Here is a 52,156-nt window from a genome sequence, read left to right as displayed (position 1 = left end):
CACTTCGCTCTCGCGTCTCTTCGTCCTTTTCCCCCCCCCCCCCCCCCCGGCGCGGCCGCCCCCCCCCCACCCCCCCCCCCCCCCCCCCCCCCCCCCCCCCCCCCCCCCCCCCCACCGAGGGTGAGGAAAAAGTTCGCGCTAAATCCCCAGCATCATCTTCGCAATAATATCGCGCTGGATCTCCGAGGTGCCGCCGAAGATCGTGTAGGCGCGGCCGTTGAGATATTCCGGTACCACCGTCAGCATCTCCTCCGGCATCGGCGGCTCATGGTTGAGCCTGTAGAGCGGGCGCATCGGCTCGACCGCGAGGGCGTCATGGCCGATCACGTCGGCGCCAAGCCGGGTCACGGCCTGCCGGATCTCGCTGTTGCGCAGCTTCAGGATCGACGACACCGCACCGGGATTCTGTCCGGTCTGCAGCGCCGATAGCACGCGCAGCTCGGTCATCTCCAGCGCGTCGATGTCGACCTCGACCTCGGAGATGCGCGTCGCGATGTCGGGACTGTCGATGGCGCGCCCCGTCAGGTCGGACTCGGCAAGCTCCGCGATCGCCTTCAGCCCCTCGCGCAATTTTGCCGAGGCGATGCCGGAGCCGCGCTCGAACTCGAGCAGATATTTTCCGTAGGTCCAGCCCTTGCCTTCCTCGCCGACGCGGTTCGCCACGGGAACGCGCACGTCGTCGAAGAACACCTGGTTGACCTCGTGGTCGCCGCCGATGGTGAGGATCGGGCGCGTTGTGATGCCCGGTGTCTTCATGTCGATCAGGATGAAGCTGATGCCGTCCTGCTGCCGCGGGCCGTCGCTGGTGCGCACCAGCGCGAACATGCGGTTGGCGTGGTGGGCATGCGTGGTCCAGATCTTGGTGCCGTTGATGATGTAGTCGTCACCGTCGCGCACCGCGCGCGTCTTCAGCGAAGAGAGATCGGAGCCGGAGCCCGGCTCGGAATAGCCCTGGCACCAATAGTCTTCGCCGGAGAGAATGCGCGGCAGGTAGAAGTTCTTCTGCTCCGCCGAGCCGAAACCGATGATGACGGGGCCGACCATCTTCACGCCCATCACGTTGACATTGGGCACCCCGGCCCGCGCACTTTCCGTCTCGAAAATCCAGCGCTGCGCCGGCGTCCAATCCGGCCCGCCATGCTCGATCGGCCAGCCCGGCGCGCCCCAGCCGCGGCTGTGCAGCGTGCGCTGCCAAGCCATGCCGATATCGGGGTCGGAGAACACCGACGGCGTCAGCGCGGTCGCGCGCTTCATCTCCTCGGTGAGATTTTTCGCAATGAAGCCGCGCACCTCGTCCTGGAAGGCGCGCTCCTCGGCATTGAACGACAGGTCCATGATGCGCTCCTTGTGTCAGGCTGGCACGGTGGTGCGGCCAAGCCGAGCGTGGCGGCCGTAATGGTGCGAGCTGCCGCCGAACAGCGTGTCGAAGGCGACCAGCCGCTTGAAATAAGCGCCGACCTCGAGCTCTTCGGTGACGCCCATGCCGCCGTGCAGCTGGATCGACTGCTCGCCGACGAAACGTGCGGATCTGCCGATCTTCGCCTTCGCGCCCGACGCCGCCCGCGCGCGCTCGACCGGATCGGAGTCGACCTTCAGCGCGGCGCGCAACGCCATCGAACGCGCTTCGTCGACCTGCACCGCCATGTCGGCGAGGCGGTGGCGGATCACCTGGTTGGCCGAGAGCGGCCGGCCGAATTGCTTTCGGATTTTTGTGTACTCCAGCGTGGTGTCCAGCAGCACCTGCATGATGCCGACGGCCTCGGCGCCAAGCGCAGCCATGGCGCGGTCAACAGCCCATTCGATGGCCGCCAGTGCGTCATGCCCGTTGCCGAGCAGGGCATCCTCCGGCAGTTGCACGTCCGATAGCTCGATGTTGCAGGCCCGCCCGCCGCCGAGGCGCTCGTAGTCGCTGATGGCGAGGCTCGGCGTCGTCGCCGGCACCAGGAAAAGGCCGATGCGGCCCGACGGTCCCTGATGATCATGGATATGCGCGGAGACGATGATCTCGTCGGCGGCATGACCGTCGAGCACGGCAATCTTGCTGCCGGCAAGGCGCCAGCCTTGCGCCGTCTTGTGGGCGGTGGTTGCAACATTGGCAAGATCGAACCGCGCCGCACGCTCGGAATGCGCGAGCGCGAGCTTCAACGATCCGTCAGCGATCTTCGGCAGGATGGCCTGCTTCTGCGCCGTGCTGCCGCACCGCTCGATCAACGCAGCGCCAAGCACGACCGTTGCGATATACGGCTCCGACACCAGCCCGCGGCCGAAGGCGTCCATCAAAATGCCGATCTCGACCGCGCCGCCGCCGAGCCCGCCAAATTCCTCCGCGATCGGTAATGCCAGCCAGCCGAGTTCGGCGAATTGCGTCCACATCGCCGGGCTGAAGCCGAGCGGGTCGTTCGCCATCTTGCGGCGGTGATCGGCATCGTAGATTTCGGCCACGAAGCGCTCCGCGCTTTCGCGCAGCAGCCGTTGCTCGTCGGTGAGATTGAGATCCATCCTGTCTACTCCGCGGCTGCCGGCGGCTTGCGCACGGAGGGGTGCAGGCCGGATGGATCGACCACCATGCCGAATTCCTGAAGATTATGCGCGTGGCAGAGCTGATGCAGCGCAAAGGCCTGGTCGATCGCGGCCGGCTGGCCCATCACGTCAACCGAGCGGTTCACGGCTTCCTTGGTCAGCTTCAGCGCAAAGGACGGTTTTGACGCGATTTTGCGCGCCAGCGCGAGGACGGCGGATGAAAGCTCTGCGCGCGGCACGACCAGGTTGACCATGCCGAGTTGATGCGCCTCCTGCGCGCTCCAGCTGTCTGCGGTGAACAGGAATTCCTTGGCCTTGCGCGGGCCGAGCTCCCAAGGGTGCACGAACCATTCGACGCCGCAGACACCCATGGTGACCACGGGATCGCAGAACTGCGCATCGTCGCTGGCGACGATGAGATCGCAGGCCCAGGCCAGCATCAGGCCGCCGGCGATGCACTTGCCGTGCACCTCGGCAATGGTCGGCTTGGCGAGGTTGCGCCAGCGCCGCGTGATCTGGAGATAGATCTCCTGCTCGCGCGCGAAGCGGCCATGAGCGTTTGCTTCGGCGAAACCGCCCCAATTCCCGATCGGCGGAAAATCCACGCCGGCTTCATTCTTGCTGCCGGGCCGCAAATCATGGCCCGAGGAGAAGTGCGGACCGTTGCCGGCGAGAATGATCACCTTGACCGAATCGTCCTGCACCGCCTCATCGAAAGCGGCGTTGAGATCGTAGGTCATTTGCAGGTTCTGCGCGTTGCGCGCGTCGGGCCGGTTCATCACGATCCGGGCAATCGCCGGCTCCGGCCTCTCCACGAGGATGGTCTCGAACGAACTCATCGCGTTCCCCTGGCGTTCCCGACCCGGTATTATTGTTCCCTCAAGTTGACTATTACAGCCGGGATTAAGCAAGAGGCTTGCGTACATCGGCTGCATTTCGCGGCCTCGGCCCGGACGCAAGATGTCTGGCATCTCGCGCGCGCAATCTGGTAGCTTGCGCCCGATTCCACCGGGAGAAATTTGATGCGCAAGATCCTGACCGTACTGGCGGCGCTGGCCTCGTTGAGCCTCACCAATTGCGGCTATAACGCGATCCAGAGCGAGGACGAGCAGATCAAGGCCAACTGGTCCGAGGTCGTGAACCAGTATCAGCGCCGCGCCGATCTCGTGCCCAATCTCGTCAACTCGGTGAAGGGCTTTGCGCAGCAGGAGAAGGACGTGCTGCTCGGCGTCACCAATGCCCGCGCCAAGGTCGGCAGCATCCAGGCGACGCCCGAGGTGCTGAACGATCCCGCCGCATTCCAGAAATTCCAGGCCGCCCAGGGCGAGCTCTCCGGCGCGCTGTCGCGGTTGCTCGTGGTCACCGAGAACTACCCGCAGCTCAAATCGGATGCGCTGTTCAAGGATTTGATGTCGCAGCTCGAAGGTACCGAGAACCGCATCACCGTGGCGCGCAACCGCTACATCAAGGCGGTCCAGGACTACAACGTCACCATCCGGTCGTTCCCGAGCAACGTCACCGCGATGATGTTCGGCTACAAGGAGAAGCCGAACTTCACGGTCGGGAACGAGAAGGAAATCTCGACCGCGCCGAAGGTCGATTTCAATCCGGCGCCCGCGCCGTCGAAGTAAGTGCGCACTGTTTTGCGAACGCGCTTCGCCCCACCCACTACTGTCATTCCCCGCCAAAGCGGGGAATCCAGTACGCCGCGGCTTCGCCGTATCCCGCCGGCGTCTCTGGAATACTGGATCGCCCGGTCAAGCCGGGCGATGACAGCCCATGTGTGGCGAGCGATAGTCGCTGTCGCATTCTCATTCTTCCTCACCTTTGCGCTTCCCGCCTCGGCCGATGTCGCCATACCCCAACTCACCGGCCGCGTGGTCGATCAGACCGGCACGCTCTCCAGCGGTGACATCGCCGCGTTGTCGCAAAAGCTGCAGGACTTCGAGACGCGCAAGGGCAGCCAGGTCGCCGTCCTGATCGTGCCGACGACGGATCCGGAGACGATCGAGCAATTCGCGATCCGCGTTGCGGAGGCCTGGAAGATCGGGCGCAAGAAGGTCGATGACGGCGCCATCCTCGTCGTGGCCAAGAACGACCGGCATTTGCGCATCGAGGTCGGTTACGGCCTCGAGGGCGCGCTCACCGACGTCACGTCGCGGCGCATCATCGATGAAGCCATCACGCCGAAATTCAGGAGCGGTGATTTCGCCGGCGGCATCACGGCAGGCGTCGATCGCATGATCCGCGTCATCGACGGCGAGCCGCTGCCGACGCCCTCGCGCAGCGTGAATTTCGGCGATTGGAACGACGTCGAGCCGCTTTTTTACTTCCTGCTGTTCGGCCCGCTGGTGATCGGCGGCATCCTGCGCTCCATATTCGGGCGGCTGTTCGGTTCGGGAATAACGGGAGCGATCGTTGGTGTCCTCGCCTGGTTCGTGATCGGCTCCGCGGTCGTTGGACTGGGCGTCGGTGTGCTCGGCGCTGTCCTGACGTTTATCGCCGATCTGTTTGGGGCGGGATCGGGCACGGGGTCGTCGCGTCGCGGCTCGTGGTCGAGCGGCCCGTCATCCGGCGGCTGGAGCAGCGGGTCGTCGTCGAGTGGCGGCTTCAGTGGCGGTGGCGGCAGTTTTGGCGGCGGCGGCGCCTCGGGGAGCTGGTAGGTCATGAGCATCAAGCGCATCACCCGGCATCTGCTCCAGCATCATTGGCGTGCCAAGCAGGTGTTTCCTAAGGGCGTGCTCGACCGCATCGAGCAGGCGATCAAGCGCGGCGAAGCCAGCCATTCCGGTCAGGTCCGGTTCGTGGTCGAAGGCGCGCTCGACGGCGGTCCGCTGTTTCGCAACCAGCCGGCGCGCGAGCGCGCGCTCGACGTGTTCTCGCAACTGCGCATCTGGGACACCGCGCACAACAACGGCGTCCTGATCTATCTCCTGCTCGCCGACCGCGATGTCGAGATCATCGCCGACCGCGGTATCGATGCGAAGGTTGGCGCCGAGGGCTGGGAGAGCATCTGCCGCGCGATGGAGGCGGAGTTCAGATTAGGGCAATTCGAACGCGGCGTGATCGACGGCATCGAGGCGGTGTCCCGCGAGCTGGCAAGGCATTTCCCGCCGCAGGGCCCGCATGCGAACGAGCTGCCGGATGCGCCGGTGGTGATGTAGTCGCTACAAGCAGGCGGTGATGGAGCCCCGCTGTCGTCCTGGCGAAAGCCAGGACCCATTACCCCAGGGAGAAGTTTGGCGAAGATTCATCGTTCGGTACGTCTGCTGCGTACGGCCGATGGACCTCGCGGTATGGGTCCTGGCTTTCGCCAGGACGACGTTGTGGGGACATCGGTGCTTCGCCTCGCGGGCACACGCAGCCGCACGCCCACCTAATCGTCCAGCTTGTTCAGATCCCGCACCGACTGCATGATCGGCTCGAAGTTCGAGCGCGCATCCAGCGCTTCGAACAATTGTGCGGTGTCCTCCAGCAAGCCGTGCGACCGCGCAATGGCGATACGCACGTCTTCCTGTGGCGCGTCCGATAGCCGGCCGTGGCCTGAAAGCAGGATCCTCGCGTTCAATCCCTTCAGCCGCTCCAGCGACTCGATGTAGTCGGCGATGCTGCCGGAGCCGAACACGCCGCCCATCACGCCGCCGGGCATGAGCGTATCGGCGGCGAACAACAGCCCCTTGTCCTGATCGAACAGCGTGATGCAGGCCGAGGTGTGGCCGGGCGTGTGCATCACGTTGAGACGGAAATTGCCGAGGTCAATCAGATTGCCTTCCTCGAGCCAGATGTCGATATTAACAGGCACGTTCGGCTCGTTGAACATCTTTCGTAGCATCGAGAAGTCGTCGCGCAGCATGATCTTGTTGGCGGCGAGGCGATGGGCGGCGACGAAGGTGCGGCGCTCGTTGAAGTGCCAGGCTGCGCCGATGTGGTCGAGATGCTCGTGGCTGAGCACCACCATGTCGATCTTCTCCGGCGGGCAGCCGACGAAGTTCAGGCATTCGACCATCGCCGCATAGTTCGAGGATAGCCCGGTATCGATCAGGATGGTTCGCGCCGAGCCGCGCACGAGATAGACGTTGGCGGCGCGATTGGAGAAACGGATCTGGTAGACGTCGTCCGCCGCCTGGATCAGCGAGCAGGTGTCGTTCTTCATCAGGACCGGAAAGGCTGTCGGCTTGCCGTCGCTCATGATTGGGCCGCCCGATAGCTGACCGCGTTGGCCGCGCGCAGGCGCTTCGACAGCGCATCCATCACCATCAACGCAAACGCCGGCTGCTGGCTGACGAGATAGACGAAGCGGGCGTGGTTGACCCTCATCACCTTGGTGTTCGGCGCCGCCGCGATCGCGGTCGCCGAACGTGCGGAGCCGTCGATCACGGCCATCTCGCCGAAGAATTCGCCCTTGCCGAGTTTGATGATGCTGGTCTTGCTGGCGCCGCTGAATTTGGCGATCTCGACCTCCCCGTCGAGGACAACGTACAGCTCGCGGCCGGTCGAGCCCTCCTCGAAGATGATGTCATCGACGCCAAACTCGTTGATGCACTTCTCGATCGTCATGACACCCCCCAAGGGCCTTCTGCAGCCGTTCTGGCTGACAGGCAGTCATGTTAGCGGGGTAACAGGGGCGGGCAACAGCCTGTTCGGCGAGAGCGTGGCCTGCCGCAGGGCAGCATCGGCTGACAATTTGTTGCACAACGCCACATCGGTTCCACTTTCCCGGCCCAATTCGGCCCCGGATGAATTCCTAAAATTTTGGTAAGCGGGTCCGCAGGTAAGGAATTCGCAAGCAATGAAAGTTACCAAAAGGTCAACCGAGACTGGAGTATTTGAGCCGTGAGCGAACCAATGCCCGAGCAGGCCGCCCAGGATACTGGCGTCGTCGAAGCCGCAGCGACCGTGCCGCAGGCCATCGAGGCTGCTGCCGGCATCGAGGCCCCCTCGATTGCCCCCGACCACGAGACGCCGCCCAAACCCGACCTGGCCAAGGTCGAGCCCCCAAAAATCGAGGCATCGAGGATCGAGACGCCGAAGTTCGAAGCCAAAGCCGAGACCAAGCCTGAAACCAAGTCCGAGCCAAAGCCCGGCAAGCTCATCGTCATGGCACCCGCGGAGCGGTCCTGGGACCGCGAGGAGTTCGCGCCGCATGTGAAAGCAGACGAGCCGCGCGAGACCGCCGGCAAGCGCCGCCTGTCGGCGATGGCCGCGGTGGCGGCGATTGCGGCCAGTGTCGGCGCCATCAGCGGCGCGCTCGCGACCGCAGGGATGATGCACTTCGCAAGCCCCGCGCCGGCACAGGTTGCCGACACCAGCGCGCTGGAATCCTCGGTCGCCCGGATCGATGCCGATGTCGTCGCGCTCAAGGCCAACGTCGAGCACACGTCCAAGATCGGCCTCGGCCAGTTCAACCGCACCAACGACCGCCTCGACAAGCTCGAGAAGGCGCAGGCCGAGCCGATGGCCAAAATCGCGAAGCTGTCCGAGACCGTCGACAAGCTCCGCGCCACCCCGCCCGCGGCGCCCGCCCAGGCCGCAGCCGCCGTGCCGGCCCGTGAGACCACCGGCTCGATCGCACCGGCGCAGGTTGCGACCGCGGCAGCTGCGCCAGTTCCCGCCGCACCCAAGACCGAAATCGGCCGGCTGCCGACGGTCGAAGGCTGGGTGCTGCGCGACGTCTCCAACGGCGGCGCACTGGTCGAGGGTCGCAATGGCCTCTACGAGGTCTATGCCGGCGACCCCATCCCCGGCGTTGGCCGTGTCGATGCGATCCGCCGTCAGGACGGCCGCTGGGTGGTCGTCACCAGCAAAGGGCTGATCGTCGCGCGCTGAGCGGCTCATCATCCGACTTTCGAAGAGGCGCTTCACCACGATGTGAAGCGCCTTTTTTGCTTGAATAGCCGTCCCTGCGCGGTGTTACCTGAGGCATGAGCCGCGCCTTGCGAATTCTCGTTGCCGCCGCCGTATTTTTCGGCGGCGTCGTGTCGTTGTTGGCCGCGGAGAACGCGCAGCTGGCGCGCGGCACGGCGATCACCGACCCCGATCTCCTGCGCGAGCTCGACCAGCACGATGCACTCACGATCTCGCGCCTGTTGTGGCCGGAGCGGAACGCGAACTTTCCGCTGACGACCGATCTGATGTTTTCGTGGTTGTCGCAGCTCAAGGAGATTCCTCCCGCGATCGAAGCGGAGATCGACCGCTACGTCGCGCGGCAGAAGGCGGCATATCCGACCGAGACCATCGGCGTCGGCGAGGGCTTTGACGTGCAATTGTTCGATCGGTCCAATCTGAAATCCCGCGACACCCGTTTCGTGCTGGCCGGCATCGTCAACCGCATGGACCGGGCCTATGTCTCGGAGGACTCCTGCGGCGAGATCAGGCTGATCTATCGTCTCGCGCGTTTCGAGACAAAACCGGATGGCGGCAGGACAGCCACGCGGCTGCCGATGACGCTCAATCTGGTGATGAAGGCGCGCGACGCGCGCCAGATGGACGGGAACGGCAAGCCGATCACCTGCGCCGAGGTCGCGCGACGCTGGCTCGGCAATGGCGACTGGCAGGGGCTGATCGGCGGCGACTTCTTCCCTTACGATGCGATGCTCGATCGCATCGAGACCAATGTTCAGATCTCGGTTGCGGCGAAATCGGCGCTGCACGATTTCCGCTCCGACTATCTGCTCAAGGTGTTCAAGTACGACGCCGTCTCGAAGATGTTCGAGGAATCGACGCTGGAGAACCAGATCGACCGTGACCGCATCCTCACGGACGACGCGCTCCGGCGCGACTTCAGGGATTGGCTGCTCGCGCCCGATCATCTTCGCGATTTCGATCGCGGCACGGTGCTGATCCCGGAGAAATTCCTGGCCAAGGCTGCAATCGTGCCGACGCCAGCCGGCCTCGATGCTTCTCCGTTGCAGCCGGAGTTCGGGATGATGCAGGGGGAGGGCAACGGAGAGGGGCAAGGCGAGCCGGTCTTCTCCGACAACGACGTGGTCGGTGCGTTGAAGCAAGCGGCCGCGCGCGGCGACATGCAGAACGTCCGCTCGGTCGCGGGCTTCCAGCGCCGCCTCAACGACGTCACCTGTGCCGGCTGCCACCAGACCCGCGGCATCGGCGGCTTTCACTTCCCGGGCGTCGATTGGCTTGCGGACAAGCCCTCCAATGCCACCATCGTGCCGGCCTCGCCGCATTTTCTTGGCGACCAGATCCGCCGCCGCGACATCCTGACCGCGATGGCCGCGGGCAAACGTCCTGATTTCTCACGCGGATTTGCCAGCCGGCCGCAGACCCGCGGCAGCACTGAGCTGGCGGGGACCGAATATCAGGACGGCTGGGGCGCGCATTGTTCCCTGGAAAATGCAGGATCGGGATCGGCCGACAAGAGTTTTACGTCATGGAGCTGTGCTAAAGGGCTGACCTGTCAGGCTGCCGCGGCCTCGCGCCGCATCGGCATGTGCTTCATCAAGACGCGTTAAGCCCACAAGCGATTTGGATGAACCCATGACGAATACGAGCGAAGCCAACAAGGAGCGCAATCGCGAGATCGCGCAGAATGAAGAGGCCAAGCAGGTTACCGGCAGCATCCGCGTCAGCACCTGGGCGGTCGCGGTCGTCGTCATCATCGGCGGAATCCTGTTCACGCTCGGCTGGCTCGCGCTGAAGTAGTCGGCGCCCTCACTTCGCGTAGTTCGTCATGCGCTTGCCGGGCAGCAGCTCGTAGGCCGGCTTCCACCCGGGCAGTGCGGCCATGCGGCCAAGCCAGGCCTGGATGGCGGGATAGCTTTCCGCGAAATCGAAGCCGTGCTCGTCGCTCGGATAGTGCAGATAGGCCATCATCGAGATATCGGCGACGGTCGGCCTGATGCCGATCGCAAATTGATTGTGCTGCAGATGGCCGTCGAGAATGCCGAGAAAATCCTCGAGCCGCCGGCGGAAATGTTTCAGCACTTGCGGATCGTTGCTTTGCGTGAAGGCGCGCATGAAGCGGTAGGTCGCCATGTAGCCGGTGAGCTTGTGGTTGTCCCAGAACAGCCAGCGCAGCAGCTCGAACTTTTCCCCCTCGGTCTCGGCACCGAAACGCCCGTACTGCTCGGCAAGCTTGAGCAGGAGAGGCGCGGTCTGCGTCATCTTCACACCGTCGATCTCGAGCACAGGAATTTCGCCCATCTCGTTCACGCTCTTGCGCCATTCCGGCGTGCGCGTGACGCCGCCGCCAAAGTCGGTCCAGACCGGCTCGAACCCCTCGCCGCAAAGCGTCAGCATCAGCGCCAGCTTGTAGCTGTTGCCGGATTCGGGGAAGTAGTGCAGGCGGTAGCTGGGCATGGGACCTCGCGATTGCTTTGCCAATTGTTATACCGCGATCTCCCGACGTCGTCATTGCGAGCGTAGCGAAGCAATCCAGCAATGCATCCGCGGCGGGAATCTGGATTGCTTTGCTGCGCTCGCAATGACGGGGTTATGGCAGCGTATCGCCTTACCCCACCGCCCCCTGCGACCGCAGCCGCTTGATCGCCGCCTCGTCGTATCCCGCGCCACGCAAAATCTCGTCACTGTGCTCGCCGACGCCGGGCGGCTTGCGCGGCTGCACTTTCTTGGCGCCGTCGATCCAGATCGGGCTTGAGATGGTGAGCATGGTGTCGTTCTCGAACGGCACCAGCACCTCGTTGTCGAGCATCTGCTTGTCGTTCGGGATGTCGTCCAAAATGCCGACGATGCCGAACACCAGTCCGTTGCCGTCGAGGATCTTGCGCCATTCGGCGAGATCCCTGGTTGCAAAGGTCTCGTCGAAGATCTTGATCAGCTCGACGGAGCGGGCGTGGCGGTCGGGTTTGGTAGCGAAACGCGGATCGGTGATGAGGTCTTCGCGGCCAAGACACCTGGCCAGCGTCGGAAACTGCTTCTCCTCGCTCAGCAGCGACAGGATCAGCCAGCGGCCGTCCTTGCACTGGTAGTGGTTGGCGACCGCGTTCAACGCGCGTTCGCGCGGCCGCCGCTCGGCAAACTTGGCGCCGCAGAGCTTTGCCTGCGCCAGCACGCTCGCAGCCCACACGCCGTTCGCCATCAAATTGGAGGCGACATGCGAGCCCTTGCCGGTCTTCTCGCGCTGGTACAGCGCGGTGACGATGGCGCCGTAGAATGCCATCGCGCAAGGATGGTCGCCCATGCCGGCGACCGAGCGGGCCGGCGTCGTGTCGGTGTCGGCGCGGACGAGGTCCATCAGGCCGGAGCGCGCCCAATAGGCGTTGCTGTCGAAGCCGGGCTTGTTGGCCTCTTCGCCTTTCTCGCCATAGCCGGTGAAGGAGGCATAGATCAGGCGATCATTGAGATGGGCGAGGTGGTCGTAGGTGATGCCGAGCTTGGTGCGCACCGGCGGCGGCATGTTGGTGATGAAGACGTCGGCCTCTTCGACGAGCTTGTAGAGCACGGCCTGCGCTTCCGGCTTTGCGAGGTCGAGCGCGATGCTCTTCTTGTTGCGGGCCTCCAGCAGCCAGGCGAAATTGTGCTCGCTGGTCGGATAGCCCGGAATGTTGGGCAGGTTGCGGTAGGGATCGCCTGCGCCGGGCGGTTCGATCTTGACCACATCGGCGCCGAAATCCGACAGCACGGTCGCGGCGGCTGGTGCTGCGATGAAGCTCGCGCAATCCAGCACCTTGAGCCCTGCAAAAATGCCATTTTCCATCGCCGCGTTGCTCCCTCGCTCGTGTTGTTTCCCGCGCGCTGGAATTGGCGAGGGCCACGTCAGGGGCAGCATTAGACCGATGTTTCGGCGGGATGCAACGCTCCTCGCCGCGGCTCACTCATCCCCTGCGAGCAGGGCAGCGTTGCCGCCGGCTGCTGCGGTGTTGATCGTCACGGTCTGCTCGGTCGCAAAGCGCGCGAGGTAGTGCGGGCCGCCGGCTTTCGGGCCGGTTCCGGACAGGCCGTTGCCGCCGAACGGCTGCACGCCGACGACAGCGCCGATCATGTTGCGATTGACGTAGATGTTGCCGATCTGGACGCGGTCGACGATCGCCTCGATCGTATCGTCGATGCGGGAATGGATGCCGAGCGTCAACCCGTAGCCGGTGCGCTCGATGGCTTGCAGGACGCGTTCGAGATGTTCCGCACGATAGCGCACAACGTGGAGGATCGGGCCGAACACCTCCGAGGTGAGCTGGCCCGCATCCCCGAGCTCGAAAATATGCGGTGCGACGAAGCAGCCCTCCGGCGCGGTGCCGGCAAAGTGCAGCCGTGCCTCTCTCTTCATCCGTGCGATATGTGCATCGAGGCGCTGCTTGGCCTCGCTATCGATCACCGGACCGATATGGGTCGCGACGTCGCTCGCGTCACCGATCTTCAACTCGCGCGCCGCGCCCGCGATCATCTCGATCATGCGGTCGGCGACGTCCTCCTGCACGAACAGCAGCCGCAGCGCCGAGCAGCGCTGGCCGGCGGAACGAAACGCCGAAGTGACGACATCGTCTGCGACCTGCTCGGGCAACGCAGTCGCATCCGCGATCATGGTGTTGATGCCGCCGGTCTCCGCGATCAGCGGCACGATCGGCCCGTCCTTGGCCGCCAGCGCCCGATTGATGCTGCGCGCGACCTCGGTCGAGCCGGTGAAGACGATTCCGGCGATACCGGGGTGCGCCGTCAGCGCGGCGCCGACGCGGCCGTCGCCGGCGACGAGATGCAGCGCGCTTGCGGGGATGCCGGCCTCGTGCAGCAGCCGCACCGCCTCGACCGCAATGCGCGGGGTCTGCTCTGCGGGCTTGGCCACCACGCTGTTGCCGGCCATCAGCGCCGCCGTGACCTGGCCGAGGAAGATCGCCAACGGAAAATTCCATGGCGAGATCGCCACGAAGACGCCACGGCCGCGCATGGCCAGCGCGTTGCTCTCGCCGGTCGGCCCCGGCATCGCCACATCGTTGCCGAACAGCTTGCGGCCCTGCGCGGCGTAATAGCTGCAGAAATCGGCGGCCTCGCGCAGCTCCGACAGCGCATCGTCGAGCGTCTTGCCGCCCTCGCGTTGCAGCAGCGCGATGAAATGGGGCGCGCGGTTCTCCAGAAGATGCGCGGCCTGCTCCAGCGCCGCCGCGCGCGTGGCTGCGGGTGTCCGGCTCCAGGCGGCAAAGCCGGCGCGCGCTGCAGCCACTGCCGCATTGGCCTGATCCGGCGTTGCGTTCGCGATCGGCTTGAGGTCGATCGTCTCGGCTTTGACATCCGTCAGCAACCGGTCGAGCGCGGCGCGCGCGCCGAATTCGACGCCGCGCGAATTCCGCCGCTCCGGCGCGAACAGATCGCGTGGCAGCGGAATTTTCGGATGGGCCGCCTGCTGCGGCCGGACGATGGCATCCGCCGGACGTTGCAACAGCGCCGTAACAGGCACGCGGTAGTCAGCCGCCTGCGCCACGAAGGAGGAGTTGGCACCGTTCTCCAACAGTCGCCGCACCAGATAAGCGAGCAGGTCGCGATGGCTGCCGACCGGGGCGTAGGTGCGGTAGGCGATCTCGGGGCGGTCCTTGGCGAGCTGCTCGTAGAGTGCCTCGCCCATGCCATGCAGGCGTTGGAATTCGAAGCCGCCGTTGGCGCCGGCAAGCTCCAGCACCGTCGCGACGCTCAGCGCGTTGTGGGTCGCGAATTGCGGGAAGATGCGCGGCCGCAGGCTCAACAGCTTTTGAGCGCAGGCGACGTAGTTCAGATCCGTCATCGCCTTGCGCGTGAACACGGGATAGCCGTCGAGCCCGCGCTCCTGCGCGCGCTTGATCTCGGTGTCCCAATAGGCGCCCTTGACCAGCCGCACCATCAGCTTGCGGTCATGCGCGCGGGCGAGCGCGTCGACATAGTCGATCACGTCGCCGGCGCGCTTCTGATAGGCCTGGATCGCAAGGCCAAATCCGTCCCAACCCGCAAGCGAGGGATCGGCGAGCGTTGCCGCGATCACGTCGAGCGACAATTCCAGCCGGTCGGCTTCCTCGGCATCGACGGTGAAATTGAGGTCATGGGCCTTGGCGCGCTGCGCCAGGTCCAGCAGTTGCGGCACCAGCTCAGCCATCACGCGGTCGCGGCTGATCGCTTCGAAGCGCGGATGCAGCGCCGAGAGCTTGACGGAGATACCGGGCCGGTCGGGCAGGGGATGGTTGCCGGCCGCCTTGCCGATGGTCAGAATCGCGCTGGCATAGGCGTCGAAATAGCGCCTGGCATCAGTGGCCGTGCGGGCGCCTTCGCCGAGCATGTCGAAGGAATAGCGCGCCCTCTCGCCGGAGCGCGGCCGGGCCCGCTCCAGGGCCTGCGCGATGGTCTCCCCCAGCACGAAATGATTGCCCATCAGCCGCATTGCCTGCCGCGTGGCGGTGCGCACGGCCGGTGCGCCCAGCCGCTTCACCAGCCGGCCGATGGTGCCGTCGGGCGTCTCGCCGGGCTGGATCACCCGCGCCGAGAGGCCCAACGCCCAGGCCGAGGCGTTGACCAGGAAGGCGGTGGACTTGGTCTCGTGGTGGATGAAGTCGCCCTCGCCGAGCTTGTCCTCGATGAACTGGTCGGCAGTGCGCGCGTCCGGCACGCGCAGCAGCGCCTCGGCCAGCACCATCAAAGCAAGCCCCTCCTTGGTCGAGAGCGCGAACTCCCGCAGCATGTCCTCGACTCCACCGAGCCGGTCGTCGCGCTTGCGGATGGCTTCGATCAGCCGTGTCGCGGTGCGATCGATCCTCGCCTCCTGCGGCGGGCCGAGATGCGCAGACGGCAAAAGGCGCGCGGCGATATCGGCATCATCGGGCGCGTAGGCGGCGGAGAAGAGAGGCGGAATGTTCGGCATGGCGTGTCCTGTGGCTTCAATCCAGGATAATGCCCGCAATACCTTAGCTCGATAGACAATTTAGCTGATTTGGCTTAGGAAATGAAGCCTCATAGCCATTTGGCCTCATAAAGTATGGAATTAGATCGAACCGACCGGAAAATCCTCTCGATTTTGCAGCAGGACGGGCGAATCGCCAATGTCGAGCTCGCGGAACGCATCGGGCTATCGCCCACCTCGATCGGCGAACGGCTGAAGCGTTTGCAGCGAGAGGGCTTTATCGAGGGCTATGGCGCGCGGCTCAACCCGCACCGGCTCGGCCTCGGGCTCCTGGTGTTCGTCGAAGTGCTGCTCGACAAGACCACGCCCGACAATTTCGAGCGTTTTGCCCGCGCGGTGAAGCTCGCGCCCGAAGTGCTGGAGTGTCACATGGTTGCCGGCGGCTTCGACTATCTTGTGAAGGCGCGGCTGGCAGACATGACCGCGTATCGGCGCTTCCTCGGCGAGACCTTGCTGTCGATGCCCGGCGTGCGCGAAACGCGAACCTATGCGGTGATGGAAGAGATCAAGCGCGACGCACCGTTGCCGGTGGACTAACGAAGTGCCGTCGCGATTGTCATTGCTGTGGCGTCGAACGGGCGGTCTTCGCGGGACAAATAGTTCTCCGTGTGCAATCGCAACGCCTGTCGTCGAATGCACTGACCGTCTTCTGAAATTTCTTGGCCCGGCTCCCGGATCGATCCGGGAGTTAGCAACAGCCGGCGGGCTTATACTTTGAGGTTCTCTGCGGAGCTTTTGCCTCGGTTTGCGATCTCTTCATATTCCACCGTCTGTCCTTCGTTCAGGGACGACAGACCGGCTTTCTGCACTGCCGAGATATGCACGAACACATCCTTGCCGCCCGACGCAGGCTGGATAAATCCATAACCCTTCGTCGGGTTGAACCACTTGACCGTACCTTTAGCCATCACGACTTCTCCGCGGGTCTTCCTCCGAGATCGCGAACCGCCAGTCCCCGCCAACCGGCCGGTTCGGTCCTAATACGATACGCGGAATGTGGCTGGCTTGGTAGCTCAAACCACATCCGCCTTTCGCCGAATTCCGCTCAACTTCGCGGCGGTTTTGCCGGATTTGCCCGTTTCGCGGTCACTTGGTCCGCGCGCCGCGCGCCATCCGTCAATAAGTCGCGGCCAGATAATCGACGATCTTGCCGACATCGGCATCGTCGATCGGGGCGCCATAGACCTTCATCATCTTGGTCACCTCGACCTGCCAGAAAGCTTTCTTGTCCTTCATCAGCGGCTGCGTGTTGATGTAGTCGGCGGAGTGGCAGGCGCTGCAATTGCCCTGCACGACTTCGAGATTGGGGCCTGGCTTGAACGCCGCGACCTCATCGGGGGTCTTGTAGTTGACCGGTGCTGCAAGTGCCGAACCCACCACGGCGGCGAGGGCGAGCGTGATGGCGAGGAAAACGGTGCGCTGCATGATCATTCCCCTCAAGCCACGGTGACGCGGACGGTTTCGACGACGTTGCGCAAGTAACCCGCCGGATTCCAGCGCGGCGTATCCGGCTGGGTTTCGCCGCCATTGCCGGTGGCGCGCACCTTGAGCTCGTGAGAGCCCGCCGCGAGCTTCACCGGCAGCGTCCATTCACGGAACGAGTATTTGCCAAGGTCCTTGCCGAGCTTGGCGTTGGTCCAGGTCTTGCCGCCGTCGGTGGAGACCGCGACCTCCTTGATACCCTTGCCGCCGTCGAAGGCGATGCCGCGCAGCGTCGTGCCGCCTGCTTTCAGCTTGGCGCCGTCGGGGACGCTGGTGATGAAGGAACGGATCGTGAAGCGGTTGATCGGGATCGTCGCCTTCGGCGCGGTGCCCGGCTCGACCGCATTGTTCGGGGTGTCCGGAATGCGATAGGCCGACTTCATCCAGAAGCCGTCATAGACATTGTCGACGACGGTGATCTCGTTGACGTGCTTGACCCAGTAGGTGCCGAAATAGCCGGGCACGATCAGGCGCAGCGGAAAGCCGTTGAGGAACGGCAGGTCCTCGCCGTTCATGCCATAGGCCAGCATCACCTCGCCGTCGTTGGCGTGATCGATATCGAGCGCCTTGACGAAATCGGGCGTCTTGTCGCTGACCGGACCGTCCATGCCGTTGAAGGTGACCTGCTTGGCGCCGCTCTGCACGCCCGCCATCGCCAGCACCGCCTTCAGCGGCACGCCGCGCCATCGCGCATTGCCCATCGCCCCGTTGGCGAGCTGGCCGCCGGCGACGCGCGGATCCAGGAAGCCGCGGCTGTTGCCGGAGCACTGGTTGACGGCGACGATCTCGGTCGCCTTCATCTTCCGGATGTCCTTCAGCGACAGCTTGAGCGGCTTGTCGACCTTGCCCTTGACCTCGAGCGTGAACTTGTCGGGGTCGAGATTGTAGGGCAGGTCGGAAAGGTGATAGCGCACGAAGAACGCGTTATTCGGCGTGATCGGGCCGTCGTTGAAGACCGCGAACGGCGTCTCGAGCTGCGGCGGGCGGCTGGTCAGGCCGATCATCGGCCGCTTCTGCGGATATTTCACCAAGGGCCGTTCGCCATTGGCGAAGGGCAGGGTGACAGTGTCGAGTGCCAGCGCCTTGGCCGGGTTCAGTGCAGTCGCAACAGCGGCAAGGCCCGCTCCTTTGAGCAGGTCGCGTCGATCGAACATGTGGTCTCCTCCCGGAGCTTTTCGTTGATCGCGGTCATCACCGCAATCTCGCGCTCATGTGTCGCAACGACTCAGTTGAAGTCAATTCGTGCTTTCGCAGCAGGCCCATGCCGTTGCGTTGCAGCAAGCCGGTGTTACGCCGCGATGTTTTTCGTTGGATAACTCGATCTCGACGCAGGCTCGGTGCACCTCGCCCGCTTGCGGGAGAGGTCGCGCCGAAGGCGCGGGTGAGGGTTCTCTCCTCTGGGGATTGTCCCTGTGCGGAGACACCCTCTCCCCAACCCTCTCCCGCAAGCGGGAGAGGGAGAGCACCGCCTTCGTGGCTGCCTCACGCCGCGACGCGTTCGCCGTGGTCAACGAGCGCCGACAGCTCCCTGGCGTCCGCGACGACGCGCACGGCCATGGGTTCGTCGCGGCCGCGGATCGCGACCTCCTGCTGCGGCAGCGCATCGTCGGCAAGGCCGGCGGTGCGGCGGACTTCCTCTGAGACGATCGCTTCGCAGGCCAGCGTCTTGGTCATGTCCTGGAGGCGGGCTGCGACGTTGACGGCATCGCCCAGCGCTGTGAAGACGATGTGATCGCGATAGCCGATGTCGCCGATGATGACTTCGCCGCCGTGGATGCCGATGCCGAAGCGGATCGGCTGGCGCAGATCATGGCTCAGGAGCTCGTTGAGCTCGTCGATATGCGTGGCAATGCCGGCGGCGGCCTTCAGCGCCTGCCGGCAGGCTTCTTGCGGCTCGGCGCTCAGTCCGAACAGCGCCAGCATGCCGTCGCCGACGAACTGGTTCGGCTGGCCGCCATTCTCGATCACGGCCTGCGAGACGGCGCCGAGGAAGCGGTTGACGATGAACACGGTGTCGAACGGCAGCCGCTTCTCGGCCAGCTGCGTCGAGCCGCGCATGTCCACGAACAGGCTGACGAGATAGCGCTCCTGGCCGATTCTGGCGGGCGCCGAGGCCTGCGCGCTCGCCGACAGGGTATGCGCGGTGAAGAGCTGGAAGAAGGAAAGATCCGACGTCGGCCGCAGCTGGCAGGCGAGCCTGATCGAGGGATCGCTGGTGCCGACACGGGTGAGCACGAATGCCTCGCGCTGCGACGGCTCGGGCAGGGCGCCATGATCGCCGATGATGCGGATGCGGCAGGTCGAGCAGCGGGCGCGGCCGCCGCAGACGCTGGCATGCGGCACATTGTGGCGCAGGCTCGCTTCCAGCACGGAGAGGCCTTTTGGCACCCGCACTGTCTTGCCGTTACCGTAGGACAGCGCGATCATGCCGCCGCGCCGTTCGCGCAGGGCGCGCACGCCGCGCGCCAGCAGCGCCAAAGCGAGCAGTCCGAGATAACCGGCGGTGAGGCCACCGGTGATGCGGTCGAGCGTCGCTGCCTCGGCCGTCGTGCCGACCTGGCTGCGCGTGAGATTGTGCGTCCGCCATTCCCCGTCGTCGGCCTCGACCTCGACGCTGCGGCCACCTTGGTAGACACCCAGCAGCGACAGCGTCGGGATCAGCACAGCAGCCGCGAGCAGATAGGGGGCCGCGCGCGTGAAGAACGGTTTGAGGCGAAGCCAGAAATAGATGCCGATGCAGCCGTGCACCCACGCGATGAGAAGCAGGACCGTCATGGTCCAGATACGGTTCGACGCGACGAAGAACAGATAGAGTTCCTGCGGATAGAGTTTTTGGTGTCCGTAAAGCGTCTGGCCGAGCCGCACCCCGATCACATGCGCCATGACCAGCGCGGGGATGCTCAAGCCCAGCACGAGCTGCAGCGGCTCGACCGTCCGCCAGCGGAACTGCCGGCGCTGATACAACGCGTAGATGCCGAGCCCCATATGCGTGAGCGCCGCCGTGTAGAACGTGATCGCAACCGGCAGGAACTGCCAGAACAGCGTGTGGTAGTAGACCCCGATCTCCATGGCATCGACCGAGATGTTGCCGAGCGCATGGTTGAGGAAATGGCTGATGACATAGGCGAACAGGATCACGCCGCAAACCAGCCGCACCTGGCGCAAGCTGACGGCGCGGGAAAGCTCGGAAAATCGTGAGGATGCGGTTGCGGCCATGATTCTGTTGTATCAGTTCATGAAGGAGAACAGCCAGCGCCGCGTTTAATTCCGGGGGTGGACAGCTTGCGGGATCACATCCGCGGTAGGGTGACGAAATCGTAGGGTGGGCAAAGGCGCCTTGGCGCCGTGCCCACCAATCGGCACTTATGGTGGGCACGTTGCGCTTTGCCCACCCTACGGTTTCCGCGTCGGGGCTGGGATCGCGACAGCGCAACAGGCCGATCCACCCCCAACATTGACTCCCCCTCCCAGGTTGGCGAAAAGCGCCGCCGTGACGACAGCTCCTGACATCACGAAGCCCCCCGCCGGCGCGGCGCGCCGGCCGCTCGTCATGGCCGCGGCGATCATCGCGGCGATGACGCTGCTGCGCATCGTCTACGCCTCGGCCATCGAGCTGCGCACGGACGAGGCCTATTACTGGACCTGGTCGCACGAGACGGCGCTCAGCTTCCTGGATCATCCCCCCGGCATCGCCTGGCTGATCCGGTTCGGCACCGCGATCTTCGGCGACACCACGCTCGGTGTGCGCTTCGGCGGCATCGTCGCCATGCTGGTGACGCAGCTCCTGCTCGCCGATATCGTCCGCCGCCTCACCCAGGACATGCGCGCCGTCGTGCTCGCGGTGCTGATGCTGGAGGCTGCGCTCTATTACGGCCTGCTGATGGCCAAGGTCGCGCCCGACGTCGCCATGATCCCGTTTGCGGTGGCGATGATGTGGTCCCTGGTGCGGCTTGCGCAGGGCGGCGATGGCCGCTGGTGGCTCGCGGCCGGCCTGTTCGCCGGCCTGGCGATGCTGTCGAAATTTACCGTGATCATGTTCGCGCCGGCCGTTGCCGCCTTTCTGCTGGTGCCGGATTGGCGCTGGCGCTGGCTGCGCAGCCCCTATCCGTATCTCGCAGTCCTGATCGCAATCGCCGTGTTCTCGCCCGTCCTGATCTGGAACGTGCAGCACGACTGGGCCGCGATCCGCTTCCAGGGCGTGCGCGCCACCACCAGCTACGGCATCTCGCTCCGCACCTTCGGCGACTACATCGGCCTGCAATTCGGACTGGTCGGCTTCGTCATGCTGCCGGTGGTGCTGACGGGGGTAGTGATGACGGCGTGGCGCGGCTGTCGCACGCGCGAGCCGATCGAGATTTTGCTGTCGACCGCGGTGCTGGTGCCGTTTCTCTATTTCCTGGCGAAATCCCTGACCCTCCGCGTCGGTGACACCTGGCCGATGTTCATGTGGCCGGTCGGTTTCGCCGCTGCCGCTATTAATCTCACCATGCTGTCGCGCGAAGGAAGATCGGCGCGGATGATCAGGTCGGCGCTGTTCTGGGTCAACACGGCGGTGGTCTCCGGCATCGCCTTTGTCGTCATCGTGTTCCTCTATTACGTCGCCGCGCCCTGGAATTTGCTCGGCAAGATCGATCCCGTCGGTGCCGAATCAGGCTACGAGCAGGTCGCCGCGCGCGCCCAGGCCGCATTGGACGAGACCGGCGCGACCTGGATCGCCACCACGGACTACCGCACCTACGCCATGATGCGCTGGCTGTTCAGGGGCCGCGTGCCCGTGATCGAGATCAACGAACGCGGCCGCTTCCAGGATTTTCGCGATCCCGGCCTGGACCGGATCAGAGACCACGCCGGCATTTATGTTGGGCGCGAGCCGGACAACCGCTCGCCGCTGTGGGATTCGATTCCAGCCAAGCGCGAGCAACTCGGTCAAGTCGAACGCCGCTGGCGCGGTCTCGTGATGGACAATTACGTGGTGGAGAAACTTTCAGGCTGGACTCCGGAGCTTTCACCACCAAAGGACTCGCCGCTGTTCCAGTGGCGCGTGCTGGCTATCTTCTCCCCGCAAGCGTGGGACGGCAAACAGAACGCTACTCCTCCTCATCCTTCTTCCGCAGCAGATCCGTCGCGAGATCCGACAGCTTCGGCGGCGGCAGTGCCGCGAACGGCAGCGGCCGTGTGACGTCGATCGCGGCGAGGCCCAGCCGCGCCGTCAGCAATCCATTCAGCATGCCTTCGCCCAGCCGCTGCGACAGCTTCGCCGCAATGCCGTGGCCGAGCATCTGCTGCACCAGGCTGTCGCTCGCCGCCATGCCGCCGGTGATGGCGAGATGGGCGACGACGTGGCGGAGCAGGCGGATCATGCCGAGTGCGCCGGGACGGCCGCCGTAGAGAAAAGCGAGCTGGCGGATCAATCTCAGCGAGGCCACGAACACGAACAACACGTCGATCAGCGCGCGGGGCGAAACCGCTGTCACGATCGAGACCTTTTGCGCGGCTGACGACACCAGCCGCCGCGCCTCAATGTCCAGCGGCGACATCAATTCGCGCTCGGCGAGCCGGATCATGTCGGCGCCGTCGATGATCTCGCCGGCATGGCTTTCCAGCGCGGCGCGGGCGCGCGCGAGCTGCGGGTTCTGGTGCGCGATCTTGAGCAGATCCTGCACGATGATACGGCTCTCCTTGCGGTCGTCGCTGGCAAGAACAGCGGCTGCACGCTGATGCAGCTTTTCGATCGTTGCCAACCGCGCCAGCCCGAACGCCTCGCGTCCGGTCACCACCGCGAGCGCAAGCGCAGTGACGAAGGCAAGCGCCAGTCCGACGAAGCCGAGGCTGTCGCTGCGCGCAAACAGATCCTCGATCAGACGGACGACGCCGAGCCCGACGCCGAGCAGGGTCAGCCCGGCGACGCCGGACCAGAACAGCGCGCCCCAGGGAAAGCCGCGCCGCGCCGGAAGCGTCGCTGCGATCGGCACCGGCAAATTCGCCGGATCGGGCTCCGGCGTGATCTGGATGGTGGTGCGGCCGAGCCGGGTCGCCTCGTCGGCCTCGGTGACGACGACGCCGGGGTCGTCGAGCCGGAACGTCGCCGGCCGCCGTGGCTTTGATCGGTCGTTCATGACAATTTGTCTCCGATCAGGAACTGCAAGGCACGGTCGAGGCGGATGTGAGGCAGCGCCGGCTGGTCGGCCCCCTCGCGTTCGAGCTTTGGCGGACGGAAACGCAGAAAGCGAAAATCGCTCTTGCCGGCGGCCTCGGTCGAGAGCCCGCGGAATGCGTCGGTGCCGTTGAACAGGGGTTCGGGATCCAGCGGCAGATCGCCCGGAAAAGCCGCGACCTCGGTGTTGCCGTCGAAGAACTCGCCGCCGGCGCTTTCGCCCGCGGCCGGCGTTCCCAGGATCGACGGCAATTTGTCACGGCCATGCGCGACCTGCGCCTCGCGCGTGGCGCGGACGGCGGCGAGCGCGACGACGTCGATCTCCGCGCCGGTAGTTTCCGCGCGCGCAACCGCGCGGGTGACGGCGCGGCGCAGCACGGCCTCGAGCCGGTCATGGCTGGAATGATGCAAATGATCCGCCTTGGTCGCCGCGAACAGCACGCGGTCGATCCGCGGCCGAAACAGGCCGCTGAGGAACGTGCTGCGGCCGATGTTGAAGCAGTCGAGAATGCCCGCGAGTGCGGCTTCGAGATCGTGCAGCGCTTCGGGGCCGGCATTGAACGCGGCGAGCGCATCGGCCAGCACGATCTGGCGATCGAGCCGGGCAAAATGATCCCGGAAGAATGGCCGCACCACGACGTCCTTGTAGGCCTCATACCGCCGCACCATCATGGCCCACAGCGATCCCTCCGGCGCCTGGCCGCCCGCGGGTACGTCGAGCGGCGCAAAGGTCAGCGCCGGTGTGTCGGCGAGATTGCCCGGCATCAGGAAGCGGCCGGGCGGCAGCAGGCTCATCGCAAACCGCTCGTCGCGGCAGCCTTGCAAATAGCCCCTGAAGAGCTTCGCGGCCGTCAGCGTCGCCTGTTCATCCTCGCGCGCTTCGGGCTTGAGCGTTGCGAGATGCGCGTGCCAATCCGCGGCAAGATGGACGCGCGGCGCCTCGCGCGACAACGCCAGGCTTTCGGCCGACCATTGCTCAAAGCTCTTCTGAAGCAGCGGCAGATCGAGCAGCCACTCGCCGGGATAGTCGACGATGTCGAGCGTCAGCGTGCGGTCGGCGCCGTTCGGGCGCTGGTAGTCGATGACGAGCCTGAGTTCGCTGATGTCGACAGTCGAGCTCGGCCAGCGCCGCTCCTCGATCAGCGCGCGCAGATGGCTCTCATAGGCAAAGCGCGGCACCGCGTCGTCCGGCTGCGGCGCCAGATGCGCCCGGGCGATCCGCCCGGATGAATAGGCCTCGAACACCGGAAACCGCCCGCCACGGGTGAGGCCGTGGATCAGCGCGGTGATGAACACGGTCTTGCCGGCCCGCGACAGGCCGGTAACCCCCAATCGTACCGTCGGATTGAAGAAATGCTCGCCGTAGTCGATCAGCGCCCGAGCCGACAGGCGCGCCTCCTCGAGCATATCCTGGAAACTAAATGCCATATGAACGTTGGGAATCCCGGGCGGGGGCGGATACGCAAAAAGGACTAGTCACAAAAGTGGCAACTGCCTGAGGAAAATCAAGCTTCATACTTCCACCGTCTTTGTCGGCAAATCAGCCGTTTGAACGACGCGCCGATCCCGAAACACCCATACAAGAGGGTATTGTCTCACTTTGCGGATTGCCATGACCGTCTTCCAACTGAAACAGCTCGCATCCTCCTCCGTCCACGCAGCCGCCGACGCGATCGGCTGGCATTACGACCGCGCCGAGCTGATCGCCGACGGCGTGATCCACGCGATCGGCGTGCTCTGCGGCATCGTCGCCGCGACCGTGCTGGTGGTACTGACGGTGCTCTATGCCGACGCAACCGACGTCGTCGGGGTCTCGATCTACGTCGCCGGCCTGCTCTCGATGCTGGTGTTGTCGGCGACCTATAATCTGTGGCCGATCTCGCCGGCCAAATGGCTGTTGCGGCGATTCGACCATTCGGCGATCTACCTCCTGATCGCGGCGACCTACACGCCGTTCATCCTGGAGGTGAAGGACAGCGGCTTCGCGCTGGTGCTGCTCGCCGGCGTTTGGTGCGTGGCGCTCCTCGGCATCGTGCTGAAACTTCTCTACCCCGGCCGGTTCGACCGCGTCGCGGTCGGCATCTACCTCGCGATGGGCTGGAGCGGCGTGATGCTCTACGATTCCGTGGTCAAGGCGCTGCCTGCGCTTGTGCTGGGCTTCATCGTTGCGGGCGGATTGCTCTACAGCTTTGGCGTGGTCTTCCATGCATGGCGGCGGCTGCGCTTCCAGAATGCGATCTGGCATGGCTTTGTCTTGGCCGGTGCGGCGTGCCATTATACCGCGGTGCTCGACCTCGTGTTGAGCTGAGCAAGCTCCGCGAAACGGAATAGCGAAGCGGTATAAGACAAGAGGAGACGTCGCATGCAGGTGACCGGCAAGGTCGTGGTCGTCACGGGCGGCGCCAACGGCATCGGCAAGGCGCTGTGCGAAGCCTTTCACAAGGCCGGTGCGGCCAAGGTCGTCGTCGCCGACATGGACGCGGACAACGCAAGGACCGTCGCTGCCACGGTGGATGGCGCCGCGTTCAAATGCGATGTCGCGCAGGAAAAGGATATTTCCCACGTCATCGAGGAGACCGAGCGGCAGTTCGGCCCGATCGAATTGTTCTGCTCCAATGCCGGCATCGGCGGCGGCTTCGATCCGATATCGGTCAATGCCGGCGGCGCCTCGGATGAGCCGTGGCAGCGCAGCTGGGCTATTCACGTCATGGCGCATGTCTATGCGGCGCGGCATCTGATCCCGCGCATGAAGGCGCGCGGCGGCGGCTATTTCCTCAACACGATCTCGGCAGCGGGCCTGCTGTCGCAGGTCGGCAGCCCGGCTTATTCCACCACCAAGCACGCCGCGGTCGGCTTTGCCGAAAATCTCGCGATCTCGCACAAGGCGCACAACATCCGCGTCTCGATCCTCTGCCCGCAGGGCGTCGACACCAACATGCTGCGTTCGATCCCCAAGGGCCCACAATCCGGCGACGGCGACCTCACGCCCGAGCAGGTCGCCGAGGACGTGCTCGCCGGCCTCGAGCAGGAGACGTTCTTGATCCTGCCGCACCCGCAGGTGCTCGGCTACATGCGCAAGAAGACCGAGAACTACGACCGCTGGATCGGCGGCATGGCCAAGATCCAGGCCAGGATGCGGGAAGATTTCGGGACGTAGGGAAGGCGGGCCCACAATTTCGGAGTCGTCCTGGCGAAAGCCAGGACCCATACCGCGAGGTCTACCGATCTTGCCGTAGTAGCAGTACCGAACGACAAGTCTTCGCCAAACTACTCCCTGGGGTAATGGGTCCTGGCTTTCGCCAGGACGACCACATGAAATGTAGTGCGCCGCTAATGCTTCTGCCCGTACAGCACCGGCACCGCCGAATCCACGATGACCTCCACCAGGCTGGTCCCTTCGAATGCCATTCCGCGCTTGAGCGCCTCGCCCAGTTCGGCTGCCTTGCTCACCCGCACCGCATGGCAACCCATGCCCTCCGCGAGCCGGACGAAATCGATCCCCGGCAGTTCGAGTCCCGGCACGTTCCTCACCTGCATCACCTGGCTGAACGAGCGCATCGCGCCGTAGCCGGAATTGTTGATGACGACGATGGTGAGCGGCAGCTTGCGCTGCGCGGCGGTCCACAGCGCCTGGATCGAATACATCGCCGAGCCGTCGCCGATCAGGCACACCGTGCGGCTCTTTGGTTTACCGAGCGCCATGCCAACCGCGGCCGGCAGCGAGTAGCCGAGGCCGCCGCTGGCCATGGTGTAAAAACTGTCCTGGCCGCGCATCGGCATGAACTTTTGCATCGCCGGCCGGTGCGAGGGGATTTCCTCGACCAGCGACGTGCCGTCCGGCATCGCCTGCGACAGCGAATGCAGCAGGAATTCGACCGGCAGCGGATCGGCGGCCTGCGGGGCCGGTGGCAGCGTTCGCCCCTTCGGTGCGGCTCGCTGGCTCTCCGGCAAGAGGTCGAGCAGCATTGCGAGCGCCGGCTTCATCGTCGCGATGATGCTGGTCCCGACCGGCGTCACCGCTGCGGCATCCGGGTCGTCCGTGATCTGGAAGATCGTCGCGCCGCCGTCGAAGATCGCGGCGTGGCCTTCGACATGGAAGGTGAACACCGGCGCGCCGATCACGACGACGAGATCGTGCTCGCGCAGGGCGTCCGACAATTGCGCCGGCGAGGCATGCAGGAAGCCCGCGAACTGGGGATGGCGTTCCGGGAACGAGCAGCGCGCCGAAAACGGGCTGACCCAGACGCTGGCCCTGGCCTTCTCGGCGACGCGCACCATCAAATCGACCGCGCCCGCGCGATCGACGCCGGGGCCGACGACGAGGGCAGGGTGCTTGGCCGAACCGAGCGCGGTGACCAGCGCCTTCATCGCGTCAGCCTCGGGCGCTATCTCGCGGCTGACCTTGCGGGCTTCGATGGGAGCTGCGGCATGCGCCCAGTCGTCGACCGGGATCGATACGAAGGTGGGCCCGCATGGCGGCTGCATCGCGGTGTAATAGGCGCGCGCGATCGCGGCCGGCACGTCCTCGGGCCGCGCCGGCTCCACGCTGTACTTCACATAAGGCCGCGGGAATTCGGACGCACGCTCCGCATAAAGGAACGCCTGCAACGGGAGGATCGAGCGCGCCTGCTGGCCCGCGGTGATCACCAGCGGCGTCTGGTTGCGATGCGCGGTATAGATGTTGCCGAGAGCGTTGCCGACGCCGGCGGCCGAATGCAGATTGACGAAGCCGGCATTGCGCGTCGCCTGCGCATAGCCATCGGCCATGCCGACCGCGGAGGCCTCCTGAAGCGCCAGCACATAGTCGATGTCGTCGGGCCAGTCGCTCAGGAACGGCAGCTCGGTCGAGCCGGGGTTGCCGAAGACGCGTCTGATGCCGAAGGAGCGCAGCAGGTCGAGTGTCGCCTGCTTGACGGTGACGGATTTGCTGCCGCTCTTGCCGTTTTTGGACATGGTTTCCGTTCCCTGATGTTTATCGGCTATCAGCCCCACCGTCATTGCGAGGAGCCCTTGCGACGAAGCAATCCAGACTGTTACCGCCGAGGGACTCTGGATTGCTTCGCTACGCTCGCAATGACGAGGAGGAAGCAGCAGTGTATCACCACACCGCGGTCCCCTTCATCGTCGGCTGCCCCTCCGCGTTTGCCGTCCACAGCTCCATGCCCGCCTCGGTCTCATTGGCGTTGATGGAGAACTCGCTGCCCTCGAACAGCGGCTGCACCCCGCGATAGATAAACTTCTTCGGCGGCTTGCCGCCGCGCAGCTTCGCGGCCATCTCGATGATGAACGTGGCCTGCAACGGCCCATGGAAGATCAGGCCCGGATAGCCCTCGACCTTGGTCACGTAGTCGCGGTCGTAATGGATGCGGTGGCCGTTGAAGGTCAGCGCGGAATACCGAAACAGCAGCACGGGATCCGACACATGCGTCTCGCGATGCTGCGCCTTGGGCGGCGGAGGCGGGGCCTTTGCCGTCGCGTACGTCGTCGTCATCTCGCGATAAACGATGTCCTGCCGCTCGCGGATGGCGATGCCGCGCGGCGAGGAGATGCTGTGCTCGACCGAGACGAAGCACAACGTGCCGGTCGAGCCTGATTTCACCTGCACGTCCGCAATGCGCGATGTCCGCGTCGATTCGTCGCCGACGCGCAGCGGCTGCAAAAATTCGATCTCGCCGCCGGCCCACATCCGGCGCGGCAGCGGCACCGGCGGCAGGAAGCCGCCGCGGGTGGGGTGGCCGTCGGGCCCGAGCATCGACATCGGAAACACCGGCTGCGCCAGGCACCAATGCACCGTGAACGGCGCCGCGTCGCCCGACTTGGGCGCGCCGACCTCCTGGAACAGCGTCGCGCGCAGACCCTTGACGAGCTGCGCGGTGACGGTGTCGGTGGCCTCTTCGCTGCGGCCGATCCACTGCCGCAAATGATCGATGTCGAGCTTCTCGGTCATGACGCCTCGCTCTTGTTATTTCCTGGATTGGGGATTTTCGCCGATCCCCGGCACCGCACCATAGCTGCGCGTCTCGCCGACAATGATCGGCGCCGGCGCGGGATAGCTGATGCGTCCCTGCGGCGTGTCGACCTCGATGCGGCGCAGATGCGGATGCTTGGTGAGGTCGGCCATGGTGTTGACCTCGGCAAAGGCGATATCGGCATCGGAGAGCCGCCTCAGCAGCTCGTCGCGTGTCATCTTGCCGAAGGCATCCGCGACCGTCTTGTCGGTGAAGTCGCGGTTGCGCACGCGCTCGACCATGTTGGCCACGCGCGGATCGGCGGGCAGATCCGGCTGGTCCAGCACTTTTGCGCAAAGCGTCTTCCACTCGCGCTCGCTCTGGATCGAGATCAGAATATCCTTGCCGTCGCTGGACGTGAACACGCCATAGGGCGCGATCGAGGGATGGCGGAGCCCCATGCGCTTGGGCGGATTGCCGGCTTCGGAGTTGAGCAGCGGCACGGTGCACCAGTCCGCCATCACGTCGAACATGGAGATGCGGATGTCGGCGCCCTTGCCGGTGCGTCCGCGCCCGATCAGCGCCTCCAGGATTGCCGCATGCGCAGTGGCGCCGGTCGCGACGTCGACGATCGACATGCCGACCCGTGAGGCACCGTCGGGATTGCCTGTGATCGAGGCAAGGCCGCTCTCGGCCTGGATCAGCAGATCATAGGCCTTGCGGTGCGCGTAGGGACCGTCGTCGCCGTAGCCGGTGATCGTGCACGAGATCAGTTTGGGATAATCCTTCAGCAGCCGCTCGCGCGAAAAGCCGAGCTTGTCCATCGAGCCGGGCTTGAGGTTCTGGATCAGCACGTCGGCGCTGGCGATCAGTCTTTCCAGTTCGGCGCAGCCTTCCTTGGTGGCGAGATCGACCACGGCCGATTGCTTGCCGCGGTTGAGCCACACAAAGTAGCTGCTCTGCCCCTTGGCCGCCGCGTCATAGCCGCGGGCGAAATCGCCTTCCGGCCGCTCGATCTTGATGACTTCCGCGCCGGCATCCGCCAGCCGCGACGAGCAGAACGGCGCCGCCACCGCCTGCTCGACCGCAATCACCCTGATCCCGTCAAGTGCTCCCATGATGGCTGCCTCAGTACGAGCGGGGCATGCCGAGGACGTGCTCGGCGATGAAGGACAGCACGAGGTTGGTCGAGATCGGCGCCACCTGATAGAGCCGCGTCTCGCGGAATTTGCGCTCGACGTCGTACTCCTCGGCAAATCCGAAGCCGCCATGGGTCTGGACGCAGGCGTTGGCCGCTTCCCAGGACGCATCGGCCGCGAGCATTTTTGCCATGTTGGCCTCCGCGCCGCAGTCGAGCCCGGCTTCGTATTTGCGCGTCGCTTCCTTCACCATCAGTTCGGCCGCGCGCATCGCGGCGTAGGCCTTGGCGATCGGAAACTGGATGCCTTGGTTCTGGCCAATCGGCCGGCCGAAAACGCTGCGCTCCTTGGCGTAGTTGGTGGCCTTGGCGATGAACCATTTGGCATCGCCGACGCATTCGGCCGCGATCAAAATGCGCTCGGCATTCATGCCGGAGAGGATGTAGCGAAAGCCCTTGCCCTCCTCGCCGATCAGATTTTCCGCCGGCACCTTCATGTCGGTGAAGAACACTTCGGTGGTGGCGTGGTTCATCATGGTGCGGATCGGGCGGATCTCGAGGCCCTTGTTCTTGGCCTCGCGCATGTCGACGATGAACACCGAAAGGCCATCGGTGCGCTTCTTGACCTGGTCCTTCGGCGTGGTCCGCGCCAGCAGGAGCATCAGGTCCGAATGTTCGGCGCGGCTGGTCCAGATTTTCTGGCCGTTGACGATGTAGCCGGTATTGCCGTCCTTGCGCGCAAAAGTCTTCAGCGAGGTAGTGTCGGTGCCGCTGGTCGGCTCGGTGACGCCGAAGGCCTGCAGGCGCAATTCACCGCTCGCGACCTTCGGCAGATATTTTGCCTTCTGCTCGTCATTGCCGTGCCGCAGCACGGTGCCCATCGTGTACATCTGGGCGTGGCAGCCGCCGCCGTTGCAGCCCGCGCGCTGGATCTCTTCGAGGATCGCGGCGGCCGCTGAAAGTTTCAAGCCCGCGCCGCCATATTCCTCGGGGATCAGCACCGAGAGATAACCGGCCTCGGTCAGCGCGTCGACGAAGGCCTTGGGGTAGGCCATCTCGCGGTCGAGCTTGCGCCAGTATTCGCCGGGAAACTGCGCGCAGAGCTTTGCGACGGCTTCGCGGATGTCGGCGTGATCTTCGGTGTGGTGTTCTTCACTCATGGGGTTTTCCCGTATGTGCGGCAGTTAGGATAACGCCGGCCGATCCTCTGGCGTTGTGAAAACAATGCCAGCCCCCTATGCTCATTTGCTATAGCGTATGGAGTAGCCTTCCAGGATTGGCAAGCATGGATTTCCGTCAGCTCAGGACCTTCAGTTGCGTGGCGGAGCTCGGCAGCCTCTCCAAGGCGTCCGACACGTTGCGTGTGGCGCAGCCGGCGCTCTCCAGGCAGATCAAGCTCCTGGAACACGAGCTGCGCACCGAATTGTTCACCCGCAACGGCCGCGGCATGGTGCTCACGGATGCCGGCCGCCTGTTGCTGGCGCGCACCTCGGGCATCGTGCGGCAGATCGACCAGATCCGCGACGATATCCAGTCGTCCAAGGGGCCGCCGTCCGGCCAGGTCGTGCTCGGCCTGGTCCCGACCGTGAGCTGCGTGCTGTCGGCGCGCTTCGCGCGGCGCTGCGTCGAAAAATTCCCGGGCATTTCGCTGCGCATCGTCGAGAGCTACAGCGGCCATCTGGTCGAATGGCTGCATCGCGGCGAGATGGATCTCGCCATCCTCTACGGCCGCTCCGCCGATCTGCATCTCAACGTCGAGAGCTTGGGGCGCGACAACATCGTCGCGGTGGGTCCGCGCGGTTGTGGCCTCGCGCGCAAGAAGAGCGTCGATATCGGCTGGCTGCTGCGGCAGCGGCTGGTGCTGCCCAGTCATTCCCACGGTCTCCGTGCGCTGATCGAGCACGCGGCGGCGCAACGCAAGATCAAGCTCAACGTCCAGCTCGAGGCGGATTCATTCCGCGTGCTCACGAGCCTCGTCGAGGAAGGCCTCGGCTTCGCGCTGCTGCCGCCCTCGTCGGTCCACGCCGAGGTCGCGGACGGGCGGCTGGAAACGGCCGTCGTCTCGAAGCCGATGACGCGCGAGCTCATATTTGCCTCTCCGATCGATCGTCCGGTCTCGACGGCCTCGGTTGCCGTCACCGCCCTCCTGCGCGAGGAGGTCGCCGCCTGCCGCAAGGACGGCGTGTGGGACATCAAGTTGAGTTAGATGTGCCGGTGCGGTTTAGGACAGAAGGCCGTGTGCGACCCATCGCATGTTGTGCGAGCTGTCATGCCGGAATTTTATATCCGCGCGAAAGGCGCTTATCCTCATCCTGAGGAGCGCGTCTTCGCGCGTCTCGAAGGATGCAGGCCCTGCTCTCGGCCTCGCCCTTCGAGACGCCTGCTTTGCAGGCTCCTCAGGGTGAGGGGATAGAGTTGAAGGCGCCGCAATCACGGACAGTGAAGCCTACCCCGGAATCCTCACCGGCAGCGACTCGTATCCCTTGATGAAGCTCGAATAGATCCGCTTGGGCTCGCCGACCACCTCGATGCGGTCGAAACGCTTCAGCATCTCTTCCCAGACGATCTTGAGCTGGAGCTCGGCGAGGCGCATGCCGACGCAGCGGTGGATGCCGAAGCCGAAGGAGAGGTGGGTGCGCGGCCGCGGGCGGTCGATGATGAATTCGTTCGGCCTCTCGAACATCTCCTCGTCGCGGTTGCCGGAGACGTACCACATCACGACGCGGTCGCCCTTCTTGATGTGTCTGCCGCCAACGTCAGTGTCCTGCAGTGCGGTGCGCCGCATATGCGCGAGCGGGGTCTGCCAGCGGATCACTTCGGGCACCATGGAATCGATCAGTTCCGGGTTGGCGCGCAGCCTGTCGTACTGCTCCGGGTTCTCGTTCAATGCCAGCACCGAGCCGGTCATGGTGTTGCGCGTGGTGTCGTTGCCGCCGACGATGAGCAGGATGATGTTGCCCATGAGATTGTCGGGATCCATGAACCGCGTGGCGTCGTTGTGCGCCATCAGCGACAGCAAATCGTTGCGCGGCGCGGAGTTGACGCGCTCGTTCCAGAGCTTGGACATGTAGGCGTAGCATTCGTCCATCTCGCGGCGGCGCTCTTCGGCCGAGGCAACAATGCCGCTCTTGGGTAGCGCGGTCGCGACATCTGACCAGCGCGTCAGCTTGCGCCGTTCTTCCCAGGGGAAGTCGAACAGGGTGGCCAGCATCTGCGTCGTCAGCTCGATCGAGACGCGCTCGACGAAATTGAAGGTCTCGTTGCGCGGCAGATTGTCGAGCACGGTCTGCGAGCGCTGGCGGATCAGTTTCGCCAGTTCGTCCAGATGAGTCGGCGTGAACATCGGCGACACCGTCTTGCGCTGCGACGAATGACGCGGCTGGTCCATGGCGATGAAGCTCGGCCAGTCATAACCTTCCGGCACGTCGCGGATGCCGATGCCGCCGAGCGTCGAGTCAGAGGAGAACAGGCCGTGGTTGGTGTCGACATGCATGATGTCGTTGTACTTCACCACCGACCAATACGGCTCGATCGGCGCGTTGGTGCAGTAATGCACCGGCTCTTCCTTGCGCAGCCGCTCGAACCACGGCCACAGGGTGTCATCCTGGAACAGCCTGGGCGCGCCCGGGTGGAACTGCGCCAGCGGCGTCGCATAGGCCTCCTCGCGGGCCCTGCGCATGCGTTCGGCCTTGTCCACTTGAACCGGCGCTTGGATGTTCATGGTCGTAGCTCCAGTGTTTCTCTTTCTTCGCCTCTCCCCGCTTGCGGGGAGAGGCCGGAATTCGCGCACCGCGCGGATTCCGGGTGAGGGGGACTCTCCGCGAGTCGGCGGCTACTTTTTTCGCGGATAGAGCCCCCTCACCCCGACCCTCTCCCCGTAGAACGGGGAGAGGGAGTAATCTCACGCCGCGATCTTCACCGGCAAGGTTTCGAGACCCTTCACGAAACTCGAATAGACCCGCTTGGGTTCGCCGACCACCTCGATATGGTCGAATCGCTTGAGGATCTCTTCCCAGATAATCTTGAGCTGGAGTTCGGCAAGCCGCAAGCCGACGCAGCGGTGGATGCCGAAGCCGAACGAGAGATGCGTGCGCGGCCGTGCGCGGTCAATGATGAATTCGTAGGGCTTTTCGATCGCGTCGGCGTCGCGGTTGCCCGAGACATACCACATCACGACCTTGTCACCTTTCTTGATCTGCTTGCCCCGGAACTCGAAGTCCGCAAGCGCGGTGCGCCGCATATGAGCCAGCGGCGTCTGCCAGCGGATCACTTCCGGCACGAAGCTGTCGAGCAGCACGGGGTTTTCGCGCAGCTTGCGATATTGCTCCGGATGCTGGCTCAGCGCGTCAAGCGAGCCGGACATGGTGTTGCGGGTGGTGTCGTTGCCGCCGACGATCAGAAGGATGAGATTGCCGAGGAAGTTTTTCGCGTCCATGTCGCGCGTCGCGGCGCCATGCGCCATCATCGACAACAGGTCGCTCTTCGGCGGCTGCTCGATGCGCTCCTTCCACAGCCGCGCGAAATAGCCGGCGCATTCGGTGAGCTCGGCCTGACGCTCGTCTTCGGTGGCGACGAGGCCGTCGGGTCCGGGAATGGTGGTCGCGATGTCCGACCAGCGCGTCAGCTTGCGGCGGTCCTCCCAGGGGAAGTCGAACAGCACCGCGAGCATCTGCGTGGTGAGCTCGATCGAGACGCGGTCGACCCAGTCGAACACCTCGCCGCGCGGCAGATTGTCCAGGCACTCGGCCGAGCGCTTGCGGATGCTGAGCGCGAGATTGTCCAGATGCGTCGGCGTGAACATCGGCGCCACGGTCTTGCGCTGCGCCGCGTGGCGCGGCGGGTCCATCGAGATGAAGCTCTCGCGACGCAGTTCCGGATCGATGTCGCGGATGGTGATGCCGCCGAGCGAGGAGGCCGAGGAGAATACCGAATGATTGGTCTCGATCTCCATGATGTCGTTGTAGCGCGTCACCGACCAATACGGCCCGAACATCGAGTCCTTGCAATAGTGCACGGGATCTTCGCGGCGCAGGCGATCGAAATAGGGCCAGAACGTATCGGTCCTGAACAGCTCGGGGTCGCCCGGATCGAACTGCTCCAGCGGCAGTGACGTTGCGCGTGCGCGCAACGCGTCGAGCTTCGCCGCGCTTTCGATGGTCCCATGCATGACCGCTCTCCCTGACATAACCGCGCGTTCTCGTTGAATTCTGCGCTGCGGTATTTGATTTGCAATTACAGCCGGTTGTCTGCGCCGGAGCAAGGGCGAGTTTTGCCACATGGGTGTGAAGTAGCCCGGATGGAGCGAAGCGAAATCCGGGATTCGGGCCCCCACTGCCACCGTCCCGGATTGCGCTTCGCTCCATCCGGGCTACCGGACATTCGCGAACGTGATCTCGCGCACGCCCTCGGCCGTGGAAATGCGTCAGAAATCGACCGGAATCGAGCCAAATCGAACCCGCCCATCTTGGGGATCGACTAATCTCTGATCTATAGTTTGAACGAACCAGGTCCGCACCCCGAGGTTGCCGCCGTGAACGATATGCAATGGACGCCCATCGGCTCCGAACCCTTACCCCCGCCGCTGCCGCCCACGGGGGTCGATTTCACCGGCAACCGCACCGAGTTTCGCAAATTGGTCACCAAGGGTGCCCTGCTCGAGCTCGTCACCTTCGGCTTCTACCGGTTCTGGCTCGTCACCGACATCCGTCGTCATCTGTGGGCGAACACCGCGGTCGACGGCGACGCCGCCGAATATACCGGGCGGGCCAAGGAGCTCTTGGTCGGCTTCCTGTTCGCGCTCGCGATCCTGGTGCCGATCTACCTCGCTTACTTCCTTGTCGGCATCGAGTTCGAGCGCTGGCAGGGCTTTGCCTCGACGCCGCTGTTCATCAGCTTCTACGCTTTCGGCCAGTTCGCGATCTTTCGCGCGCGGCGCTATCGCCTGACGCGGACGGTCTGGCGCGGCGTGCGATTCTGGATGGACGGCTCGGGCTGGGCCTATTCGTTCCGCGCCATGCTGTGGGGCTTGCTGGTGTTTCTGACGCTTGGGCTCGCATTGCCGTGGCGCGAGGCCTCGCTCGAACGCTACAAGATGCGGCACACCCATTACGGCGATTTGCGCGGCGATTTCCAAGCCGACGGCTGGACGTTCTTCAAGCGCGGCTGGTGGCTGTGGCTCTTGAGCCCGATCGCAATGGTGATCTTTCCGCTCGCGCCGTTCGTCTATGCCGAGTTCAAGGCGCGCGAGTGGCGCTGGTGGCTCGACGGTATCCGCATCGGCGATGTCAGCGTGTCCTCGCAACTTCCGCACAACGCATTTTACGGCCTGTACTGGAAGGTGATCGGCTGGTGGATGCTGCTCTCGGTCATCTTCGCCGCTTATGTCGGCGGAGCCACCATGCTCGTCGTCAAGCTGAGCGGTCTTTCGGTCGAGCAGGCGTTGGGGCCCGGCAATGCGGCCAAGAGCATCCCGACACTGGTGATGATGGTCGTCGGCTACCTCGCACTCGCCCTGGCCCTCAACATCGTCATGCGGGTCTATCTCCAGCGCGATCTCTGGGCCAAGGTGCTGGAAACGGTCGATGTGCACAACATCGCCGCCGCCGCGGACGTGCGCGGCAGCGCCGAGCTTGCCAGTGCGCTCGGCGAAGGCTTTGCCGATGGACTCGATGTCGCGGGATTCTGAGCTGTGAGTGACGTATTCGCCGAAGCCCCGGCGCAGTCCGCAAAGCCGACGATCTTCTTCGACGGCGTGTCGAGCCGCAGGCGGCAGGTGACGCTGACGCTCAGTGACGCGCTCGAGATCCTCGAAGAGGGTGCGACGCCCGTTCGCTGGGGCTATGCCGACATCCGTCGCGCCGACAGTCCGCCCGGCATTTTGCGGCTCGCCTGCGCTTCCGCGCCGCCGCTGGCGCGGCTGGAAATCCGCGACGCTCTGCTCGCCTCAGACGTGACCGCGCGCTGCATGCGGCTCGACGACCACCAGACTTCGCGCCGCGGCGTCGCAAAAATCGTCGGCTGGTCGATGGCTGCCGCCGTCTCCATCGTCTGCGTCGTGCTGTTCGGCGTGCCGCTCGCTGCCGACCGCCTCGCGCCGCTGGTGCCGAAACCGATCGAGCGGCGCATTGGCGATGCGTCGGAGGTTCAGGTGAAGACCATCTTCGGCCGCAATGCGTGCGAGGATGCGGCGGGGAAGGCGGCCTTCATCAAACTCGTCAATCGGCTGCGCGATGCCGCCGGCCTCGACGACGATTCCATGACCGCGGGCGTGCTGCCGACCCCGGTGCCGAACGCGTTCGCACTGCCGGGCGGCAAGGTCTTCGTGCTGAAGGGCCTGCTCGACAAGGCCGAAAGCCCGGACGAGCTCGCCGGCATCCTCGCCCACGAGCTCGGTCATCTCAAGCATTACGACAACATGCGCGGCCTGATCTACAACGGCGGCACCTCGTTCCTGATCGGCCTGTTGTTCGGCGACGTCACCGGCTCGAGCGCCGTGATCTTCGCCTCGCGCAGCGTGGTCGAGGCTTCCTATTCACGCGAAGCCGAGACCGCTGCGGATACGTTTGCCATCGAGATCATGCACAAGCTCGGCCGTTCGCCGAAGCCCGCAGCCGAATTGATGTTCCGCATCACCGGCAAGGAAGGCGGCGGCCTCACGTCGATCCTGGCGAGCCATCCGCTGACCGAGGACCGGCTCGCGCGCATGACGAAGGAGGATCGCCCCGCCAGCGGCCCGCCGCTGCTGACGGATGCAGAGTGGCGGTCACTGAAGGGGATCTGCGGCAGCGGCAAGATCTGAATCTCTTGCCGCCGACGCGTCGGCCCCGCGCCAAATCATGAATCGGCGAGGAACGATCGCTCGGGGAGTGGTTATCCCCCGATAGACAGCGGGAATGTTCCTCATGGCTTACGGTCGTTTCGTCACGATGATCGCGGCTTCCACCGTGATCATGTTCGGTCTGATGTATCTCAACACCTTCGCTCTGGATCACGTCTGGTACAGCCAGACCCGGACGTGGATGGCGTTGCTGATGGGCGCCGTCATGGCCGCCGTGATGCTCGCTTTCATGTGGGGCATGTACAGGAACCGCACGGCGAACGTCGCCATTCTGGCCGCCAGCGCCGTCGTGTTTGCGGTTTCGCTCTGGCTCGTTCGAAGCCAGCAGACCGTGACCGACGTCGCGTATATGGAGGCGATGATCCCGCATCATTCCATCGCGGTTCTCACCAGCGAGCGCGCGCACATCAGGGATCCCCGCGTCCGCAAGCTGGCCGACGACATCATCGAAGCCCAAGTGCGGGAGATCAGCGAGATGGAACGGTTGATCGCCGACCTCAAGGAGAAGCCCGCGCCCGCGGATGCGAAGGATCTGCCGCCGCGGCCGCCGACCTGACGGAGCGGCCCTCGTATCACTTTGCCGGGGCGGCCGGATTGGTTGAGCCCGTGGTGACGCTCGGCGCGTTGTTCGGGCTGGTGGTCGTGGTCTGGGGACCGACATCGCGTCCATTGTAGAAGAAGACGGCCGCGACGACGGCGATCACGAAGATCGCGCCGATCGCCCAGCCCACCGGGCTGTTGAGGCGTGCTCTGTCTACTCTGCGGTCGTCATCCTGATAGGTCATCGTGCTCTCCATCCTAGAGCAGGAAAAACCTTGCGCGGGCGAAGCTGTTCCTAATGTGACGCGGTTTGCAGGCCGGCGCCTATCTCGTCCCGTAGGCGCGGTCGCCGGCGTCGCCGAGGCCCGGCAGGATAAAGCCGTTCTCGTCGAGACCTTCGTCCACCGCGGCCGTCCAGATCGGGACGTCCGGATGCAGTCCGCGCAGCCGTTCGAGCCCTTCGGGGGCGGCGATCAGGCAGGCGAGGCGAATGTCCTTGGCGCCGCGCTCCTTCAGCCGGTCGATTGCGGCCACAGCCGTATTGGCGGTCGCAACCACCGGCGTTACCACGATCGCCAGGCGTTCGCCGAGATCGGACGGCGATTTGAAGAAATACTCGACCGCGGCAAAGCTGTGCGGCTCGCGGTAGAGGCCGATATGCGCGACGCGCGCGGTCGGCACCAAATCCATCATGCCGTCGACGAAGGTGGTGCCGGCGCGCAGCATCGGCACGAACACCAGCTTCTTGCCCGCGATCTTGGCCGAATGCATCGTCGCCAGCGGCGTCTCGATGACGGTATCGGCGAGCGGCAGGTCGCGCGTCACCTCGTAGCACAGGAGCATGCCGATCTCCTTGATCAGCTCCCGAAACGATTTGGTCGAGATCGATTTGTCCCGCACCAGGGTCAGCTTGTGCTGCACCAACGGATGATCGACGATCGTGACGCCTTGCATGACGGGATGCCTTTCTTCCTTCTCCCCTTGTGGGAGAAGGTGGCGCGAAGCGCCGGATGAGGGGTACTTTCCGCGAACTCCTGTGAGAGATATGCCCGCGGAGACAACCCCTCACCCGGCTTCGCTTTCGCGAAGCCACCTTCTCCCACAAGGGGAGAGGGTTTAGAAAACCGTGCCGTCGCTGATCACCTTGAGCGGCGGCGAACCATCGGGGCGGCGCGCGAAGGCGATGGCGCGGCCCGCGGCCCAGGTGCCGCCTTCCAGAATGCTGGCGAGCGGCAATGTCTCAGGGGTGCGGCCGAGTTTTGCGCGGACCAGATCGGCAAGCCGGTCGAGCAGCGCCACGGTCAGCGCGCGCCACTCGACGACGAGCAGCGAATCCACCGCATGCGCATGTTCGGCATCGGCGGCGTCGCGCAGGCGCAGCACCTCGTGATCGACGAACAGCCCGCCATTGCGATACTCGGCAAGCCCGGTCAGGCCGTCGATGTCGGTGACGTCAATTCCGGCGCGCTGGAGCGGCTCGATCAGCGAATAGCTCAGCCATTGCGACAGCTTGTGCAAGGGCACGAGACCCGAGGTGGCATCGCTGGCCTTGATCGCCGGATGGCGCCAACAATCGCCGAGCGGAATTCCGGCAAGCTCCAGCCGGGACGGCCAGATCGGTCCGAGCTGGTTCAGCACCGCCGAGAGAATCGCGGGTGCGGGAACCGCGCCGCCCTTCGCCTGTGCCGCGATGTGATCGAACAGCCCGCCCGGCCGCGGCATGTCGTGCGAGCCGAACACGTCAGCGCGCTCCGCCACCAGCCTGCCCAAGCGCCGCAGCAGATCGGTCCGCCCCTCGAGCCCGAGCAGCGGATTGGCATCGCTCACCTGAAAGGCGGATGTAAGCGCGGCAAGCGGCAGTTGCGCGAGCACGTCGGCATCGGTCCTGAACGGTGCGCGGGCATCGCGGGAAAAAAGGCCGCTCGCGAACATGTCGAGACTTGCAATCGCAAGTCCCTCCGACCGGCCGATCTCTTGTCGCGTCACAGCGTCGCGGTATCGCCACGCCGCGCCCGCGCCGGCATCGAGCAGCACGCTGACGATGGCAAGGTCGAACTCCGCGCGCGCCCGCGCCGCGCGATCGGGCCACGACGCCGCGTCTGCAAGCCGCGCCCAACGGTCGACGCCGCCAAGCACAAAATGGCGCCACCGCGCATGGAACGGAATCTCCAGCGTCGGATAGGCCTTTCGCGTCACCGCGAGCACGGCATCAGCAACGCCGTCCATGCGATCGAGATCAACAGTGAAATGGGTGAGTCCGCCGGCAAGGCCGATGTCAAGTATCTCCCCGGCACGCGCGCGAACCGCTGCTGCGCTGAGCAGCGAACGGGCCTGCAATTCCAAAGCGTCTGCCATCAATCGATCAGTATTTTTCCAGCGAACGCCCGACAACGCCGTCGACGTCCTTCTCCGGCGCGATGTCGGTGGAGTAATAGCCGGCGGCCTTCTTCGCGGCGATCTCGACATAGGCGTCGGCGGGAATGAGCTCGGGCGGGATCGGCACGCGCTCGACGATGTCGATGCCCTGCGATGTCAGCGCGTCGTGCTTCATGTCGCTCATCGAGAGGAAGCGGTCGATGCGCTTCAGGCCGAGCCAGTGGATGGTATCGGGCATCAATTGTTGGAAGCGGGCATCCTGGACGCCGGCGACGCATTCGGTGCGCTCGAAATAGGCGGCGGCCGCATCGCCGTCCTCCTGGCGCTTGCGCGCATTGTAGACCAGGAATTTCGTGACCTCGCCGAGCGCGCGGCCTTCCTTGCGGTTGTAGATCACGAGCCCGAGCCCGCCCTCCTGCGCGCCGCGCGCGGATTCCTCGATGCCGTGGATGAGGTAGGGACGGCAGGTGCAGATGTCGGAGCCGAACACGTCGGAGCCGTTGCACTCGTCATGCACCCGGCAGGTGATCTTGGTGCGATGGTCCGGCAGCTTTGTCACATCGCCGAACATGTACACTGTGGTGCCCCCGATCGGCGGCAAGAACACCTTCATGTCCGGCCGGGTCACCAGCTCGGGGAACATGCCGGCGGTCTGCTCGAACAGCGTGCGCCGCAGCTCGGTCTCGTTGGTCGCAAAGCGTTCCGCAAGGCCCGGCAGATACCAGACCGGATCGATCGCGATCTTCACCACCGACACACTGCCATTGGCATGCACGACGTCGCCGTCGGCGCGCAGGCGCTTGGCGGCGAGCGCCTCGCGGATCTCCGGCAGGTCGAGCCGCGCGCGCGTTACCGCGATGCTCGGCCTGATGTCGATGCCCTCAGCAATGTCCTTGCCGAAATTCTCGGCGACGAGATGCCCCCAGGGATCGAGCGCGACGATTTTTGCGGGATCGCGCCATTGCTCGAACGGCCCGATGGTCGCGGCCGGAAAGGTGTTGGTGAGATCGGGCCTGCGAATCGGATCGAGCGCGCCGGCGGACACCGCGAGCGCGCGGTACATCGCATAGGAGCCGCCATGGCTGCCGATCACGTTGCGATCGGCGGCGCGCGATACCGTGCCGATGATCGGCCCGCGGATACGCGCGTCGGCTGCGCCCCAGTGGATCGGGAAGGCGGCTGTCCTGCCCGGCTCCGGATGGGAGGTGAGGCGGATGTGGTCGGTACGGTTCGCGCGGCTCATGACCAAACTCCCAAAAAGCCAACGGCCCGCCGCTCGGACGGGCCTGGCTCTGCGGCGTTGCCGATGCGGTCACCGGCGACGCAATCCAACATATTGTAGCGGCCAGCCACGACAGACAAGTTAATCGTGCTGCGCAGGGCAGGCGGCTTGCGGCCAAATCCCCATCATCACCGAGCCAGCAGGGGCTGCGTGAGAGCCACGCTACCGCACGGGCCGACCCCGGTGAAATCGCTGTAAGCCGATGAAGTAATTATCTTTTTCGTGCTTTCAAGGGGGCGTGCACGGATGGTGCGGCGGGCGTCGAGTTTCCGGACAAAACGTGTCATCAAACCAAACCTACAGATCGCCTTTGCCTCTGCCTTGGAGACCGCCATGCCCGCCGCCGCCTACATCGACCCTCGCAACGGAAAGCTCTATCCGCTGGACCAGCCGCGCTGGTGTTCGGACGAGCGCACGCCGCTGCTGGTGACGCCGGGGACGGGGATCTCGCGCGAGGACATTGACAGCCGGGCGCGCTCACTCTGGCGCTACCGGGCGGCGCTCCCGGTCGAGATCAAAACTCCGATCACGCTCGGCGAAGGCTGCACACCACTGGTGCAGCAGGCCTGGGGCGAACTGCGCCCGTTCTTCAAGCTCGAATGGTTCAACCCGACCGGCAGCTTCAAGGACCGCGGCTCCGCCGTGATGCTGTCCTTTCTTCGGCAGATTGGCGTCGACGCCATTCTGGAGGACTCGTCCGGCAATGGCGGCTCGTCGATGGCGGGGTTAGGTGCCGCCGGCGGCATGCGCGTGAAGATTCTCGCGCCTGCATCGACGTCACCGGCCAAGATCGCGCAGGTCCGCGCCTATGGCGCGGCGGTGCAGCTCGTCGAGGGCCCGCGCGAGGAATCGGAGGCCGAGGCCATCCAGCAGTCGAGCCAAACCTTCTATGCCAGCCACAATTGGCAGCCGTTCTTTCTCGAAGGCACCAAGTCGCTCGCCTACGAGATCTGGGAAGATCTCGGCTTTCGCGCCCCCGACAACGTCATCGTTCCCGTCGGCGCCGGCAGCAGCCTTTTGGGTTGCGCCTTTGGTTTCCGCGAGCTTTTGAAAGCCGGTCAGATCACCAGGCTGCCGCGCCTGTTTGCGGCGCAGCCGCTCAATTGCTCGCCGATCGATGCAAGCTTCAAGGCCGGCGTCGACACCCCTGTCGCGCGTGAGGTCAGCAAGACCATCGCCGAAGGTACCGCGATCAAGCATCCGCTGCGCCTGCGCGAGATCATCGCCGCGTTGCGCGAGAGCGGCGGCGGCACCGTAGCGCTCACCGAGGACGAGATCGTCGCCGCGCTGCGGCGTCTAGCGCGGCAGGGCCTGTTCGCCGAGCCGACCAGCGCAAGTGCCGCCGCCGCGCTCGACAAACTATCCGTCGCCGGTGCCATCAAGGCGAACGAGACCACGGTCGCGGTCCTGACCGGCACCGGCCTCAAGGCCGCGACCATCGTTGCCGATCTTGTGCAATAAGGCGGTCTCTTCCCTTCTCCCCTTGCGGGAGAAGGTGGCGCGAAGCGCCGGATGAGGGGTTGCTTCAGCGGATTCGAAAGCCAAAGGCTCGCGCGTGGAGAGAGACCCCTCACCCGTCTCGCCGCTTCGCGTCGAGCCACCCTCTCCCGCAAGGGGAGAGGGAAAGCGTCGCCTCATTCCTTCAGATCGTTGACACGCCTCACCCACACGCGCACATCGGCGAGCACGTCGGGCAGCGCCGCCTTGACCTCCTGTACGGTCATGCCGGCCTTGATGCGGGGATCGTAGAGCAGGTTCAGGATGTACTGGTCGTAGACGTCGAAATAGCCCATCGAGACGTTGTCGTTGAACATGGTCCAGGGCACGCTCGCGGTGTCGTTGATCGGGCCGAGCGATTGCAGCAGCTCCTCATAGGCGCAGTCGAGGAAGGTGAAATCGCCGTTGTCCACGGTGAGGATGACGTCGGAATGCTCGATCTCGAAATTGTCGTTCTTGCGGAAGCCTGACAGGCATTGCGGATCGAGCGAGGTGCGGATCTCGCGGGCCTTCTCCGCACCGTAGAAGCTCGAGATGGTGCGGAACAGATCGCGGTCGCGCACGAGCTTCACCCGCACATTCGCCGCCTCGCTGCTGTCGATCATGGCGATGTCGAGATGCTGCACGTGCTTGCCGATGTCGGCCACGACTTTTGCGAGCTGCGCCTTGCGGTCGGCGCGGTCGCTCTCGGCGAACACGCGCACCGGCCCGTCAAACTTGCGGATGCGGTCGACACGGCCGGCAAGGTGATATTCGGCGCCGAACGCCGTCTTCAGAAAGCCATCGACGATCTCGCCGTCGGTAAAGCTCTTCTTCTCGGCGCGCTGACGCGAGACGATCGCGGGCAATTCCCCCGCGACGGCGATGGTAGCGGTGTCAGGGGCAAACGCGACGGTGGCGAGCGCCAGCAGGGCGATGCGAAAGCCGGACGAAGGCGGGGCTAATGCGCTCATTGCCAGGCGACGCTGCCGTATTCGCGTCGCGCGCACAAGACCGCATATCCACGCGCCCGTCGGTTCCTGCTAGTTGTTCAGCACGACCACGGTGGTGCCGACTCCGACGCGGCCGTAGAGGTCGGTGACGTCGTCGTTGGTCATGCGGAAGCAGCCCGAGGACACCGCCTGGCCGATCGTCTCCGGCTCGTTGGAGCCGTGGATGCGGTAGAGCGTCGAGCCCAGATACATTGCGCGCGCGCCGAGCGGATTCTCGACACCGCCCTTCATGTGGCGCGGCAGGTCCGGCCGGCGGGCCAGCATCTGCGACGGCGGCGTCCAGTCCGGCCATTCCTTCTTGGCGGTGATCCTGTGCACGCCGCCCCAGCGGAAGCCGTCGCGGCCGACGCCGATGCCGTAGCGCAGGGCCTGGCCGTTCTGGAGCACCAGATAGAGCCGGCGCTCCGAGGTGTTCACCACGATCGTGCCGGGGGCGTAATTGCCGTTGTACATGACGGTGGTGCGGGGGACCGGGCTCGAGCCGCCGCGGAAGAAATTCGGGCCGCCGCCCATGATGTCGCGCGAGTCGAACTCCTCGGCGAAGGCGCCGCCGGCGGTAGCCGTCAGCAGTGCGATGGCGGCAATCGGCGCGGCAAAATACCGGATCATTGTTCCCCCAGCAAAAAATCGATTCAACTGAAGTTACAGGCCATATTTGCGGGCTTTCCGCAAGCCACGGCCCCGTGAGGGAGGCATCCTTAATGAAGGAAGTTACCAAATCGGCAACCGCGCCAGTTGGAAGAAAACGTTAGTCAAACCGGCGCATCGCTGCGCGGGGCAGGGCGGCGATGCCGGCTATTGCTTTGACGAGACGAGCGAACAATGATTGATCGGACGGATTGTTGGAACATTGCCGGTTGCGGGAGCTGATGGATGAACGGTGCGGAAAGTCTGGTGCGGACGATGGTCAAGGGCGGGGTCGACGTCTGCTTCTCCAACCCCGGCACCTCCGAGATGCATTTTGTCGCAGCGCTCGACCGCGTGCCCGGCATGCGTTGCGTGCTCGGCCTGTTCGAAGGCGTGGTGACCGGCGCCGCCGACGGCTATTTCCGCATGAAGGGCACGCCGGCCTCGACGCTGCTGCATCTCGGTCCCGGCCTCGCCAACGGCCTTGCCAATCTGCACAACGCCAAGAAGGCGAATTCCGGCATCGTCAACATCGTCGGCCAGCATGCCGTCTACCACATCGGCTACAACGCGCCGCTGACCTCCGACATCGAGGGCCTGGCCCGGCCGATGTCGTCCTGGGTCCGCACCTCGCCGGACTCCAAATCGGTCGCCGCCGACGGCGCCGCGGCGATCGCCGCCGCCAAGAGCGCGCCGCCGCAGATCGCGACCCTGATCTTGCCCGCCGACACCGCCTGGAACGAAGCGGACGGCATCGCCGAGGTTCCGGCCGAGCAGCAGCGCGCGAGCTATTCGCCGCAGGCGGTCGAGCAGGCCGCAAAAATCCTGCACGGCGACGGCGAGGGCACGCTGCTGCTGATGACCGGCAGTGCGCTGAGCGAGCAGGGCCTGGCGCTGGCCGAGCGCATCGCCGCCAGGACCGGCTGCACCGTGATGGGCCCGACCTTCCGTCCGAGAATGGCGCGCGGCCGCGGCCGCTTCTCGATCGATCGCATCCACTACGTGATCGACAACGCGCTGCAGATGCTGGCGAGGTTCCGTCACATCGTGCTGGTCGAGTCCGACGATCCCGTGGCGTTCTTCGCCTATCCGAACAAGCCGAGCATCCTCAAGCCCGAGGGCTGCGACGTGCATCGCATGACCTCCTGGGGTGAGAATTCGGTCGCAGCGCTGGAAGCGCTCGCCGGCGCGGTGAAGGCCAGCGCGAAGGACGTCAAGCCGCAGGCTTCGGCCGAACTGCTCAAGCCGACCGGCGCACTGACCCACGCCTCGATCGCCCAGTCGATCGCCTATGCGATTCCCGAGAACGCAATCCTGGTCGACGAATCCCTCACCACCGGCCGCGCCTTCTTCCCGCCGACGGCGGCGGCTGCTCCGCACGACTGGCTCCAGAACATGGGCGGCTCGATCGGCTTCTCGACGCCGCTCTCGATCGGTGCCGCGATCGCCTGCCCGGACCGCAAGGTGATCTGCATGGTCGGCGACGGCAGCGCGATGTACACGATCCAGTCGCTGTGGACGCAGGCGCGCGAAAACCTCAACATCGTCACCATCGTGTTCGCCAACCGCATCTACCAGATCCTGCGCGGCGAGTTCGACAATGTCGGCGCCGGCGAGCCCGGCCAGCGCGCCAACGACATGCTTCGCCTCGACCGGCCGACGCTGGATTTCGTGGCGCTGGCCAAGGGCATGGGCGTGCCCGGCCGCGCCGTCACCAACGCGGACGAGTTCAACAAGGCGCTGGCCGAAGCCGTCGCCGAGCCCGGGCCGCGGCTAATCGAAGTCCAGATGTAGGTCTGGTCGATCGCGCCGCGAATTCCGGCCTCATCCTGAGGAGCCCGCGTACGCGGGCGTCTCGAAGGATGGTGACAGGCGGGATACGGGCCTTCATGGTTCGAGACGCGCGTTCCGCGCTCCTCACCATGAGGGTCCGGTGACGGCGCATCGGAATGCGCGTGATGAGCCGGGGGCAAGATGCAGACCGAGCTGAACAAGGTGATAGCGGCGCTCCGGGACTTCTACGCCCACGAAGCATTCCTGTTCGCGAAGGACATCGGCGAGCGTGCCATCACGCACCGCTTCGCCGTGCATCTGGAGAAGCAATTCTCCGGCTGGTCGGTCGACTGCAACTACGACCGGCTCGGCGAGCGTACGCTGCATCTGCCGCACGGCACCATCGTCTCGACCGACGATCATCTGGGCAAGTCGATCTACCCTGACGTCGTGGTGCATCAGCGCGAGATCCCGAACAACCTACTCACCGTGGAGATCCGCAAGGCGAGCAATCACACCGCGCTCGACCACGACCAGCACAAGCTGATGGCGCTGACCGATGCGCATGTCTGGTTCGCCTATTGGATCGGCGTGCTGCTGGTGCTGGACAAGCACCATGTGACGATCTCGGAGGTCTATGTCGGCGGCGTCCTCGATCAGCCGCTGTCGCGCTGGTTCGCGACGCGGCTGGAGGAGATCGGCCTGCGGGCTGCGCGGTAAGCAGCGCGCCGAGATTGTCGCCTTCAATTCAGCTATTGCTTTGAGTCATAACCCAAGCGCGATCTCGGCCCATTTCAGCATGCGGTCGCTATTAAGGAATGACAGCACCGCCGGCTCCAGTGACGCGGTCGCGCCCGGTGCGAGCAAAGCCGTCGCGGCGACCATGTCGCAGCGTTGATTGAAGGCGAGTGAGAGGGCTGCCTTGGGGGTCCCCTCGACGCGATAGGCCCGGCTGCGGCCGCGCATTGGACCGACGACGATCTCTCGGCCGGCAGCCGTCGGCGTTGCCTTCCCAATCAGCGCCAGGTCGCCCATCTGTTCGAGGTCGCCGTCGTCGGCAACGCCGGTGGCGCAATTGCAAAAGCCGAGCTTGGGGCGAACGTAGAGCAGGACCTCGCCGCCGCAATCTTCGGCCTTGCAGCGAAACGCCTTTCCTTTCCCCCAGGGATCCGCGCCGAAAGGCCAGTCGATTTCCGTCCACACCGGGCGGACCTCGCCGGAGGCCGCTGTTGCGCGTGCCGGTTCGCCGGATCGCGATATCCAGAGCGCTGCGGCTGCGCAGAGCAGCGCAGTGGCTGCGCTGATTGCAACGAATTTGCTTGTCAGGCGCATGGAAGCTGACGCGGCACCTTTGCTAATTCTGAGCCATCAACTTTCGAGCGGCCGCGAGGTCTTCTCGCGACGAGTCGCCATTTCTCGCCGTTTCGACGATCTTCGCGTAGTACTGGCGGGCCTTCACAGTATCCCCCGCTTTCTCGGCCGCGTGAGCGGCGCCGATCGTCGCGCCAAAGCGGTTCGGCTCCTTGCGCATGGTGCTTTCGAACGCGACCAATGCCTCCGTCGCCATGCCGCGTTCGAGCAGCATGGTCCCGTAAAGCTCGCGTGCGGGGGCGAGCGGACCCGGCGTCACGATGGATTTTTCGGTCTTGTCTTCGGCATCGGCGGCAAGGCGCATCGCTTCCAACGCATCCGCCTGTTTCCCCAAGGCGTTGAGCTGCCAGGCTGTAGCGACCTGCCGCTGAATGTCCACGATTTCGGCCCAATAGGCGTCCTTGTCCTGCTGCAGCTTGTCCCGCAACTCCGCCAGCTTGGCGATGTCCGCCGCTGCAGCGTCTGCATTGCCGGAGCGCGCGGCGCCAAGGGCGCGAGCGAAATAGGTGATCGCATCGACATAGGCAAACCGGCTCGGCTCGACTTTCAGCGCGGCAGCGCCCTGCCAATCACCGCGTTCGACCATATAGCGCGCCTGGCTGGCCGCTATCGCGTAGGGTCCGGCGCGGACAGCCGGCGCATAGCCCGTGGTCGCAATCATATCCGCGATGACCTCGCTGGCTCGGCTGTCCTGCGCAAGCTGGAGCAGGGCGTAGACCATATAGTCGTCGGCATGCAGCTGCTCGCTCGGGTCCTTGCCCTCCTTGGCAGCCTTGGCGGAACGGCTATTGGCGTCAATGGATTCGTTCCAGTAGCCGACGCGCGTGAAGATGTGCGACGGCATATGCAAGGCGTGCGGTGCCGCCGGCGCGATCTCGGAATAGCGCTTGGCAGCATCGAGTCCCTGCTCTGCGATCGCCGGATAGTCATAGAGGTGGATCAGGTAATGCGCGACGCCGGGATGCCGCGGCTGGCGCTTGAAGATCGGCTCCAGGATAGCAGCGCCCTTGAGCTGGTTGGCATAGGTCTTGTCGTTTGGTGACGCCGTGACGTTCAGCGTGATGGCGTAGGCGATCTGTGCCTCGTCATCATCGGGATAGCGCGCGGCGACGGCTTCGGTTGCCTTGAGGTAGGACTGCGCGCGCTGGCCAAACGTCGTCTTTTCGTCGCCCGAATAGAAGGCCAGCAGCGCGTCGATATAGTCACGTTCGCGTTCGCTCTTAACGCCGAGTGCCTTGGCCTTCTGCAGCGCGGCGAGACCTGCGGTGAGGTTTTCCTTCGGCGCGGCAAAATGCGGATTGTACAGCAGGCTCAGGGCAATGCCCCAATAGGCGATCGCGCATTCCGGATCGGCCTGCAGCGTCTCCTCGAAAATTTCCTTTGCGGGCCGGTACCAGAACGAGTGCTGATAACGCATCCCGCGATCGAAGCGGCGCTGCGCCACCTCGTTGCAGGAGGTCTGGAAGTGCACCTTGCCAAATTGCTCATCGGTCCCGTCCTCCGCGCGTGCGGCAGGCGTGCCGGAAATCGAGCCTAGGGCAGCGAGGGCGAGAAGTGAGACGGTTCTCAAGGCGAGCGCGCGCATCGGCCCCTCCGTTTTCTGTTCAGAATAAATCTGGTCAGATGGCGCCGATAAAACCGAGGGCGCCGAAGTTCGTATTGCTGAGATTGGCAATGGCAATTGTTGCTAAAGGATTTCTCCATTCGAGATGCGAGTCAACAGGAAGCGGACAGATTTGCGTTAGGGAAGCACGCCTGCCAGGATCCATCCGCCCGCCCGTCGAGGCGAGTGGGCCACAAGGCCGCTCGCACGACGAGCGGCCTTGCATCATCGTCCGTCACCCGCTCAATGCAGCGGATCGCCCTGGCCGAGCGCGTAGGCGACGAGGTCCTTCAACGCGAAGCCGGAGCCGGTCACCGGCGTCCATTGCGGGTCGAGCGACAGCACGGAGGAATTGTCTCCGAACATCATGCCGAGGAAGACCTCGGCGACGATGCGACCGCCGACCGGTCCGAGCTGCGGTGTCCTGACCGTGGCGGGCCCGCCGGTAGCGGGGATCGCCATGTCCGTCGCGTTTTGCCGCGCCTCGGCCAGGATGTAAGCCCACAGCGGGCAGTTGCCGGCGAACACGCCGTTCGCGATGCTCGCGATCTTGACTTGCGGATCGCCCGTCCCGGGCTCGTCGACGGCCTTGCCGATGATGATCTCGTCGTCGGTCAGCGGCGTCAGGTTCATCGCCCTGGCGACGGCCTGGCCCGACGGCAGTCCGAGCCGCCAGCTGCGCTCGAGATTGCGTAGCGCCAGCGACGCCGGATTGGAGGCGACTTCCGGGGGCAGCTTGCGCAGCGGGTCCACCAGCGAGGCATCGATGCGATAGGCGAACTGCAGCCGCCTCTTGTTGTCGGGATTGGTGTCGTCGTCCTCGACGCCGTAGGGGCGCGTGTCGAGATCGATGAAGCGGCCCCAATCCATGGCGCGTCCCGGTCCCATCGCACGGAAGCCGGTCAGTGCGTTTTGGTCGGGATTGTTGGGATCGGGGAAGATCTGCAGCAGCATATTGGCCGCGTCGTTCAGCCGGTAGCCGGGGCGGATCATGGAGTGCCCGAGCCGGTAGGCCGCGACCGAGAACTCGACCGGCATGAACGGATAGGTCTTCCAATGGTAGTAAGCGAGCTTGCTGCGGTCGTAGTGACCCGCGGTCTTCAGCTCGTCCAGCACGCTGGCGTGGACAATACGCGGCAGGAAGTCGTTCAGCACGACGTACTGATAGTGGAATCGAACGCGCTGCTGCACGTCTTCGAACGACAGGCTGTCATTGTCGTCGACCATGCGGTTGTGAAAGCGCAGCATCAAGGCCTGGAATTGCGAGACGATGCTGTTCTCGTCGTTGCGGGGATCGCCGATCAGCGCGCGGCCCTTGAAGCGCGGCAGGTCGACCGCATCGGGCACGCCGGCGCCCGTGACCTTCTCGCCGAGCCGGAACTTGATCCCGTCATACATGTAGGGCTGGTCGTTCGGACCGCGGCCGTAGAGATTGTCCATGTCGAGCGATGGCGTGCGGAAATCGACGAGCCCGTCGGGATCCTGCTGCTTGGTCAGCGAACTGACCGGATCGAAGGTGATGTCGTGGTCGATGAACTGGCCGAAATAAGTGTAAAGCGAGGGAATGCCGCTCTCTTCCGCGTCCGGCCCGTCCTTCGGCCCGTCGAAATCGGCGACCATCTTGTCGGCGAGCGCCGATAGGTTTGCGAAATTGTCGGAATCGTTCGGGCCGAATTTGGCCGGTGCGAGCTTGCGGAACATGCGGCCGAAGCGGCCTTGCGAAAGCGGCGAACGCGTTGCGTTCAGACCGCGCGGAACAATTGCGTGACGGCTGCTCATTGAAACACCTTCCTGAAAAGTCGAATGAAACAGATCGGGCTAAAGTTTCTCGCGCTGGGGATTGCAGCCTAGGCGCGATCACGCCTGCCACGAGCGAGATGGATCACAATTGCCGGTCATCGAATTTTTCGGAAGGTGTGTCTTGCCCGCAAGCCACGGCTGCGCATCGTGAATTTCCTCCGTGGCGATGACGGATAACATTCTCGTCATCGACGGACGCAGGCGGCTTCGCACCGTTTCAATTCGCCGGGGCGTCGGCGAAGCGGATCGGCTTCACGTAGAAATTGTGGCGGGGGGCGCGGGGGGGGGGGCCCCCCCCCCCGGGCGGGTTGGGGGGCGGGGGGGGGGAACCCGATCGCGGGGTTGTTGCGCCAAAAAAACAATTTGCCGGGGGGGGGGGGGGGGCCCGCG

General features: G+C 64.8%; 46 protein-coding genes. 17 read left to right on the top strand and 29 right to left on the bottom strand.

Annotation, left to right across the window (positions count from 1 at the left end; genetic code table 11):
- Window positions 1–138: 138 nt before the first annotated feature.
- The 3 genes from AC0L30_RS18645 to AC0L30_RS18635 are packed head-to-tail and all read right to left on the bottom strand — an operon-like array spanning window position 139 to window position 3,359.
- Window positions 139–1,335: an acyl-CoA dehydrogenase family protein gene (locus AC0L30_RS18645; protein WP_219683029.1), complete on the bottom strand. Its 1,197-nt coding sequence runs from the start codon at window positions 1,333–1,335 to the stop codon at window positions 139–141.
- A gap of 15 nt (window positions 1,336–1,350) precedes the next feature.
- Window positions 1,351–2,499 carry an acyl-CoA dehydrogenase family protein gene (locus AC0L30_RS18640; protein WP_473404930.1) on the bottom strand — a complete coding sequence of 383 codons (1,149 nt, stop codon included), beginning with the start codon at window positions 2,497–2,499 and terminating at the stop codon, window positions 1,351–1,353.
- Between the two features lie 5 nt (window positions 2,500–2,504).
- Window positions 2,505–3,359, bottom strand: coding sequence for an enoyl-CoA hydratase (locus tag AC0L30_RS18635; protein WP_219683085.1), 855 nt, complete (start codon window positions 3,357–3,359; stop codon window positions 2,505–2,507).
- 183 nt (window positions 3,360–3,542) lie between these two features.
- Here AC0L30_RS18635 and AC0L30_RS18630 point away from each other — a divergent pair, with 183 nt between their 5' ends.
- The 3 genes from AC0L30_RS18630 to AC0L30_RS18620 all read left to right on the top strand — a co-directional run bounded on the left by AC0L30_RS18630 (window position 3,543) and on the right by AC0L30_RS18620 (window position 5,684).
- Entirely contained in the window at window positions 3,543–4,151 is a 609-nt protein-coding gene (locus AC0L30_RS18630; protein ID WP_007596535.1) for a LemA family protein, read from the top strand.
- A 138-nt stretch (window positions 4,152–4,289) separates the two neighbouring features.
- Entirely contained in the window at window positions 4,290–5,183 is an 894-nt protein-coding gene (locus tag AC0L30_RS18625; protein ID WP_007596534.1) for a TPM domain-containing protein, read from the top strand.
- Window positions 5,184–5,186: 3 nt separating this feature from the next.
- Window positions 5,187–5,684 carry a TPM domain-containing protein gene (locus tag AC0L30_RS18620; RefSeq protein ID WP_007596533.1) on the top strand — a complete coding sequence of 166 codons (498 nt, stop codon included), beginning with the start codon at window positions 5,187–5,189 and terminating at the stop codon, window positions 5,682–5,684.
- Window positions 5,685–5,896: 212 nt separating this feature from the next.
- Here the strand turns inward: AC0L30_RS18620 and AC0L30_RS18615 are convergent, their stop codons facing one another.
- Both AC0L30_RS18615 and AC0L30_RS18610 read right to left on the bottom strand, forming a co-directional pair.
- A complete protein-coding gene (locus AC0L30_RS18615; protein WP_007596531.1) occupies window positions 5,897–6,709 on the bottom strand; it encodes an MBL fold metallo-hydrolase in 813 nt (270 codons plus the stop codon).
- Window positions 6,706–7,077: a Crp/Fnr family transcriptional regulator gene (locus tag AC0L30_RS18610; RefSeq protein ID WP_027520234.1), complete on the bottom strand. Its 372-nt coding sequence runs from the start codon at window positions 7,075–7,077 to the stop codon at window positions 6,706–6,708. Before AC0L30_RS18610 ends, AC0L30_RS18615 begins: the two co-directional genes overlap by 4 nt.
- Window positions 7,078–7,365: 288 nt before the next feature.
- On the opposite strand from AC0L30_RS18610, the gene AC0L30_RS18605 reads away from it, so the two are divergent.
- The 3 genes from AC0L30_RS18605 to AC0L30_RS18595 all read left to right on the top strand — a co-directional run bounded on the left by AC0L30_RS18605 (window position 7,366) and on the right by AC0L30_RS18595 (window position 10,179).
- Window positions 7,366–8,346, top strand: a complete 981-nt coding sequence (locus tag AC0L30_RS18605; protein ID WP_473404962.1) for a hypothetical protein — start codon at window positions 7,366–7,368, stop codon at window positions 8,344–8,346.
- A 95-nt stretch (window positions 8,347–8,441) separates the two neighbouring features.
- Window positions 8,442–9,989 carry a hypothetical protein gene (locus AC0L30_RS18600; protein WP_473404929.1) on the top strand — a complete coding sequence of 516 codons (1,548 nt, stop codon included), beginning with the start codon at window positions 8,442–8,444 and terminating at the stop codon, window positions 9,987–9,989.
- Window positions 9,990–10,014: 25 nt separating this feature from the next.
- Window positions 10,015–10,179, top strand: a complete 165-nt coding sequence (locus tag AC0L30_RS18595) for a hypothetical protein (protein WP_219683035.1) — start codon at window positions 10,015–10,017, stop codon at window positions 10,177–10,179.
- A 9-nt stretch (window positions 10,180–10,188) separates the two neighbouring features.
- Here AC0L30_RS18595 and AC0L30_RS18590 read toward each other — a convergent pair whose 3' ends face one another.
- From AC0L30_RS18590 to putA, 3 genes are all read right to left on the bottom strand, one after another.
- On the bottom strand, window positions 10,189–10,836 hold the full coding sequence (locus tag AC0L30_RS18590; RefSeq protein ID WP_354167817.1) for a glutathione S-transferase family protein: 648 nt from the start codon (window positions 10,834–10,836) through the stop codon (window positions 10,189–10,191).
- Window positions 10,837–10,987: 151 nt separating this feature from the next.
- Window positions 10,988–12,193, bottom strand: a complete 1,206-nt coding sequence (locus AC0L30_RS18585) for a CaiB/BaiF CoA transferase family protein (protein WP_473367174.1) — start codon at window positions 12,191–12,193, stop codon at window positions 10,988–10,990.
- 114 nt (window positions 12,194–12,307) lie between these two features.
- A complete protein-coding gene (gene putA, locus AC0L30_RS18580) occupies window positions 12,308–15,307 on the bottom strand; it encodes a bifunctional proline dehydrogenase/L-glutamate gamma-semialdehyde dehydrogenase PutA (RefSeq protein ID WP_473404928.1) in 3,000 nt (999 codons plus the stop codon).
- Window positions 15,308–15,421: 114 nt separating this feature from the next.
- Here putA and AC0L30_RS18575 point away from each other — a divergent pair, with 114 nt between their 5' ends.
- Window positions 15,422–15,883 (top strand): Lrp/AsnC ligand binding domain-containing protein, encoded by a 462-nt coding sequence (locus tag AC0L30_RS18575; protein WP_007596520.1) that lies wholly within the window; start codon window positions 15,422–15,424, stop codon window positions 15,881–15,883.
- Between the two features lie 170 nt (window positions 15,884–16,053).
- Here the strand turns inward: AC0L30_RS18575 and AC0L30_RS18570 are convergent, their stop codons facing one another.
- The 4 genes from AC0L30_RS18570 to AC0L30_RS18555 all read right to left on the bottom strand — a co-directional run bounded on the left by AC0L30_RS18570 (window position 16,054) and on the right by AC0L30_RS18555 (window position 20,044).
- The gene (locus AC0L30_RS18570) at window positions 16,054–16,254 is read right to left on the bottom strand and encodes a cold-shock protein (protein ID WP_007596519.1); all 201 of its coding nucleotides are present in this window, start codon (window positions 16,252–16,254) and stop codon (window positions 16,054–16,056) included.
- A gap of 208 nt (window positions 16,255–16,462) precedes the next feature.
- Window positions 16,463–16,771 carry a SorB family sulfite dehydrogenase c-type cytochrome subunit gene (gene sorB, locus AC0L30_RS18565; RefSeq protein ID WP_473404927.1) on the bottom strand — a complete coding sequence of 103 codons (309 nt, stop codon included), beginning with the start codon at window positions 16,769–16,771 and terminating at the stop codon, window positions 16,463–16,465.
- Window positions 16,772–16,782: 11 nt separating this feature from the next.
- Complete coding sequence (sorA, locus tag AC0L30_RS18560; protein ID WP_219683040.1) at window positions 16,783–17,982, bottom strand: SorA family sulfite dehydrogenase catalytic subunit; 1,200 nt, start codon at window positions 17,980–17,982, stop codon at window positions 16,783–16,785.
- A gap of 328 nt (window positions 17,983–18,310) precedes the next feature.
- Complete coding sequence (locus AC0L30_RS18555) at window positions 18,311–20,044, bottom strand: adenylate/guanylate cyclase domain-containing protein (RefSeq protein WP_219683041.1); 1,734 nt, start codon at window positions 20,042–20,044, stop codon at window positions 18,311–18,313.
- 334 nt (window positions 20,045–20,378) lie between these two features.
- On the opposite strand from AC0L30_RS18555, the gene AC0L30_RS18550 reads away from it, so the two are divergent.
- Entirely contained in the window at window positions 20,379–22,007 is a 1,629-nt protein-coding gene (locus AC0L30_RS18550; RefSeq protein ID WP_473404961.1) for a glycosyltransferase family 39 protein, read from the top strand.
- Here AC0L30_RS18550 and AC0L30_RS18545 read toward each other — a convergent pair.
- Both AC0L30_RS18545 and AC0L30_RS18540 read right to left on the bottom strand, forming a co-directional pair.
- Window positions 21,916–22,944: a YcjF family protein gene (locus AC0L30_RS18545; RefSeq protein ID WP_354201904.1), complete on the bottom strand. Its 1,029-nt coding sequence runs from the start codon at window positions 22,942–22,944 to the stop codon at window positions 21,916–21,918. The two genes, AC0L30_RS18550 and AC0L30_RS18545, sit on opposite strands and share 92 nt — an antisense overlap.
- Entirely contained in the window at window positions 22,941–24,410 is a 1,470-nt protein-coding gene (locus AC0L30_RS18540; RefSeq protein ID WP_354167839.1) for a YcjX family GTP-binding protein, read from the bottom strand. Before AC0L30_RS18540 ends, AC0L30_RS18545 begins: the two co-directional genes overlap by 4 nt.
- Window positions 24,411–24,594: 184 nt before the next feature.
- Between AC0L30_RS18540 and trhA the strand changes: the two genes are divergently transcribed.
- Both trhA and AC0L30_RS18530 read left to right on the top strand, forming a co-directional pair.
- A complete protein-coding gene (gene trhA, locus AC0L30_RS18535) occupies window positions 24,595–25,290 on the top strand; it encodes a PAQR family membrane homeostasis protein TrhA (RefSeq protein ID WP_354201906.1) in 696 nt (231 codons plus the stop codon).
- Window positions 25,291–25,344: 54 nt separating this feature from the next.
- Window positions 25,345–26,139, top strand: coding sequence for an SDR family oxidoreductase (locus AC0L30_RS18530; protein WP_473404926.1), 795 nt, complete (start codon window positions 25,345–25,347; stop codon window positions 26,137–26,139).
- A 173-nt stretch (window positions 26,140–26,312) separates the two neighbouring features.
- Here AC0L30_RS18530 and mdlC read toward each other — a convergent pair whose 3' ends face one another.
- The 4 genes from mdlC to AC0L30_RS18510 all read right to left on the bottom strand — a co-directional run bounded on the left by mdlC (window position 26,313) and on the right by AC0L30_RS18510 (window position 31,228).
- Window positions 26,313–27,935, bottom strand: coding sequence for a benzoylformate decarboxylase (gene mdlC / locus AC0L30_RS18525; RefSeq protein ID WP_473404925.1), 1,623 nt, complete (start codon window positions 27,933–27,935; stop codon window positions 26,313–26,315).
- A gap of 145 nt (window positions 27,936–28,080) precedes the next feature.
- Window positions 28,081–28,929 (bottom strand): HTD2 family dehydratase, encoded by an 849-nt coding sequence (locus AC0L30_RS18520; RefSeq protein ID WP_473404924.1) that lies wholly within the window; start codon window positions 28,927–28,929, stop codon window positions 28,081–28,083.
- A gap of 15 nt (window positions 28,930–28,944) precedes the next feature.
- Entirely contained in the window at window positions 28,945–30,048 is a 1,104-nt protein-coding gene (locus AC0L30_RS18515; RefSeq protein ID WP_473404923.1) for a CaiB/BaiF CoA transferase family protein, read from the bottom strand.
- Between the two features lie 10 nt (window positions 30,049–30,058).
- A complete protein-coding gene (locus AC0L30_RS18510; protein ID WP_473404922.1) occupies window positions 30,059–31,228 on the bottom strand; it encodes an acyl-CoA dehydrogenase family protein in 1,170 nt (389 codons plus the stop codon).
- Window positions 31,229–31,353: 125 nt separating this feature from the next.
- Between AC0L30_RS18510 and AC0L30_RS18505 the strand changes: the two genes are divergently transcribed.
- Window positions 31,354–32,274 (top strand): LysR substrate-binding domain-containing protein, encoded by a 921-nt coding sequence (locus tag AC0L30_RS18505; protein ID WP_007596491.1) that lies wholly within the window; start codon window positions 31,354–31,356, stop codon window positions 32,272–32,274.
- A gap of 240 nt (window positions 32,275–32,514) precedes the next feature.
- On the opposite strand, the gene AC0L30_RS18500 is transcribed toward AC0L30_RS18505, so the two are convergent.
- Together AC0L30_RS18500 and AC0L30_RS18495 are read right to left on the bottom strand one after the other, a co-directional pair.
- Window positions 32,515–33,789 carry a cytochrome P450 gene (locus tag AC0L30_RS18500; protein WP_473404921.1) on the bottom strand — a complete coding sequence of 425 codons (1,275 nt, stop codon included), beginning with the start codon at window positions 33,787–33,789 and terminating at the stop codon, window positions 32,515–32,517.
- A 180-nt stretch (window positions 33,790–33,969) separates the two neighbouring features.
- Window positions 33,970–35,235, bottom strand: coding sequence for a cytochrome P450 (locus AC0L30_RS18495; RefSeq protein WP_007596487.1), 1,266 nt, complete (start codon window positions 35,233–35,235; stop codon window positions 33,970–33,972).
- 372 nt (window positions 35,236–35,607) lie between these two features.
- On the opposite strand from AC0L30_RS18495, the gene AC0L30_RS18490 reads away from it, so the two are divergent.
- The 3 genes from AC0L30_RS18490 (at window position 35,608) to AC0L30_RS18480 (ending at window position 38,461) form a co-directional block, all read left to right on the top strand.
- Window positions 35,608–36,753, top strand: coding sequence for a YjgN family protein (locus AC0L30_RS18490; RefSeq protein WP_473404960.1), 1,146 nt, complete (start codon window positions 35,608–35,610; stop codon window positions 36,751–36,753).
- Between the two features lie 3 nt (window positions 36,754–36,756).
- Window positions 36,757–37,866 carry a M48 family metallopeptidase gene (locus tag AC0L30_RS18485; RefSeq protein WP_219683052.1) on the top strand — a complete coding sequence of 370 codons (1,110 nt, stop codon included), beginning with the start codon at window positions 36,757–36,759 and terminating at the stop codon, window positions 37,864–37,866.
- A gap of 103 nt (window positions 37,867–37,969) precedes the next feature.
- Window positions 37,970–38,461, top strand: a complete 492-nt coding sequence (locus tag AC0L30_RS18480) for a DUF305 domain-containing protein (protein ID WP_473404920.1) — start codon at window positions 37,970–37,972, stop codon at window positions 38,459–38,461.
- A 16-nt stretch (window positions 38,462–38,477) separates the two neighbouring features.
- Here AC0L30_RS18480 and AC0L30_RS18475 read toward each other — a convergent pair whose 3' ends face one another.
- The 4 genes from AC0L30_RS18475 to AC0L30_RS18460 all read right to left on the bottom strand — a co-directional run bounded on the left by AC0L30_RS18475 (window position 38,478) and on the right by AC0L30_RS18460 (window position 42,064).
- Window positions 38,478–38,690, bottom strand: coding sequence for a hypothetical protein (locus AC0L30_RS18475; RefSeq protein ID WP_007596483.1), 213 nt, complete (start codon window positions 38,688–38,690; stop codon window positions 38,478–38,480).
- Window positions 38,691–38,769: 79 nt separating this feature from the next.
- Entirely contained in the window at window positions 38,770–39,399 is a 630-nt protein-coding gene (gene upp, locus AC0L30_RS18470) for a uracil phosphoribosyltransferase (protein WP_027520210.1), read from the bottom strand.
- Between the two features lie 162 nt (window positions 39,400–39,561).
- A complete protein-coding gene (locus tag AC0L30_RS18465) occupies window positions 39,562–40,800 on the bottom strand; it encodes a URC4/urg3 family protein (RefSeq protein WP_473404919.1) in 1,239 nt (412 codons plus the stop codon).
- 7 nt (window positions 40,801–40,807) lie between these two features.
- On the bottom strand, window positions 40,808–42,064 hold the full coding sequence (locus AC0L30_RS18460; protein ID WP_007596478.1) for a GTP cyclohydrolase II: 1,257 nt from the start codon (window positions 42,062–42,064) through the stop codon (window positions 40,808–40,810).
- A gap of 372 nt (window positions 42,065–42,436) precedes the next feature.
- Between AC0L30_RS18460 and AC0L30_RS18455 the strand changes: the two genes are divergently transcribed.
- The gene (locus AC0L30_RS18455) at window positions 42,437–43,564 is read left to right on the top strand and encodes a threonine synthase (protein ID WP_354167872.1); all 1,128 of its coding nucleotides are present in this window, start codon (window positions 42,437–42,439) and stop codon (window positions 43,562–43,564) included.
- Window positions 43,565–43,737: 173 nt separating this feature from the next.
- Here the strand turns inward: AC0L30_RS18455 and AC0L30_RS18450 are convergent, their stop codons facing one another.
- Window positions 43,738–44,553 (bottom strand): DUF2927 domain-containing protein, encoded by an 816-nt coding sequence (locus AC0L30_RS18450; protein WP_007596475.1) that lies wholly within the window; start codon window positions 44,551–44,553, stop codon window positions 43,738–43,740.
- A 69-nt stretch (window positions 44,554–44,622) separates the two neighbouring features.
- The gene (locus AC0L30_RS18445) at window positions 44,623–45,201 is read right to left on the bottom strand and encodes a L,D-transpeptidase (RefSeq protein ID WP_219683059.1); all 579 of its coding nucleotides are present in this window, start codon (window positions 45,199–45,201) and stop codon (window positions 44,623–44,625) included.
- A 264-nt stretch (window positions 45,202–45,465) separates the two neighbouring features.
- Here AC0L30_RS18445 and AC0L30_RS18440 point away from each other — a divergent pair, with 264 nt between their 5' ends.
- Both AC0L30_RS18440 and AC0L30_RS18435 read left to right on the top strand, forming a co-directional pair.
- A complete protein-coding gene (locus tag AC0L30_RS18440; protein WP_007596473.1) occupies window positions 45,466–47,013 on the top strand; it encodes an acetolactate synthase large subunit in 1,548 nt (515 codons plus the stop codon).
- Between the two features lie 180 nt (window positions 47,014–47,193).
- Window positions 47,194–47,712 carry a hypothetical protein gene (locus AC0L30_RS18435; RefSeq protein WP_473404918.1) on the top strand — a complete coding sequence of 173 codons (519 nt, stop codon included), beginning with the start codon at window positions 47,194–47,196 and terminating at the stop codon, window positions 47,710–47,712.
- A gap of 45 nt (window positions 47,713–47,757) precedes the next feature.
- On the opposite strand, the gene AC0L30_RS18430 is transcribed toward AC0L30_RS18435, so the two are convergent.
- The 3 genes from AC0L30_RS18430 to AC0L30_RS18420 form a co-directional block, all read right to left on the bottom strand.
- A complete protein-coding gene (locus tag AC0L30_RS18430; protein ID WP_007596470.1) occupies window positions 47,758–48,324 on the bottom strand; it encodes a hypothetical protein in 567 nt (188 codons plus the stop codon).
- Window positions 48,325–48,346: 22 nt separating this feature from the next.
- Window positions 48,347–49,948 carry a hypothetical protein gene (locus AC0L30_RS18425; protein WP_473404917.1) on the bottom strand — a complete coding sequence of 534 codons (1,602 nt, stop codon included), beginning with the start codon at window positions 49,946–49,948 and terminating at the stop codon, window positions 48,347–48,349.
- A 261-nt stretch (window positions 49,949–50,209) separates the two neighbouring features.
- On the bottom strand, window positions 50,210–51,745 hold the full coding sequence (locus AC0L30_RS18420; protein ID WP_473404916.1) for a peroxidase family protein: 1,536 nt from the start codon (window positions 51,743–51,745) through the stop codon (window positions 50,210–50,212).
- Window positions 51,746–52,156 lie beyond the last annotated feature (411 nt).

Source organism: Bradyrhizobium sp. MI1.11 (assembly GCF_055811255.1).
This window is presented reverse-complemented; position numbering and strand designations above follow the sequence as displayed.

Coding starts and splice junctions, on each gene's coding strand:
- AC0L30_RS18645 (WP_219683029.1), bottom strand. CDS start 1,335: ATGGACCTGTCGTTCAATGCCGAGGAGCGCGCCTTCCAGGACGAGGTG.
- AC0L30_RS18640 (WP_473404930.1), bottom strand. CDS start 2,499: ATGGATCTCAATCTCACCGACGAGCAACGGCTGCTGCGCGAAAGCGCG.
- AC0L30_RS18635 (WP_219683085.1), bottom strand. CDS start 3,359: ATGAGTTCGTTCGAGACCATCCTCGTGGAGAGGCCGGAGCCGGCGATT.
- AC0L30_RS18630 (WP_007596535.1), top strand. CDS start 3,543: ATGCGCAAGATCCTGACCGTACTGGCGGCGCTGGCCTCGTTGAGCCTC.
- AC0L30_RS18625 (WP_007596534.1), top strand. CDS start 4,290: ATGACAGCCCATGTGTGGCGAGCGATAGTCGCTGTCGCATTCTCATTC.
- AC0L30_RS18620 (WP_007596533.1), top strand. CDS start 5,187: ATGAGCATCAAGCGCATCACCCGGCATCTGCTCCAGCATCATTGGCGT.
- AC0L30_RS18615 (WP_007596531.1), bottom strand. CDS start 6,709: ATGAGCGACGGCAAGCCGACAGCCTTTCCGGTCCTGATGAAGAACGAC.
- AC0L30_RS18610 (WP_027520234.1), bottom strand. CDS start 7,077: ATGACGATCGAGAAGTGCATCAACGAGTTTGGCGTCGATGACATCATC.
- AC0L30_RS18605 (WP_473404962.1), top strand. CDS start 7,366: ATGCCCGAGCAGGCCGCCCAGGATACTGGCGTCGTCGAAGCCGCAGCG.
- AC0L30_RS18600 (WP_473404929.1), top strand. CDS start 8,442: ATGAGCCGCGCCTTGCGAATTCTCGTTGCCGCCGCCGTATTTTTCGGC.
- AC0L30_RS18595 (WP_219683035.1), top strand. CDS start 10,015: ATGACGAATACGAGCGAAGCCAACAAGGAGCGCAATCGCGAGATCGCG.
- AC0L30_RS18590 (WP_354167817.1), bottom strand. CDS start 10,836: ATGCCCAGCTACCGCCTGCACTACTTCCCCGAATCCGGCAACAGCTAC.
- AC0L30_RS18585 (WP_473367174.1), bottom strand. CDS start 12,193: ATGGAAAATGGCATTTTTGCAGGGCTCAAGGTGCTGGATTGCGCGAGC.
- putA (WP_473404928.1), bottom strand. CDS start 15,307: ATGCCGAACATTCCGCCTCTCTTCTCCGCCGCCTACGCGCCCGATGAT.
- AC0L30_RS18575 (WP_007596520.1), top strand. CDS start 15,422: ATGGAATTAGATCGAACCGACCGGAAAATCCTCTCGATTTTGCAGCAG.
- AC0L30_RS18570 (WP_007596519.1), bottom strand. CDS start 16,254: ATGGCTAAAGGTACGGTCAAGTGGTTCAACCCGACGAAGGGTTATGGA.
- sorB (WP_473404927.1), bottom strand. CDS start 16,771: ATGCAGCGCACCGTTTTCCTCGCCATCACGCTCGCCCTCGCCGCCGTG.
- sorA (WP_219683040.1), bottom strand. CDS start 17,982: ATGTTCGATCGACGCGACCTGCTCAAAGGAGCGGGCCTTGCCGCTGTT.
- AC0L30_RS18555 (WP_219683041.1), bottom strand. CDS start 20,044: ATGGCCGCAACCGCATCCTCACGATTTTCCGAGCTTTCCCGCGCCGTC.
- AC0L30_RS18550 (WP_473404961.1), top strand. CDS start 20,379: ATGGCCGCGGCGATCATCGCGGCGATGACGCTGCTGCGCATCGTCTAC.
- AC0L30_RS18545 (WP_354201904.1), bottom strand. CDS start 22,944: ATGAACGACCGATCAAAGCCACGGCGGCCGGCGACGTTCCGGCTCGAC.
- AC0L30_RS18540 (WP_354167839.1), bottom strand. CDS start 24,410: ATGGCATTTAGTTTCCAGGATATGCTCGAGGAGGCGCGCCTGTCGGCT.
- trhA (WP_354201906.1), top strand. CDS start 24,595: ATGACCGTCTTCCAACTGAAACAGCTCGCATCCTCCTCCGTCCACGCA.
- AC0L30_RS18530 (WP_473404926.1), top strand. CDS start 25,345: ATGCAGGTGACCGGCAAGGTCGTGGTCGTCACGGGCGGCGCCAACGGC.
- mdlC (WP_473404925.1), bottom strand. CDS start 27,935: ATGTCCAAAAACGGCAAGAGCGGCAGCAAATCCGTCACCGTCAAGCAG.
- AC0L30_RS18520 (WP_473404924.1), bottom strand. CDS start 28,929: ATGACCGAGAAGCTCGACATCGATCATTTGCGGCAGTGGATCGGCCGC.
- AC0L30_RS18515 (WP_473404923.1), bottom strand. CDS start 30,048: ATGGGAGCACTTGACGGGATCAGGGTGATTGCGGTCGAGCAGGCGGTG.
- AC0L30_RS18510 (WP_473404922.1), bottom strand. CDS start 31,228: ATGAGTGAAGAACACCACACCGAAGATCACGCCGACATCCGCGAAGCC.
- AC0L30_RS18505 (WP_007596491.1), top strand. CDS start 31,354: ATGGATTTCCGTCAGCTCAGGACCTTCAGTTGCGTGGCGGAGCTCGGC.
- AC0L30_RS18500 (WP_473404921.1), bottom strand. CDS start 33,789: ATGAACATCCAAGCGCCGGTTCAAGTGGACAAGGCCGAACGCATGCGC.
- AC0L30_RS18495 (WP_007596487.1), bottom strand. CDS start 35,235: ATGCATGGGACCATCGAAAGCGCGGCGAAGCTCGACGCGTTGCGCGCA.
- AC0L30_RS18490 (WP_473404960.1), top strand. CDS start 35,608: ATGCAATGGACGCCCATCGGCTCCGAACCCTTACCCCCGCCGCTGCCG.
- AC0L30_RS18480 (WP_473404920.1), top strand. CDS start 37,970: ATGGCTTACGGTCGTTTCGTCACGATGATCGCGGCTTCCACCGTGATC.
- AC0L30_RS18475 (WP_007596483.1), bottom strand. CDS start 38,690: ATGACCTATCAGGATGACGACCGCAGAGTAGACAGAGCACGCCTCAAC.
- upp (WP_027520210.1), bottom strand. CDS start 39,399: ATGCAAGGCGTCACGATCGTCGATCATCCGTTGGTGCAGCACAAGCTG.
- AC0L30_RS18465 (WP_473404919.1), bottom strand. CDS start 40,800: ATGGCAGACGCTTTGGAATTGCAGGCCCGTTCGCTGCTCAGCGCAGCA.
- AC0L30_RS18460 (WP_007596478.1), bottom strand. CDS start 42,064: ATGAGCCGCGCGAACCGTACCGACCACATCCGCCTCACCTCCCATCCG.
- AC0L30_RS18455 (WP_354167872.1), top strand. CDS start 42,437: ATGCCCGCCGCCGCCTACATCGACCCTCGCAACGGAAAGCTCTATCCG.
- AC0L30_RS18450 (WP_007596475.1), bottom strand. CDS start 44,553: ATGAGCGCATTAGCCCCGCCTTCGTCCGGCTTTCGCATCGCCCTGCTG.
- AC0L30_RS18445 (WP_219683059.1), bottom strand. CDS start 45,201: ATGATCCGGTATTTTGCCGCGCCGATTGCCGCCATCGCACTGCTGACG.
- AC0L30_RS18440 (WP_007596473.1), top strand. CDS start 45,466: ATGAACGGTGCGGAAAGTCTGGTGCGGACGATGGTCAAGGGCGGGGTC.
- AC0L30_RS18435 (WP_473404918.1), top strand. CDS start 47,194: ATGCAGACCGAGCTGAACAAGGTGATAGCGGCGCTCCGGGACTTCTAC.
- AC0L30_RS18430 (WP_007596470.1), bottom strand. CDS start 48,324: ATGCGCCTGACAAGCAAATTCGTTGCAATCAGCGCAGCCACTGCGCTG.
- AC0L30_RS18425 (WP_473404917.1), bottom strand. CDS start 49,948: ATGCGCGCGCTCGCCTTGAGAACCGTCTCACTTCTCGCCCTCGCTGCC.
- AC0L30_RS18420 (WP_473404916.1), bottom strand. CDS start 51,745: ATGAGCAGCCGTCACGCAATTGTTCCGCGCGGTCTGAACGCAACGCGT.